The sequence below is a fragment of the Paenibacillus sp. LK1 genome (genome assembly GCF_002750415.1).
GTDB lineage: Bacteria > Bacillota > Bacilli > Paenibacillales > Paenibacillaceae > Paenibacillus > Paenibacillus taichungensis.
The window spans coordinates 346,030-403,700 of record NZ_PEII01000004.1 but is presented as its reverse complement, the minus strand read 5'-3'; the positions used below and the strand labels follow the sequence as shown (position 1 = coordinate 403,700).

The window sequence follows — 57,671 nt, the reverse complement described above, 5'->3', positions numbered from 1 at the left end:
GTTCAACCATCTGATTCATGTCATGTTCTGTGCCCCAACCATCCAGTTCACGAATGGCTTTCAGACTAAGGGCACCATAGATGGCCTGATGGCCAACCCAGTGCAGTTCTCCGATGGTTCGATCCAGCGCTGCTGTAATACGCGCTTCGGCCTCTTCCCTTGGCAAAACCTCTCCATTCCGGGAGTTCAAGCCATCATTTAACCCGTGCTGGCGAAGCATGGCTTTCGCTTCAGCCGTAACACTGCCCGCCGCAAGGGCAGTGAGACGATTTTCTCTCACCCAAAAATAAGCCGCAATAGCTCCCGCCCCATAGTGGGCGTGCCACAAATCTCCTGTACGCTCCCGACTGGACACAATAACAGCCAGCCCTTCTTCCAACAAACGTCGATCCAACATGCCACCACCCTTCATCGATGCGAATCATGATACACACACGACCAGCAACAGTTTTTTAGCAAAACACTCTTTTTAAAGCGTTTACTTCTATAAGATGATCCAAATGGTGCACATATGACCGTTTACCTGCTGTTCCGCGCATTTTAGCCGATTCGAAGTCTCCCAACATCACGAATGGACACTTCCAGTGGATATATGTTTGCTTTTTGCTCGGAAAAGAACCAGGTTCGCTCCTTCTTCACCACAATAAACAGACCGTTTACATCCCCTATAGGGGCAAAGGTATCACTAATCGCTCTCCATCGTTTCAATCCCATCTGCTCAAGTTCATCTACCGCAGAAAGCACATCTTCCGTGACAAGTCCCACCTCACACACCTGCAGCAGATCCTTCTTCGAAAAGGGGCGTTCACTCTCGTTATGAACGGTATGATGAGCAATCAGCTCCAGAATGTTACCGACAGGATCTTCGAAATAGAGCGAATTCGAGTTCCAATTGGTTGAATAGGTCTCATCCTCACCTTCATGCCTGCTTAGATGGACACGTGCCGCTGCCCATGCTTTGGCCTCCTGAAAACGATTCGTTGGAATCATCCAGGCGAAGTGGTAAAACGGATTCTGATCCGCTTCACTTCGCATAAATATCATTTTCGTTAAACCAATCTGTAGCGTAAAGGAATGCTCGGACTCTTCAGCCACGTTCAACCCCAGAGTATTGATATAAAAGTGCTTGATGTCTTCCAATCGTGCTGTATATAATTTGACCTCTTCAAAAATCATGCTGTGTCCTCCTTCACCCGACCGTGCATCTTCTCCCACTCACTCCATTGCACCATGCCGAGTTCCGGCTTCGCTTCATCCGGGAGCATCGATATGAATTTCAGGGAATGACCATCCGGATCGGTAAAATACACGGACACAGCCGGCATCCATCCAAATACATACAACTCGCCAATATCATCATCCAAGAAGTTATGCGTCTTCATCCCTTTATCTTCCAGATAAGTGACAGCTTGCTTCATGTCCTCCAACGATACCTGAAAAGCAAAATGCTGCCGCTGCACCTCGGAAGGGTCCTTTTGCCATAGTCCGAGCATCGCGTTGCCTTCACCGCCAATCCAGTAAAAGGAGTTCCCACGTTCCTTCTGCCCATAAGCATGCTGCAATCCAATGATCTGTTCATAAAAATGATGGGATCTCTCCAGATCCGTTACGTTCAGATGAGTCTCAAATATGCCTTTAATCATGATTAAAACCTCTTTCTCTTAACTCCCGGACGTCTTCCGTACTGCAGTTAACGTCTCGGCAAGGTGCAAAAATGAACCAATCACGCGTTTGATCCGATCCTCAATGTCCTGACTGCCTTCAAATTCTTCGTATCCGTCAAACGTTGCTTCAAATCTTCTGCGCTGTGCACCACCAATGGAAATCCACTCCTGCGCGTTAATACCGTGCAAATTACGAATAATTGCCTGCAGCTGCAAAAGCGAACTTACGCCCACCGCGCCTCCTGCTGAGCTGATGGACAATACCGGTTTACCACTGAAATGAGCCTGGCTCAGGTGATCCAATGCATTTTTGAGTACACCGCTGATACTGCCGTGATACTCTGGCGTAGACAGAATAATGGCATCTGCTGCGAGCATACGTGTGTTCAGGTCAGACAGATTCTGATCTTCATTCTGTTTTTCATCCGGTGCATAGAATGGGAGCGGTGTCTGATATAAATCGAACAAGCTGGCTTCATGCCCCTGACCGCTGATTACCTCCGCGGCATATTCCCCTAAACGTGTACTGGTTGCATTTTTCCGATTACTGCCTGCCAAAATGATAATATTCATCTATGTCACTCTCCTTCGATTTTATAAAAACATTCCATCTCTTCGATTCAACTTTCTCTACTCTCATCTTACCTTGCTTCTACCTCGGAATCGTCAGCAGATAGACTTTACTTGCAGCACAAAAAAACTCAACCTTTGGGTTGAGTTTCTACGACTTTAGTCTGAGAATATTGAAGCTGGATCAGACGACCCAACCATTTCTTACGGCATGAAGCGCAGCTTGCGTGCGGTCTGCCAGTCCCAATTTGTCCAAAAGATGACTGACATGGGTTTTCACCGTTTTCTCGGTAATGATTAGTTTGATGGCGATCTCTTTATTACTCAATCCTTGTGCGATCAGCCCCAGAACCTCTTGTTCCCGACGGGTGAGCATGTCCGGGCCATGAGAAGTTTCTTTTCCCAGCCCATCCCGCTCTTGCTCTGGAAGCCGAGTAGATGTATGGGGATTTGCACGCCCATGCGCTTCATTCATCGACAATTCAGACGATGCCATCACATGCATTAATTGTCCTGCTGCCGCTGGATGAAGTTCTACCTGACCTGCATGCACATTGCGGATGGCAGCGGCAAGATCCTCTGGCTCAATATCTTTCAGCAAATATCCCTTCACCCCAGCGCGTACGGCTGGTACCACATGATCCTGATCCGAGAAGGACGTAAGTACGATGATACGGATTCCAGGCAAGATCGCACGAAGCCTTCTCGCCGTCTCAATCCCATCAAGCTCTGGCATATGCAGATCCATTAATACCACATCCGGGTGCAGCTGTTCTGCTTGTTCCAGTGCTTCCTGTCCGTTCGAGGCTTCTCCGACGACTTCCATATCTGGCTGTGTGGACAAAAAAACGTGCAACCCACGCCTCACCATTGCATGATCGTCCGCGAGTAAAATCGTAATCGGCATGTCTTCTTCCCCCTGATTTTATACAGATTCGGACGGAAGTGGAATGACGACCGTTACCGATGTTCCCTTACGGGATGAACTCACAAGTTCAAGTCTGCCGCCCAATGACTGGGCTCGCTCCCTCATGATGGACAGACCAAGTGAACTGGCAGGCAAGGCCTCACGCCTTTTGGCTCCCCCTTTTCCACGATCTGTAACGATTAAGACCGCTTCCTGATCGCTTAGCTGGAGGGATATCTCAGCGGAAGGGACTCCCGCATGTTTACGTACATTATTGAGAGCTTCCTGTCCAATACGCCATAAGCCTTCCTCGATACTTTGAGGCAAGGAGCGCATACCCGTCCGATGTACAACGACCTGCAATCCCTGTCCTGTACCATATTCCTGCAAGGCACTGAGCAGTCCAGACTCCAACCCCGCCGGACGAAGCTGCATAATCAAGGCACGCATTTCCTTCAATGCTTCCTGTGACAAGGAACGTATATCCTTCATCGCTTCCGCAGCCGGATGCAGCTGTTGTGATCCGGATAACATGCTCTCCGCCCCTTTGGCTGTCAGGGACAGGGAGAACAAAATTTGGTTCACCGAATCATGCAAATCTCGAGCCAGTCGGTTTCGTTCCTCCAGTCGGGTTAATTCCCGGCGTTTGTATACCAGTCTCAGACTCTCCCACGAGGCTGTAATATGTTCAGCGAGTGCATCGAAAACCTCACGATCTGCCTGAAGGAAGTCATTGGCTGAACCCAAACCAACCACCAGTACTGCCGTTTCGCCAGGAGAACTTAATGGGATGGGTGCAGCCAAGCCCGAAGCCAAAACGGACATAGGAAGTCGGGTATTGCAAATGGCAGAAATATCTCGAATTTCTGTTGCCGACAATACTATAGCCCGATGAGAATCAATCACACGATGCATGCGATTCTCCACCTCTGGAGAGAGCCCAGATAGTGTCATCAGTTCGGACCTGCCATGAGCATGAGCGGCCTGTACCATAAAGCTTCCATTCTTCTGGGATAACAGTGCGGCAAATGGCCAGTCATAATGATGTCCAAGCAGCTTTACAACCGTCTTGGCCATATCGTCTACACTGTTGCAATCGTTGACCGTCACGCCCAGCGATCGGCTGAACTCCCCCAGCCTGACATACAGATCCGCTCGCCTTTGCTCTGCGCTATATAATCGCATCCGCTCCATTGCACTACCTAGCTGATAAGCTACAGCCTGCAAAAGCGCCAGCTCACTATCACTAAAATGCTCTTTTCCTGGTGCCGCAACATTCAGCAGTCCCAGCATCTTCTCCCCCGAGCGGAGCGGAACCGTTGCATGATGAGTGATGTCACGGGTATCTCCCCATTGATGATCGACGGCATCCTCCAGGCGTTTGCAATTAATGATATTGACAGCATTATCCAATCTCCCGTCCCGGAAGCGATTCACGCACCAGCAAGACCCACAGCGCATCGGCTCCTTCTCATGATGCAGCAGAGCAGGAGGCAGACTGTAATCAGCAATACAGGAGTACTCTCCCTGATTATTGATCAGGAACACCCAGCCCGTAGTCAATCCCGTCAGTTCCAACAATTTACCGAGTACCGTATCCAGCATCAGATTCAGGTCGTTGGATGTGTTGAGGGTTTCCGCGATCGTCTTCAGTGTGTACATCTCCTGCATTCCGGCTTGTTCCGTCATGCGGATTCCTCTCCTTTGACTGATCCTTAGTGTTGTTTTCAATTATTGTATACAATCAGCGAAGGATATAAAAGGATGAACTTCTAGCTTCACCTCTAGCCCAGCTTCTGTCGCTCTTTACGAGATGCAGATAAAGGCTCCATATTAATGAGACCCCGATCTGACAGAGCCAGCGCCATTTTATAGAAAGCACGTGTCCGAATCTTCGTATACGTATCCTTGCTGACAGGCGGGTCAAACACATGGTTATACACTTTATAGTCAAATACATCGTCATCCTTCAGATAACGTTCTCTGACAAGTACACGTTCCTTCTCGCTCAGTCGAGATACCACAAAATCAATCGTATCGCAGTACGCCTGACGTGCGCGCTGTACATCCACATTATAGATTGCCGTTCTGGCAGTGGAATCCCCGGTCACATTCGTTGCACCATGGAAACGCTCTGCGTAACTCGCCGTCACCATTACCTCTCGTTCTTCAAAAGCAATCGTTTTATAAATCCGGTATTTTTCCAGCGCGGCTTCAACAGCAGTCTGTGTTTTGCGTCGGTCCAATTCGGGCAGCATCAGTTCCATATTCATTCTCCTCCTTTAACATTCGTTATAGAATGAAAGTCTATTAGCTTCGCATGTTCCACTCTGATGACAGAAAAATCTTACGATCGCTGTTATCCCCAGATTTTTTCTGTCCTCTTCGTATGCGTAACTTAAAGTTCATTCTATAAAAGTTAAACTCGCATTCATCTCATCTTTGGTATTTTGTATTATTCGGTTCCAGTCGCTTACGGGTACAATAGATAGACGAATAGAAGCTTTTCGATCTACCTATTGCTGATTTGAATCGCTCTCTGGATGAATACAAAATACTCCTTTTATTAGAGTTATCCAGTTCTCTGAAATAGTAACGGCATTATTCAACTTTTTTCTGTTGCCTTTTGGAATCAATTAAAGTCAGCTATGAAGCAGGAATAATCATTTTCCTCATCATCCAACCTTGTCTCAACTTTACATTTTGTTCGTATTTTGTTCGTATTTCTATTTGAGGATACCACTTTCTGGGGATCGGCGTAAACCTTCATTTTGGGTCGTTTTAACTATAAAATAAAACCCGCGCTCTCATTTCCTTTACCTTTTGGCATAATTGTTTCATATCCCTTTACCTAATGGTATATATACGATATAGTACAGATAATTAAAGATCCTCGTATAAGTCATTTGATTTTTATATCTTAAGATAGAATTCTAGATTAGCACGTCTACGGAGAGGGTAGAAAAAACCTGGAGAAGCGTAGCGTTCACCTTTATCACCGGATTTCTCCCTTTTGAGAAGGGAATCAAAGAAATCTGGGGATAACAGTGATGGAAGGTTGTTCTGCCATCGGAGTGACTCGTGTGAGACAAGTTCTCTTAATATATAATTCAAGCACTTGTACGAATCAAAGGAGTGGCATGAATTGTGGAGCACGCTTTTGGTCCTTATCTGAAACAACTGCGCGAGCAACAGGGATACAGCATCAATCAGCTCGCCGAAGCAGCAGGAATCAGCAACTCGCAAATTTCACGCATTGAGAATGGGGTTCGCGGAGTTCCCAAGCCCGCTACCATCCGCAAAATCTCCGATGCACTCTCGGTTCCCTACGCGGATATGATGAAACAGGCCGGATATCTGGAAAACGGAAATACAGAAAGTCAGCTCCATGACGCTCCAGAATGGGCAACTTACAAGGACCGTCGAGACTTCAAAAAGATGCTCGAGGACGAGGATGATCTGATGTTTGACGGCATCCCGCTGGATAATGAGGATAAGAAACGAATCAAGGATGTCCTGACAGGTCTGTTCTGGGAAGCCAAACAGATGAACAAACGCAAAAAAACGAACGATCCGGACGAGCGCCCATGAAGCATTTCAAGCTGAACAAACTAAAGCAGCAGGTGAGATGATATGGATGACATTGTAACAAAGCTGATTCGAAAACACCGGACCAACTGCCCTTTCAGCATTGCCAGAGCCATTGGAATACAGATCCGGTTCACCAATCTGGGCAAGTCTACCAAAGGACTGTATTTCCGAAAGCTCCGTCGCAGATTTATCGTCATTCACAATGATTTACCGCCGGAATGGCAGCGTTTCGTGTGTGCCCATGAACTTGGACATGACCGATTGCACAAAGGCATAAACCGCTTCTTTCTGGAGGAACACTCCTATTTTGCCCCAGGCAAGCTGGAAAGACAGGCCAATCGTTTTGCCATACAGCTTCTAACTTCAGGGGTGATGCCAGAGCCGGATGAATCACTGGAGAAATTTTGTTTGCGTACTGGACTGCCACGTGAAGTGCAGCATTTTTTTTAGTCTTTTTAAGAACATACGTTCCTTTGAAACAAAATTCTCTCTTCATCTTCCACTTTAAAAATCAGATGTCACTTTCAGGTTACCTATTTTTACGTGAATAGCGAGATTTCCTAATAGTAGTCTGGTAAAATACAACATGAGTTGTGTAAACGCTCACGTAGATTATTATTTTGGGGAGGTTACTGATTTATATGAAAATCTGGAAGACTTATGTTTCACTTATGCTAACGCTCTGTTTGCTGTTTGGCAGTGTAGGCATTGCCGCTGCTGCAACGGATACCACTCCGGGCACAGGTAAGCACATTACTATTCTACATACGAATGACACGCACGCACGCGCAGTTGAGTCCTCACCTGCGATGGGTTTCGCCAAAGTTGCTGGAATTGCGGACAAATACCGTAGCGAAAACCCAAATACCCTTCTGCTGGATGCCGGAGATGCAGTGCATGGTACAACCTTTGCTACACTCGTTAACGGTGAGAGCATTGTCAAAGTAATGAACGAAATTGGTTATCAGGCGATTGTACCGGGTAACCACGAATTCAACTACGGTTCCGAGCGCCTCATCGAACTTGCGGATATGATGAACTTCCCCATGCTCAGTGCCAATGTGAAAAAGAAAGACGGAACTCGTCTCTTCGAGCCTTATCTCATTAAAGAAGTAGACGGCGTGAAGATCGGTATCATTGCACTGACTACACCGGAAACGATGTACAAAACAAATCCGAAAAATGTGGAAGGTCTTGATATTACAGACCCAACTGCGGAAGCCAAAGTTCTTGTGAACGAAATTCGCAGCAAAGTAGATGTTGTTGTTGTATTGGGACACCTTGGACAAGACGCGTCCAGCACCGATACTAGCTTCAAAGTTGTAAAAGAAGTGCCAGGCATTGATGTATTCATCGACGGTCATAGCCATACGGTTCTGCAAGATGGACTTGTATCCGATAACGGAACATTGATCGCCAGCGCTGGAGAATATACAAACTTTGTAGGCGTGATCGACCTGTGGGTTGACGGCGGCAAAGTAACGAAAAAACAAGCTACACTGATTGATGAAACGGAAGCAAAAGACATCAAACCAAATGAGAAAGTTGCCACATTGGTGAACTCCATTCAGAAAGAACAAGAACCCATTCTGAAAGAAGAAGTAGCCAATACAGCGATTCTGCTGGACGGCAAACGCGAACAAGTACGCGCAGGTGAAACGAACCTGGGTGACCTGCTGGCAGATGCCATCCGTGACGTCAGCAAAGCCGATATCGCACTCACCAACGGTGGCGGTATTCGTTCTTCTATTGAAAAAGGTATCGTGACTAAAGGTGATATCATTACTGTCCTTCCTTTTGGTAATCAGGTTGTAACGCTTGAAGTAACAGGCTCCGATGTAATCGCAGCCCTTGAAAACGGTGTAGGATCTTATCCAGAACCAAGTGGCGGATTCCCACAAGTATCCGGAATGACATTCAGCATTGATTCTTCCGCTGCAAAAGGCAGCCGTGTACACTCCGTCATGATCGGAGATAAAGCCCTTGATCCAAAAGCAACGTACACCATGGCTACGAATGATTTCACTGCTGTTGGCGGTGATGAGTACACGATGTTTGCAAAATACACAACGTCCGGCATGTACGGTGCTATGGATGAAGCGTTGATCGAATACATGCAAAAACTGGGCGCTGTAGATATCAAAACAGATGGTCGAATTAAGGAAGCAAAAGCTCCTGCGGTTGAACCGGAAGCTCCAGTAACGGAAACACCAGCTCCAACTACACCGAAACCAGAGACACCAAAACCAGAAACACCGTCGAAACCGACGCCAAGCAAACCAGCTCCAGCCAAAGTGCATGTTGTAAAATCCGGAGATTCCTTGTATTCCATCTCCAAACAATACGGTACCACTTGGCAAGCTCTGCAAAAGCTGAATAAGATCAAAAATCCACACTGGATTTATCCAGGTCAGCAATTGAAACTGCCTGCAGCCTCTTAAGTTCTGAGAAGAGCAGATATTTGCACAATAAGATTCAAAAAAAAGGGTGTCCCTCAAGCCATAACCGGCTGATGGACACCCTTTTCTATTTTACTTATTACATCACTCCGTAGTTAACCTACCGAGTTGTACACTCCATGTTTTCATGAATATAGCTTTGCTGCAAAAATAAATCCCCAAAGCCACTTTAAGAAATCCCTTCATCCCATGCCCTCTACCATGGACTATAGAAGAAATATCCCAAATTGCCACTCTCATGCGGTTATTTCACATTCAAAACGCTATATTTCTTGTTCCATGATTTGCGTATTTGCACATGCATAGATTCCTGACATGTTACGCTTGAAGCTCTTATGGACAAACCGACTGTATACAGAATACAGTTTTTCAAATTCTAGTTATTTGGTATGACAATACGCAAATAGTGTTGCATTCTTACATGACTATAGCCCTCTTTTTAATGCTTTAATCCGTTACATAACCACAAACATCTCTTACCGCATAATATCCGGACCTATTATACATCGTTCTATTATATAGAGGCACGTAGCACGGTTTCATAAGGATATATGTTTTTAATTCCGGACTATAGCTGTTCCTTCACCTGACTTACAGCCTCTTGTGCCGACAGACTGATTCGTTTGGATTCACCTCGTGCTGCAAGAACATGCGATCCAAATTCTACCTGTCCCTCTGCTGCACCTCGGCCAATAACAATCTGGACAGGCAAACCGATTAATTCCGAATCCTTGAACTTCACCCCTGGCCGTTCATCACGATCATCTACCAGTACACTGTATCCGGCTTCTAATAGTTGTTGTTCCAGTTCCAGTGTGAGCTCACGTTGCTGTTCATCCTTCCAGCTCATTGGGATCAGATGTACATGATAAGGTGCGATGGCTGACGGCCAACGGATACCATCTTCTCCGGCATATTGTTCAGCAATAGCGGCCATCAGACGAGACACACCGATACCGTAACAACCCATTACAGGTGCGCACTGCCGTCCATTGCGATCCAGGAAGGATGCTCCCATAGCGTCACTGTACTTGGTTCCCAGTTTGAAGATATGCCCCACTTCTATTCCTTTTGTGAATACAAGCGCTTCTCCACAGGTTGGGCAGCCGTCACCTTCAGCAGCGAATCGGATTCGATCTACTTTGTCCAAAGCAAAATCTTTACCTGGAACTACATTCGAATAGTGTACATCAACTTCATTCGCTCCTGTAATGGCACGTTCCATTGCAGCTACATCCGCATCTACTACAATCGGCAGATCCAGTCCAATGGGACCCAGGAAACCTACAGTTAATTTCGGATGACTTGCAAGAGCAGTTTCATCAGCCAGAATCAGCTCCTCTACACCCAATACCTGCTTCAGCGTAATATCATTCACTTCATGATCCCCACGAACAAGTGCAGCTACCAGTTGACCATCGGCCTGATAAAGCAATGTTTTGATCATGTGCTTGGCATCCTTGCCCACAAAGGCGCTTAACTCATTGATCGTACGTACACCTGGCGTTTGGATACGAACCAACGTGTCACCCTCGGGATTCCCATCAGCTTTTTCAACCATTTTTAGGTCAGCAGAAGCTTCCGCTTTTCCTGGATTCTTAGCAGAAGATTTAGAAATCTGATACCCCGCCTTCTCCAGATTTGCGGCATATCCACAGTGTTTGCAGGTTACGATCGTATCTTCTCCCACATCAGCAAGTGCCATGAATTCGTGGGTCTCCCCTTGACCACCAATGGTGCCCGCATCAGCTTCCACTCGAATATATTCCAGTCCACAACGCTCCAAAATGCGCGAATATGCTGTATTCATGGACTGATAGGTGCGATCCAGCTCTTCCCAATCGGAAGCAAAAGAGTACGCATCCTTCATGATGAACTCCCGTCCCCGCAGCAATCCAAATCTTGGACGACGTTCATCTCTGAATTTGGTTCCAATCTGATAAAGTGTAAACGGCAGCTTCCGATAAGAATTAACCTCGTCACGAGCTAGTGCAGTCACAACTTCTTCATGGGTAGGACCCAGGGCGAATTCTCGTGCATGGCGATCCTTCAGACGCATCAACTCAGGGCCATACTGTGTATATCTCCCGGATTCTTCCCATAGCTCAGCAGGCTGCATGATTGGCAACAATACTTCCTGACATCCTGCACGGTCCATTTCTTCCCGAACGATTCGTTCGACATTCAGCAAGATACGACGTCCCAAGGGTAGGTAACTGTATATCCCTGCTGCAAGTTGGCGAATCATTCCCGAGCGCAATAACCAGCGATGCCCTGCTGCATCTGCCTCTGCTGGTGCTTCACGTAATGTTGGAACAAGCATTTCACTTTGACGCATCTTGTCACACCCCTTATTCTTCTATTCATTATTGTTAATCTGGTTATAAACAGCAAAAAAACACATCCGTCAAGGGACGAATGTGTCGTGGTACCACCCTTATTTAACTGCACTTTGCCGGTCGACTCTGCCATCAAATCATCAAGGCATTGACCATAAACCGGTTCTCCGTTTGCAACCTATACAAAACGTGAACATGCAGTCCTTCAGAGCATAACGGGCCCATCCGGCGAAGGTTACAGGCCGTTCGGGCCTTCTCCTCCGCAGCTCGCGAGGTAGGAATAACGAAACAGCAACAGAAACCTTGCACTAAGCGGTTTCCTCTCTGTAGAAGCTGGCTGACGTAATTATGTCCTCGTTGATCGCTGTTATCATTTTGATCACCATAGTGTATTTACAAGAAGTTGTCAACCATTCACTCAAATACTACCCCCAAATAATATTCCACCACATCACGGATGAGCATGTACGCGTCTCCATTCGTAAGCTCGTTTTTGTTTGCTATACCAGCAAGCGTGTCCTCGCTTACGAAGTTCTGCATTTGCAATTGAGTAAGTGCCAATTCAGGTGTAGTTTCAGCTTCAGTAGCTCCCATTGCCAAACATATCATATACGCAGCCTGATCCAGAGTTAAAGGTAAGGCGGAAGCATTCTTCATACTCACAACAACTTTATCTGCACTGCCTGTATAAAAGCTTGGAAACATGGCTTGCAATCTTTTCAATTTACTTAAGTAACGTTCCGGATTCATACCCGTATCCAGATCCCAACCATCATTATTATAATTACCTGAGGCCATGTACATACTCGCGGCAGCAAGTAACCCTCTATAATCCTTATGCTCCATGTACTCGGGCTTCTCAAAATTATGCATCGACAGATCCATGCCTTGTTTCTCCAGCATCTTACGCAATTCGGTTGCACGCTCCTCGGAAGCTGAGAGTTCCCGGAAGGACTCTTTATGTACATATGCCAATTTGACAGCTGCTCCAGCGGCTTCTCCAGTAGCCATCCCCAGAGGGACGACTCTTGCGCTTCCATGTGGAATCGTGTCAAAACTTGCTGCTCGTCCTACTACTAACAGACCATCAACTTTCAATGGGACAAGCGAACGGAAAGGTACACCATATTGAACTGGACTCAGCATAATGGTACCGGGATTGCCCACACTCGTGCTCTGAATATCGATATCGTATGAACCATAACCAATTGCATCCCAATGATCTCGATTCTCCATAACATCAGCAAGTGTCAGACGATACTCACCATAGATGTGACGTGATTCTCTCACGTAAAGCTCATTCGCCGTTCCGGCATATTCAAGCCCTGCAAACTCCTCGTAATTTTTCTTCAAAAAATCAACGATCAAAGGAGCTTCCTTCCGCCCTATTTCCAGTCCTTCTTTCACAGATGCCGGATTCAGCGGATCTACTCCAAAGATCTGCATCGTATTGATCAAGATGGTATCATCGTTTTGTCTCCCAATGTTCAGACTACGAATCTTGATACGTTGCGGATCGGTCGATTCATATTTTCGCGCATCACCGTATCCCCAGGCACTCATTTTATCCACGCCCGTACCTTCTCTTTCCCTGAACTTCTGCCATACTTCATCTGTAACACCACTTAACTTAAATACAAGCGTAGAGACCATCTTGGCTTTTCCATCTCCAATGTCCTGTCTACCTATGGAATATGGGACCCCAGCCGCCGCTGCAATATCTGCATCCTGCGTAGCGTCAATGATTGAACGTGTTGCAATTTTTATAATGGTTCCGTCTTCTTTAGTGATGTTCATCCCCATAATTGTAGTTCGCCCTTCCAAGGCAGACTCAGTAATGGGCTCCAAATGTTTGACATTCATCAGAAGGTCAATGTTAGGTTCGGAATGAATCATTCGATAGAATACGTTAGCCGCTGTATGGGTATCAAACGAACTGCCCTCAATCTGGTCAAACCATTCCTGGAAAATCCCTTTATTCAGAAAATCAGGCTGTCGAAGACTGCTCAACCATTGCGGCTGATCAGGAGAGTAATTCAAATCTAACGTATTAAGTCCCCCTTCGGTCATCAACCCTCCCATCATGTTGCGATCTCTTGCTTCAACCAACAATACCCGCATCCCATTGCGGGCAGCAGATAACGCAGCCGTAATTCCCTCCGGATCAGTTCCAGCAACAATAACGTTATAAGAATCGGACAGCGTTGTGCTAGATTGTACAGTCTCCAATGGCTGCCATATATAATTATTATTGAATTTATAGTTCTTGTTCCAGATATAAAAGGCAGCATAAGCTGCACTAAATAAAATAATAAATACAGCGGCTGTAATTGCTGTTGCTTTCATTTTTTTGCTAACCAAAATAATTAATCCTCCACTATGTAATGTAAATTCATAAAAACTATTAATGTATCACTAACTCCGATATTCTTCCAACAAAATGCTACCCTCCTCTCTGACCAAAAATGTCCATAAAAAAAACACTCCCCAACGGTTTGCACCATGTCAGGAAATGTTGATTATATCGGCCTCATGTCATGATTAAGATCCTACGATTTTGCATAACAATGACAACAAAAACTTGGACTGCATCCTAACTTTATCCATTATAAAGACCCCTTTTTGCAATGTAAAGGCATATCAAACATATACACTTCATATAAAAAGAAACTTCAACACTCCCCAACTGTTATTACTCACTCTCCATGAATTGCTGGGCGATGGCTGACATGGCCGTGCGTTCCCTGTAATATAGAGAAATAGAAACCATGTATTAATTGATAAAGGAGTTTGTCCTATGCCATATATTATTTACGATCTTGAATTCACGGTAAGTCGCAATACACGATACTCTTCTGAAATTATAGATATCGGTGCCGTCAAAGTAACGGAAGGTGAGAACGGCCTGTACGTATCGGACACGTTCCACACTTATGTTCGTCCATCCAATAAATCGGTGCTGTCCGCCGATACGATTCAGTTTACGGGTATTACGCAGAAAGACATTGACGCAGCCCCTCTTTTTCCGGAAGCACTGAATCAATTTATTGCCTGGATGGGAACTGAATCCTATTACATGTGCTCCTGGGGACCGGATGACCGCGCCAAACTGATTTCTCATTGTCGCACTCATCAACTCGATGTAGCCTGGATCACCAACCACAATGATATTCAACAGCAATGGTCACGCACAGTACGCAAGGAAGGAAAATTCCGTCAGCTTGGACTCGCTCAGGCTCTTGAACTGTGTGGTATTGAATTCGATGGCACTCAGCACCGCGCTTTGGATGATGCGATTAATACAGCCAAAGTATTCATACATCAATTTGATCAGTTCAAACTGGAAACCAATTGCGCCGCAGATGATGAGGGCATCACATCCAAAGTGGTCTATTCCAGTAGTGTAGAAGATGACGAGAAAGATTCCCCTTTCGGTAACCTTGCACACCTGTTCAAGACCAAAGAATAATGGACTACGATTGCATGTTGAACAAAGGCAGACCAGCCATGATCTGCATTGAAGTTCAGTTGTAGATCTCCCTCCAACGTTCCAGACGTTCTTTCATCATGAGGCGGCATTTCTCGGGTTCCAGAATTTCAGCATCGGGTCCATATTGAGACAACCACGTTAGAAACCCTTCTTCATCACTCAATATGGCTTCAAACAACAACGTGCCTTCCGGTTCAATCGTCAAGATGGGGCGTGCAAAAAACTGCTCCTGCATGACACGCTCCACAGCGTGCGGTGAGAATCTGATTTTGAAAGCAGTCCACTCCGTACTGCCGCTAAGTTCCTGTGGCGTACGGAAGTGAGATTGTAAAAGGTAGTCATCTTTGCGGAACGTGCGTGGCAAAATCCGAACCCTGTACAAACGGTTCACTTGAAATATTCTCAGTTTCTCTGACAGGTGACAATACGCCAACAGATCAAATCGGTATTCACGAGGAATAAGACAGTAGGGGTCCATTCGTGCAATCCCCTTTTTACCTTGAAACAGATATTCTCCTTCAATAGTGTTCTGGGAAATTCCGGCCTGAAGCAAGGTCACCAGTGAATGATTCAGAAGTTCGGTACTTTCATTTTGCCAAGCAGAAGTACCCACCTTGAACAACCCGCCAATTTGCTCAGACCATTCCACTCGCTCTGTTTTGTTTTTCTGACTCGAAGCAACCACTTTCTCATACGCGCTCTCAAAAGCAGGCTTCAGCAACGGACGAATATTCTCCATGACTTCTGCCAGGTGCATAAAGGCTTGAGCTTCTTCATCAGACCAATTCAGCGGATACATGGCAAAATGGCTGATAAACATGTATCCTCTCCCGTGTCCCATATTGGCGATGGGGATATGCATTGCACTGAGGGCCTCCATGTCGCGGTATATCGTCCTTTCCGTTGTCTCGCACCGCTCGGCAAGCTCACGGGCCAGAATACCCGGCTTGGCCTGCACAAGAGTAATAATGCGCATTAATCGGATCAGTCGGTCTGTCATTTTGCCGGACCCTCCACGATGTTGTTTCAATAAATTCGATACAACTCCATCCATTTTTTTATTATTATGTTGTTTAGTACATTCGACTTATTCCTTGACTTCACCTTCAAAAATTTATGTAGAAACATTCCTTTCCGTACCAACTTCCCTAGTTCTTTATCCCTATTCACCTAACATCGTTTTTCCGCGATTATGAACCATGGAATTAAAAGTAATCCCGTAATGGTGCCGAAGTTTCTCCACAATTTCGGCTTCCGCATAATAATCCAGATCCTGTTTTCGTGCCGCTTCAATTAACAGAGCATCTGCGTGACGACGCAGCATGTCGCTGCCCTCTTGTGTACGACCTCTTTCATAAGCGCGCAAAGCTTGTTTAATCAAAGGAACGGTTTCATTTAATTTGATTGTCTTCTCTACCTTGGGATCTACCGGCTGGCGCAGCATGCCCAGATGACTGGTGTACTGAATGTACAACTGTTCTCTGCGCAGCAGTACTCTCTGGCTTTGTTTCAATTTTCGCGTACTCCAATAAGCTGAACATACGGCACTTTTCCCCGATACACGAGGTCCCATAGCGAATTCGAGTAAAATTTGTTTACTCTCTCCCTTGTATACATCTCCAAGTCTTAGAACCCAACCGATATCCGTTTCTTTGGAACGACAGCCGTAGATGCCTTTAAGCTGAATTCCAAATTCCGGTTTGAGCAAAAGTTCCAAGTCTCGCGACACAATTTTGGGTGCTATTTTCCTGAGTCTTTTGGCAGGGGATCCATTACGCCACTCTACCATCATATATACGGGGTCCGCTCCCCCTGTCGGTATGGCCTCTCTATTCCACGAATAAGATACTTCAAAGACTGAGTTCACTGGTAGTCTCTCCCCCGATTTATATGTATTATCTTCTAAGTTATCAGGGTAAATGGACACTATATTGTCACGGAACATATGTTCGCAGGAAATTTTTCCATAATATTAGTTTCTCGTCCCTAAATCCGTGTAATTACGACAATAAACGACGAAAAAGCTTGGCAGTATGCCAAGCTTTTAGACCACTTTTATATGACAAGTCCTAACTTAAATCGTAGTAGTATTCATTCCCATTTTGTGTGAATTTTGTATAGAATCAGGTTCTGTAATCGGAGCATAAGTAATACTGTCGATAATCAATTCACGCCCGATTGGCTCACCATTTACAGTGATCATAATCGTTTTGGTTGTTGCAACTTGTTTAGTTGTGTACATACGTTTCTACCCCTTCGTATTCACGATCTTCTTAAAAATCGGATATATTGTTTTCACTCATTAAATTACAAATTTCGTTAATATGAATAGCAGGCACCCGGAGCTGAAGTAAAAGAATGATGTCAAGACCGTCCGCAGTGCTGCTCTGTCCTTCTATTACCCCGGCGGCCTAGAAATTAAACACCTGTCCACATGTATTGATTTATTCTCATATAGGGTAATTAAAACTACATCATCTTGAACCCATTGTCCTGGTTTTGACGTATAATGTAAGAGCCGTATTTCAACAAATGACGACGAAATCGGCAAACGATTATGTAACCGAAAGAAGGTGTCATTCATGCCAAAACCCATTCAGGGTTATTTCATTCGGGTGTTATTCACCACATGTGTATTGTTTACTGTTTCTTTGACTTCTACAGTCAGTGCAGCAAATGCCAATATATTCTCCGATATCTATAGTGGATGGGAACGAGTCTCCGAGCTTCCTGGAGAAGTGAACGCCTTGCAGGAAAGCTATAAACAGACGCTGGAGCAGTTGAATCAGACTTCTGCCCAATTGGGACAAGCCCAGGCAAATGTCGAAGCATTCAAGGCCCAGAACGAGTTGCTGCTAGCGCAAAACGAAAAACTGACCGACATGGTGAGCAAGCTGCAAAATGATCAGGATGCCAAAACGGCAACGGCCAAACGCATTCAAACGATGATTATCACAGCCGTTTCACTCATATTGGGATACTTTATTCTGATTCGAGTGATGCGCTGGGGAATGCGTCGCCGTTCAGGCCGAGTATAAAAGAACAGGAGCAACCGCATGCACATACACCTGAATAATGCCGAAGCTGGCGGAGCCGGACAAGTGGTCACGTTCTCGTTGATCCAGGACGACCGCCTGCATATTCTCCATCCCCAGCAAATTGTCGCTTTTCGCGGCCCAAGCAGCAGTCGCAATGATAAATTTATGAATATTTCGGGTATCTATCGCAAAAAAAAGCTGATCAAATCCGAAATTACCGGTCCTTGTCAATTTGTGGCCGCCCTGCCTCCCGGCTTCACCATGAAGGAAGTTGAACTGAGTGAGAACAGCGATCTGCTGTACGACTTCCGCCATCTTTTCTTCTACTCTGACGGCGTCACGATGCACACCAAAATTCAAAAAATCAAAAACATGCTCATCACTCGGGATGCCGTGAAAATGAAGTTTTCGGGCAAAGGCAAAATTGGATTGCTGACACAAGGTCAGGTCTGCCAGCAGGAACTGCACCCTACCGCACCACTGTACGTGGATGCAGGCAGTATTATCGCCTATCCTGAGAACGCGCAGCTTGAACTTACCGTATACGGGAACAACCTTGCCAGCCAGCATATGAACTATCATTGGAAGATGACAGGACATGGCTCTGTACTTTTTCAGGCTGGTCGTGAAAATCATAGGCTGGAACAGGATATGAACGATGAAGGCTTATTTAAGCGGATTCTGAAAGAAGTCATTCCTTTTGGAAATGTATTGATCAAATAAGTCCAGATGACGTTAGGCTCGGTTATAAATGGGTTCTCATGGAAAGCATGCTCACCGTATTGGAAATGTGATATACTGTACCGGACAATTGAAGAAGAAAATCCATGCCTATGGCATGGGAGAGGTTCGCGAACTCCCTCTATAAGACTCGACCATTAAAAGGTCAATAAGTCTTGCGTACATTTTAGGTAACAACGTACGTAAAAAACTAAGGACACTAGATCGTGCCTGCTTTTTTGAAGCAGCCTACGAGAAGGTGTGTTTTTTGATGGATGCCAGTTCATGAACTTCTCTGTTCTTCCGACGCTCTGTGCCTATGTGCATGGATTGATCTTAAGAAGATGGAGAGGTTTTTTTATGTTGAACGAAGAAAAAGCAGTCGTTGTATTCAGCGGCGGTCAGGACAGTACAACTTGTTTGTTCTGGGCCAAACAGCAATTTGCTGAGGTTGAGGTAGTTACCTTCGATTACGGCCAGCGTCACAAGCTGGAGATTGAATGCGCCGCAGAAATCGCTCGCGATCTGGGTGTGCAGCAAACGGTACTGGATATGAGCTTGTTAAACCAACTCGCGCCCAATGCACTCACCCGTACGGATGTAGAGATTACGCATGAGGAAGGCGAACTGCCGAGTACGTTCGTGGATGGACGGAATTTGCTGTTCCTCAGTTTTGCAGCCATTATGGCGAAGCAAAAAGGGGCTCGTCATCTCGTTACAGGTGTATGCGAAACGGATTTCAGCGGTTACCCGGATTGTCGGGATTCGTTTGTGAAATCGATGAATGTAACGCTGAATCTGTCCATGGACTACCCGTTTGTCATTCACACCCCACTGATGTGGCTGGACAAAGCCCAAACATGGAAAATGGCAGATGAGCTTGGTGCCTTCGATTATGTGCGGGAGCGCACACTGACCTGTTATAACGGGATTATTGGCGATGGCTGCGGAGAATGTCCTGCCTGCAAACTGCGCAAAGCCGGACTGGATCGCTATCTGGAGCAACGCACGAATTCTGCTACTGTTGGAACTGCGGGAGCGGACGTACGATGAGAGAACCGGGAACATTTCGTATTGTTGAACGGTTGCAGCGGATTGGAGAAGATATCCTCCCTGCACAGCTTCGCTATCATCGCAAACGTGTGCTTGTCAGCAAGGAGTTTACGTTTGACGCTGCGCATCATCTGCATTGTTATGAAGGCAAGTGCAAAAATTTGCACGGGCATACGTATAAAGTTGTTTTTGGCATTAGCGGTTATCCGGGTGAGACCGGACTTACGGTTGATTTTGGCCATATCAAGGATATATGGAAAACACAAATTGAAGGGTATCTCGATCATCAGTATCTGAACGAAACCCTTCCCCTCATGAACACAACAGCTGAAAATATGGTCGTCTGGTTGTTCGAGCAGATGGAACATGCCTTGCAGACCGAACCGTATTCCGCACTGACTGAGGGTGGTAGAACAGAGTTTGTCCGCTTATACGAGACGCCAACCAGTTACGCCGAGGCTAGACGGGAGTGGATGATCGATGAGTAGTGTGGAACAGAGCAAAGAGGCTCGTATTCCTGTGATGGAAATCTTCGGCCCGACGGTTCAAGGTGAAGGCATGGTTATTGGGCAGAAAACGATGTTCGTCCGCACCGCGGGCTGCGATTATCGATGCTCCTGGTGCGATTCGGCCTTTACTTGGGACGGCAGTGGCAAGGATCTGATTCAAATGATTACGCCGGAGGACGTGTGGAACGAGCTGCGCCGCGTTGGCGGCTCGCGCTTCTCCCATGTGACCATCTCAGGCGGCAACCCTGCCCTGCTCGCTTCGCTGGGGGGATTGGTTAAGCTGCTTGGAAAAAACGGCATCCGCACCGCGGTAGAAACGCAGGGCTCCCGTTGGCAGACTTGGTTGGCGGACATTGACGAAGTCACCGTCTCGCCCAAGCCTCCCAGCTCAGGCATGAACACTGACTGGGCTGTGCTGGATGATCTGATCCACCAACTGGCTGCTCGCCCGGTGGAACGAAGCCACAGTCTGAAAATCGTGATTTTCGATGAGACAGACTTGGACTATGCCCGCCGTGTGCATGCACGGTATCCGGGCACGGATTTATTTTTGCAAACCGGGAACCCGGATGTCACTTCTGCTGATACCCCAGATCTGGCGTCTTCGCTGCTTGCCCGTTATGAGTGGCTGATTGACCAAGTCAGTGCTTCCGATGATCTGAACGACGTTCGTGTGCTGCCACAGCTGCATACCCTTGTGTGGGGCAACAAGCGCGGCGTCTGATGGGCATATGGGTGGAATGGGCGGCATGATGTAATTTTGGTAACAACCAGAGGCTAAAATGGCCTATCATATATACCGGTAAGCTTCGTGCGTCGCCGGAAATAAGGAGCGTTTACGAATTCATGAGACAACCTGATGAAATGCAAGATCTAACGTTGCTGGGCAACCAGGGCGTAAAATATACGTTTGAATATGATCCGGGAATTCTGGAAAACTTCGATAACAAACACCCGTACCGAGATTATTTTGTCAAATTCAACTGCCCGGAGTTCACCAGCCTGTGCCCGATCACGGGTCAGCCGGACTTTGCAACGATCTATATCAGCTACATCCCTGATGTGAAAATGGTGGAGAGCAAGTCACTTAAGCTGTACCTGTTCAGCTTCCGCAACCATGGTGATTTCCACGAAGATTGTGTGAACATCATTATGAACGACCTGATCAAACTGATGGACCCACGCTTCATCGAAGTGTGGGGTAAATTCACGCCGCGCGGCGGCATTTCCATCGATCCGTACACCAACTACGGCAAACCGGGTACGAAGTATGAGCAAATGGCTGAGCATCGCATGATGAATCATGATATGTATCCAGAGACGATTGATAATCGTTAATTGGGTAGATACACCAATTATGCTTTGTATAAAATTATAGAGCAAACAAAAGCCGAACACTTCTATCTTAAGAAGTTCGGCTTTTGTTTTTTTTGTATGCTATGGAACGTGAGCGTTTGCAATAATCGTATGGATTGGACTCGCATTCAAGGGTTATGATCTTCCTTCAGTTCTTTCACTTTCTTGATATAGTGTCTCAACATAAGAACACCAATAGACTGAACAACCACAAAAAATCCGATAGCAAAGTACAGAGACGTCGATGCAACATAGATAGTCAGAAAAGTCATGACTGCCATAAATAGAATGGTCATTGCCAAATTACGTTTGGCGAGAACATATGGTGATAGAGATTTCATATGGATCAGTCCTTTATCATTTCTGATTTAGTAGAACTTTAATAGTAGAATCTTTAAAGTATATCAATAGTTTACATTATAAAGAGAACGTTAATTTCACCTGTTCCCCTTGTCGGCCTTTCAAATCTGTCCTATTATGTAACAATATGCTTAGGCACATCACATCATCAGGCGCTGATCCCTCGTGACCGCGACCAAAGGAGAACTGTTCATGTCCATGCAAAATTCATTATCCAAAGACGCCGCTGCGCGTTCGAAAGCTCCACCCGGATTGGATGCTCAAGGTACCGTTTACCGGATCTTAATTGCCATCAGTCTGGTCCATTTGTTCAACGATTCAATCCAATCTGTCATTCCAGCTATTTTTCCAATTCTGAAAGACTCCATGCATCTCACGTATACGCAGATCGGATGGATTTCGTTTGCTATTAACTTTACTGCGTCCATCATGCAGCCTGTTGTAGGCTGGTTTGCTGATAAAAAACCGACACCATCCATTCTGCCCATCGGTATGGGCTTTACGTTTACCGGTATGTTATTGCTTGCCTTCGCCGACAGTTATATGGCTGTCCTGATCTCTGTCATCTTTGTTGGGCTCGGTTCGGCGGCTTTCCATCCAGAGGGTTCACGGGTATCCCATATGGCCGCAGGGCCTCGTAGAGGTCTCGCTCAGTCAATCTTCCAGGTGGGCGGTAACGCCGGTCAATCCTTGGCACCATTGCTCACCAGATGGATTTTCATCCCTTTTGGGTTGTTCGGTGCCATCGGATTCACGGGCATTGCAGCTGCGGGAATCGCGGTTCAAATCTACATCGCTCGCTGGTATGGACGCATGCTGCAATCGGGAGGATATTTGCGCAGACAAGCTGCAGCTCGTCGTGCTCCCAATCCAGCATTACGTAAAAAGATTGCTGCTGCCATAACCATTTTGATTCTGCTCGTCTTTGTCCGTTCGTGGTATGTCGCTTCGATCGGCAGCTTCTATGCGTTTAACCTGAAGGATACATTTAACTTGTCCACAGAGGACGCACAGATCTATATCTTCCTGTTCCTGGCGGCTGGGGCTCTTGGTACGTTCTTTGGTGGTCCACTGGCAGATCGCTTCGGTAAACGCAACATGATCTTCCTGTCAATGGCTGGAGCCGCTCCACTGGCGCTGCTGCTGCCTTATGCGAATCTGTTCTGGACAGCCGTGTTGCTGAGTATTATTGGGTTCATCATGTTGTCCAGCTTCTCGGTGACCGTGGTGTATGCACAAATGTTGATTCCAGGTAAAATCGGGACCGTCTCCGGCCTGATTACTGGTCTGGCATTTGGTATGGGCGGTCTGGGGGCACTCGTGCTGGGGAACTGGATCGACGTGTTCGGCGTATCTCCAGTAATGCAAATGTGCAGCTTCCTGCCACTGATCGGTATCTTCACCTTCCTGCTTCCATCGGATAAGCTGTTGAACCGTTGGGCGGAAGAGAACGGTAGCGAAGAATAACAGATCCTATATAATCTAAGCTCCAATATACAATGAAACAAAAGTACGCTGTTAAGACAGCCTAATGAAAAGTAACGTCAGATCGTTAACCAAGCTGGAATTAACGCCAGCATATGCAAATGCAAATGGGATGAAGCCTGTACCTTTAGGGCTTCATCCCGTTTTTGTATTGTTAGCGTAGGATCAGAGCCAAGTATCTGTCATCCCATTGCCAATTTTGGTGATGGACATCATTGTGAAAGGCGCTGAAGGATTAGCCGTTTTTTGTACAACATTTTTCCTGCTTCGGCAACATCACGAATCGTATTTTTGTTGCTCACCGAACCGAATACCATACCGGCAATCGGAATGAGCTGGAACAGCTTTTTCCACCCAAAAGATTCGCTGTAAGAATTAAAAACCTCCCGCCAGCCCTGCATTTGAGAGATAACCTCAACCTGCTTGTCCGGGTTATCGTAATCGGCGAGTTCATCAATAATTGCTTTCTTGCCCACAATATCGGCGGAGGAGAATTGCAGACATTTGACGATAAATATGCGCTCTTGAGGTTCGTCAGGATCATATCCGTAGCATAACGCCATCTCCTGCAGCACCTTCAGGGAAAGCCCCATCACCATCGGAATATCCGCCGCAATCGTTACAATGCCACCGATACCTGTTGCGGCCCCTTGTGCAGCAGCAAACCTCGTTCGACTGTCCGTAATGTTATCAGCAGTGCGATCCAGCACTTCAAGCGGTAATCCTTCCACACTGTGAATTTCCGTCGTATCCTTGGCCTCTCCATCCTGTTCATCGTAAGAGGTATCGGCCTTCATGGAATAACCGGATTTGAATGCTTCCTCTTGCAGTAGCTCCGCCACCTTCTTTTTCTGAACGAGAAATTTCCCACCATTCTGCACATACTGACCGACTTCGTTCAGCGAGTCTCCAATCTTCTGTTTCAGCGCTTTGGGCATAACTTTATCCAGCATGGCAAATGGCAAACGACCAATTTTGTCCCAAATAAACAAGTCCTTCTGCCCTTTTTCCCATTTTAAAATCTGTTCCAGCTCCCGGTCCAATGTCTCGCGCGAATCCATATATGGCCTCCTAATGTTATGTGTATAGCGAATTGTATACTCCTCATACGCAGAGGTCAGGGGATGGTTGCTAATATGCAGACCCTCGTATCCGTCTTTATGTCTTCATGTTTCCCTTTTCAATGTGTACATAAGTAAAAGCCCCTAATCAGCATGGCTCGCTGACTAAGGGCTTACTATAAAACTCTAGCAGTATTATTATTTTGCTTCAGCCGCAGCCTTCCCATCTGGAACAGGGACTCCAAAGTCAGGCGTACCATCTTCGTTCCAGTGAATGACCTGCGCGCGGGCGTGACGATTTGGATCGTAGAGAGGGTCTCCCTCGATGTCCTTGTAGTTTCGTGCGTGATAGATCAGAATATCCGTTTTGCCGTCCGGTGATACCGTAAAGCTGTTATGACCCGGACCATACTGACCATTCGCTTCACACGTTTGGAATACTGGTTTTGGCGATTTCACCCAACTCGCTGGATCAAGCAAGTCGGCATCTTCATCCGCAGTAAGCAAACCCATACAATAATTATAGTCCGTCGCACTCGCAGAGTAACCAATGAAGATCCGGCCATTGCGATGCAACACTGCCGCCCCTTCATTTACCTTGAAGCCGATGATCTCCCAATCGTACTCTGGTGTAGCGATCATGACCTGTTCTCCACGCAGCGTCCACGGATTTTCCATTGCGGAAATGTACAAGTTCGAGTTACCCACAATGTCCGGATCTTTCTGTGCCCAGACCAGATAACGAATTCCCTTATGCTCAAAAGTCGTTGCATCTAATGCAAATGTCTCCCAGCGCGTATGAATCTGTCCTTTCTCCACCCAATCACCTTCCAGTGGATTCGGAGAATCATTCTCCAACACATACATCCGGTGGTCGAAAAGGCCTTCTTTCGTCTCGCTGGTATGAGCTGCTGCGTAATATATGTACCATTTTCCATCGATATAATGAATTTCTGGTGCCCATATGTTGGCACTCATCGGTCCTGTATCACGTTTGCGCCATGCCGTTACCGGCTCAGCCTCTCTTAACTCTTCCAGCGTTTGTGCACGCCGAATCTCTATCCGGTCAAAGGCTGGCACCGAAGCTGAGAAATAATAGTACCCGTCGGTGTGACGGTACACCCACGGATCAGCACGCTGCTCCAGGATGGGATTGGTAAATGTAATGGAATCAGTCATGGGAATGCTCCCCTTTCAAATGTGTGTGTATGGCTCAGAGTGAAGATTTGAAAAAGCTGACGGATAAAGTGCAAAGACTATTTTGCTGGTGCACCGCGGACGCTTCGGGGGTGGCAGGGCCTTGTCGCTCTCTTGTCCTCCGATTTCCTTCCACACCGCTCTTGGCGGTTGAAATCGGATGCCAAAGTCGCTCCTTCGGCTCCTTTCTCCCCCTTCGCTGCTTGTGCACCTCAAAAGCAACANACCGAAGCTGAGAAATAATAGTACCCGTCGGTGTGACGGTACACCCACGGATCAGCACGCTGCTCCAGGATGGGATTGGTAAATGTAATGGAATCAGTCATGGGAATGCTCCCCTTTCAAATGTGTGTGTATGGCTCAGAGTGAAGATTTGAAAAAGCTGACGGATAAAGTGCAAAGACTATTTTGCTGGTGCACCGCGGACGCTTCGGGGGTGGCAGGGCCTTGTCGCTCTCTTGTCCTCCGATTTCCTTCCACACCGCTCTTGGCGGTTGAAATCGGATGCCAAAGTCGCTCCTTCGGCTTCTTCCTCCCCCTTTGCTGCTTGTGCACCTTGAAAGCATCGGCTTCGCTCTTTCCGCGCTCGCTGAAGCAAATCCAAACTCCGAGCCATATCTGCGGCTCTCTACTTCTCCGCTGCGCTAATCTGCTTGCCCCAGACGGCAATGCCGCGGTCGCTCAGGCCAGTAACCACAAGTGCAGGCTGGCTTCGCTCCCAGTCCCAGGACGGGAGCAACTTGAGCTCTTCTGTGGAAGCTCCGCCCCACGGGCTTTCTTTCCACTCCAGCGTCAGTGTTTGTTTGCCGTCAAACGTCCATTTGCCTGAACCGTTTTCGCTTTTCAATTTGCCGTTGGCTTGCAAAGTGTAAGGCACTGCCTGCACCTGTCCGTCCACCGACGGGTCAACAGCCAGGCCTTCCCACTCCCCGGCGATCATCGACTTCGGAATGTCCTGTGCGTACTCACCTGCATAACGTTCTGGTGACACAACAGGCCAGCCGTCCTTGGTCCACAGCATTTTACGTACATGCAGATACGGCCAGTTTTTATCGGTCTCACCTCTCGCATGATGCACGATATAATAATCGTCGCCATCCTTAAGGACCGAGTTATGTCCTGGTGCAACCCAGCCCTCACCTTCGGTGAAACGATAACCACCCAGAATTTTGGTCCCCACTTCATATTGAGGCAGATGCTCTGTATCCAGCATGTTCATGCCATTTACATCCGTGTAGGGGCCTGTAATGGAATCAGCACGGGCTACACGCACGTTATAATCTTCGAATAAGGAATCATACGAGACGAATAGATAATACTTTTTGAACTCCGGGTTATACACAATATATGGACCCTCCACCGCACCTTCTTCCGTAGCACGATCACGGGCGGCAATGCGGGTACCATACCCCTCTTCCTTGAACTTTCCGGTTTCCGGATCGAGAGGTGCAATGTATATCCCGTCAAAAAAGGAACCGTAAACCATCCATGAATTGCCTTCGGCATCCAAGACTGGATTGGCATCAATGGCATTCAACTTATCCTTTTCATTCTCGGATGTTTTAACAACTAACCCTACATCTTTCCAAGGACCCTCCGGGGACGAGGATGTCTGCAAACCAATAGCCGACCGCGTACTACCAAAGGTCGATGCCGAATAATACATTCGGTAGGTATCACCAACCTGAATCACATCCGGTGCCCACAGGTTAACTGCACCTGTCCAATCGAGGGCTTCCTTGGGGATGCCTGGCAACGCTTGACCTACCCATGACCAGTTGATCAGATCATCCGATTTGCGTACCATGACACCAGGTTTCGCTTCCCCTGCTACACGAACGTCTGTGGAATAAACGTAATATCCCTGATCTGTTTTGATAATGGCCGGATCATGCGCATTGTTCACCGTCCAACGGGATTCGTCGTCCAGAATGGAGGTATCATACAATTGAGTATCTTGGGGAGCATCCGGAAAGACTGGCGGGGAAACTGATTCCCCTGCTCCATCTCCAGAACAGCCTGTAGCCCCAACCAGCAGCATAAGCAGCATGGAAGTAACAACTCCTTTTCCTGAATTCGTCCACCCGCGGAATGTTCTCCGCTGATTCATCCTTTCACTCCAGAGATCGCTACCGATTCAATAATCTGTTTCTGGAAGATCAGGAAGATGATCAATACTGGTAACAGAGCAACAATGGACGCTGCCATAATAAGCGGATAATCCGTCTGAATCGCATACGTGGCATTAAAGTTCGCTATAACGAGCTGCAAGGTCTGCTTCTCTGGTGAATTCAAATAAATAATTGGTGCCAGATAATCGTTCCAGATGCCCATGAACCAGAGAATCAGCTGAGCTGCAATCGCCGGTTTAATGAGCGGGAACGTAATGCTCGAGTACAGTCGGAAATAGGAGCTGCCATCAATTTTCGCTGCTTCAATAATGGCATCAGGTACACTAAGCAGGTATTGACGAAGGAAGAAGATCATGACGACGTTACCAAATAATCCTGGAACGATAAGCGGTAACAGTGTGTCCACCCACCCGAGCTTCGAGAACATGATGAATTGCGGAATCATGACTGTCGGATACGGAATCATCATCGATGCGAGCAATGCTAGAAACAGTTTGTTTTTATGCGGAAATCTCAATTTGGCAAAAGCAAAGGCAGCGATACTGGACGTAAACGTCCCGACAACGGTAACACTGACCGCCACGATCAAGCTGTTTTTGATCCCGCTGAGAAGCGGACCTGCTTCCCAGATTTCCTTATACTTTCCGAATTGGAACACTTCAGGTATCCACACAGGCGGAAGTGCGAACACATCTTGTTTCTCCTTCACGGAAGTGGATAACATCCAGATCAGTGGTGCAATCATCGCAATCGCACCAAGCGCCAAAACGATAAAAATGATAGAGTTCGTTAATTTCCTCTTTTGACTGTAAGACATCTCCGGTTCACTCCTTTCCTAGACCATTAATCCCCATCATAGGCTGATTTTTCGTTCATTTTGAATTGCACCAAGGTAATGACAAAAATGAAAATACCAAGAATCATGGCCATCGCAGAGGCATAACCCATTTGCAGGTTACTGAATGCTTTCTGCCAGATGTAGAAGACAATAGATGCGGAAGAATATTCAGGACCACCCGTAGGCGTCATAATGTTCATTTCGGTGAAGATTTGGGAACCACCAATAATATTCGTAACGACGAGGAAAAAGGTAACCGGCTTCACCATTGGCCAGGTGATGTTGCGGAAGATCTGGAACCCGTTCGCTCCATCGAGCTCTGCCGCTTCGTAATATGTACGTGATACACTTTGCAATGCAGCCAGATACAATAACATCGTGTAACCGAGGCCTTTCCACACCGTCATAATAATCAGGGCTGGTTTAACTGTGTCTTTGTTAGCGAGCCAGTTAGGGCCTTCAATACCGAATAGATCAAGGAATTGGTTCACTAATCCGTAATCCCCGTTGTACGCCCAGTTCCACATGATGGACACCGCTGCGAGGGAAGAAATGACCGGAATATAGTAGATTACACGGAACGTCGTTGTGCCGGGAATTTTACGATTCAGACCCATCGCCAGCAGTAACGCAAGCAACAAACCAATCGGTATACCCAGCATCAGATAAAAGGTGTTGAACATCGCTTTGTAAAAAAGATCATCTGTGAGCAAATCCTTAAAATTGGCTAAACCGATAAAGTTCATTTGTCCTAATCCATCCCAATCCGTAAACGAACCGTACAAGGAATAAAGGAAAGGGAACAAAACAAAGATCAGCAAACCAAGAACCGGAGGCAAAATAAACAAATATCCGTACAGCCTCTCTTTGCGATACAAACTAGATTTTGTAATCACTGCGCTCACCCCTGTTTCTAATATCAGCATGTTGCATGAATCGATGGATGCCTGCATTCTTGATCAATTCATGCAACATGCCCGTATGGAATCCAAAATGATGCCAGCAGCGTGATAGCAGGCTGCCGGCACCGCCTTTTTTTGAACACGGAATCTACTGCTCTATCCATTTGGTGTAGGCTGCTTCTCTCTAGAACCTACCCTTCAATCTTTTCAGTCCCATTATTTCAGCATGTTGATAAATGTTTTATTTCTGAGATTTCTTCTCTTGTTCTACCGCTTTGTCTAACAGCTTTTGCATTTTTGGCTGCTGTTGCTTCACATATTCTGCGGCTGTAATCTTGCCATCCAGAACAGGTTGAATGTCGGTGAAGAACATGTCATACCACTCCGCATTGTACGTGTAGTTACCTGGAAGTGCGCGGCCGTAATCTTCTACGATATCAATGAATTCCTGTTTGTTGGCCGGTTTCGTTGAAGTATCCTTGGCCCATTCGTCTGCCATATCAAGCAGATTCGGAATTTGCACTTTGGCATCAACCAACTGCTGCATGCCTTCTTTGGAAGCTGTGAGGTAATTAACCAACGCTGCTGCTTCTTCCGGATGTTTCGTTTTGGCCGATACACCGATACCCAGGGAACCGATCCACGTTGCGGATTTTCCGGTAGAGCCGGCTGGGAAAGGTAGCAAATCATATTCGAAAGGCAGTTTCTCAAATGTACTCATATCCCACGGACCTACTGGGAAGAAAGCCATTTCCCCTTTCATCCAGCGTTGGTACGTATCCAATGTTTGCGCTTCCTCAATGGAAGGCGTGATTTTGTATTTGTTTTGCATATCCGCAAAGAATTGCAGTGCTTCCGCGAATTTCGGATCATCAATGGTTACCTTTGTTTTGCTATCATCCAACCAGTCTGCACCATTGCTCCATACAAAGGACTGCAGCGCCCATTGTACGTTGAAGCCTGTACCAAATACGTCCGGTTTACCGTCTCCATTCGTATCCTTGGTTGCTTGTTGGTTGACCTTGATGAATTCATCCCATGTGTAAGGCTTGTCCTTATCAGGGAATGGGATGCCCTCTTTTTCAAATAATGTCTTGTTATAACCGAGTGCAAACGGACCCAGATCTTTCGGCATGCCGTAGAGATCACCCTGACCTGCCATTTTGCCATCATAGCGGTACAGGTCCACACCATATTTCCAGATGTTATCCAGATCTACGTCTGCATTATTTTCAATGTAAGGTGTCAGGTTCATTAGCACATTGCTGTTTACATAGGCTTTTATATCACCAGGGTTAAAATAAAATACGTCCGGCAAGCTGTTGCCTGTAATGGCAGCTCTCAATTTGGTTGCGTATTGATCCGCAGCTGTTACGATAATTTTGACTTTGACACCTGGATGCTCTTCTTCAAACTTTTTAACAACGGCTTGATATGCCTTCTGTTCATCCGTGCCCCCCCGGAACATGAATGTCAATTCCTTGTCCCCGCTTGATCCACTGCTTCCTCCGCAGCCCGCAAACACAAGTGCACTTACCAGCATTAGAAGCATAAGTGTGACCAATCTTTTTTTCTTTACCATCTGAACCCCTCCTGATCTGGATTTGTAACCGTATTCAATTCAGTAAAATAAGATTTCTGTTGTTAAATTTATCAAATCCAGATCACTTTAGTCAATACTTTATTAAAACATTTTATATTTATTTAAAATAAATTAGTAGGTTGGCCATCCGCTGGAATCCCACAGCAGGTCGTTAATTAGCAATTTCGGATTGCCATTATCATCAGCATCATAGGCGTGGCGCGCAATCACATTACCGTTATACACATCCTGACCACCGGGTCCCTTCCACTTGACGTTCCCAGAGTCCAATATAGTTCCTCCGCCATTCAACATGCTCACACCGTTTTTGTCCACAAACGGACCTGTAATACTCGTTGAACGTCCATAGACCATTTTGTACGTGCTATTTACGCCCTGGCAGCAAGAATCAATGGAGGCAAACAAGTAATAATAGCCATTTCGATACACAATACTTGGAGCTTCAATGGCACCACCATTATTCGGACGCGCCGCAATGGAGGATATGCTTCCGGTCGGTTTCATTGTGTTTTTGTCGAGTTTCACAATCTTCAGACCGCTCCAGAAAGAACCGAAAGCTAGCCATGGATTGCCTGAAGCATCGATGACCAGATTCGGATCAATAGCGTTATAATTGTTGGCGGTTGTGGTTTGAAGTACTAATCCCTCATCCTTCCACTGACCTGCCCCAATGCTGGTTGCAGACGCAAGCCCGATCGCAGATCTGTTGGAGCCAAAAGTAGAGATGGAATAATACAGCCACACTTTTCCGTTGTACTGCTCAACGTCAGGTGCCCATACATCCAGACCGCTCTGTCCCGGAACAGCAGAAGCCCACCAGGATGGCTTGCTCAGAAAAATCTGCGGAACCCGATACCATGAGGAGCCGTTATCCGATTTCAGTACCTGAATGCCAGGACCTGTTGAGAAGGTATACCATGAGTTTCCTTCTTTGATGATGGATGGATCGTGCACGGCAATATCTCCGCTCAGATTCCAAAATGCCGCGAATGCCCGGGACTGACCCGCCAATAGCAAAACAAGTACAAGTAGTGCAGGTAATGCCCAACGTTTCTTCCTGAATCCTGTCATTCCTTTGACCTTTTCCAAATCGAATCCACCTCTCCTGATCAAATAGTTAATTTGGTTCATGAAGTATTAAATCAATTTAGGTATACTAGGATTATAAAAGCGGTTACATCACATTTCAATGGTATATTTCAAATATATATGAAATGATTCAAGTTATTTTCTAAAGTAAATATTCATCAATTTATGAATATCCCGCCCATTTATGCTATGTATATAAGGGATTTGGCTTCCTTTACTCCGCCCTTCCCTTCCAACGGGGAATCATTTATAATTATCTAAAACAAACCATATAAATGTGCAGAAGCCTGGATCAGAAGGGCTTTGTTCAGAACGTGGAAAGGAAAACCACTTATGATTTATATTAAAGATCTGATGTCTGGCGTTAATATTTTCAAGGCACTCAGTTCAGAAATTCGGATCCAGATTATTGAACTGCTTGCCAAGAACCAGAGTCTTAACCTCAATGATCTCGCAACCAAACTGGGGCTCAGCAATGGCGCCATTACAATGCATATTAAGAAATTGGAAGAAAGCGGCCTGATTGAGATCAATACTGCGGTTGGCAAACATGGAATTCAGAAGATATGTTATCTCAATGAGGAAAAACTAATGGTAGACCTGCGTTCACAGGAGATTTATAACCGATACGAGGTTGAAATTCAGGTAGGTCATTATAGCGATTATCAGGCAGCTCCTACATGTGGTCTCGCTACCCGAGACAGCATTGTCGGTGAGTTCGATGATCCGCGCTACTTTGCTGATCCGCTCCGTATTGATGCGGAGATGATTTGGCTGGCCGAAGGTTATCTGGAATATCGAATTCCCAACTACCTTAAGCCTAACCAGACGTTCAGCGAAATCCAGTTGTCCATGGAATTGGGTTCGGAAGCACCAGGTTTTTGCGATAACTACCCTTCGGATATTTATTTCTACGTTAACGGCATTGAGATTGGCTGTTGGACAAGCCCAGGAGATTTTGGCAATACCCGGGGTACGTTCAATCCGGATTGGTGGCCGCCGCATCTGAATCAATACGGGATGCTGAAGCTGATCCGTATCACCCAAGAGGGCAGCTACATTGATGGATGCCGTATCTCCGATGTAACTCTGGACGAGATTGGCCTGGATTACAAAAGCGATATCCACTTTCGAATCGCTGTAACAGACGGACCAGTGAACAAACGCGGATTGACGATCTTTGGCAAAAATTTCGGCAATTACGGCCAGAACTTGCTTGCCCGTGTGCTCTATAATGTGCAAGAAGAATAATGACGCCATTACGAACACACCGTGTTATTACTTAAACATCAAAAACTGCCGCCAAGCATAAGCCTGGCGGCTATTTTTATTTCGATTACTAAACCTGCCTAGACGCTCTGCGAGACGGACCCATGTTTCCGCAATTCTTTGCAAAATCCCATATCCATGACTGTTTGGAGGCCTCTATGGAACATATAAAACGACGGATGGTGCTTACCTTAAGGTAAGTACCTGAACTAAAAGTGCATACTTACATCTTTGGAAATCTCCCTTTATACTCAAGAAACATTATAGCTTAGAGAGGAAGAATTCATTTTGAAAACACTTGTTATCGTAGCACATCCCAACCTGGAAACGTCGGTCATCAACAAACGGTGGATAGAAGAACTCCAACAATATCCGGAAAAATATACGGTACATGAACTATATAAAGTTTACCCCGATGGACATATTGATGTGCAGCAAGAACAGCAGCTCATTGAAAGTCATGACCATCTTGTGTTGCAATTTCCGTTCTATTGGTTCAGCAGCCCACCTCTTCTTAAACAATGGCTGGATGAAGTTTTTACGTATGGCTGGGCTTACGGCTCCAAGGGGGACAAATTGCAACAACGCAAAGTTGCCTTGGCCGTATCTGCCGGAATTAAAGAGGAGGATTACGCGCAAGAGGCCAAATATCGCTATACCGTTGAACAAATGTTATCTCCTTTGGAGACGACCTTCCTTTACTGCGGTGCGGATTATCGATCATTTTTTGCCTTCTACGGGGCAGAACACGAGCCTGCGGCAAGTGATTTAGAACAAAACGTACAAAACTACTTACGTTTCATGGATAACCTGTAACACTCACTTCAAGCAAATCAAAAAAAGCAGTATCTCCGATTCAGGAAGATACTGCTTTTTGCTTTTTCATCTCACAATCTGACCGTTAGCGTTGCATTAACCCCGGGGCAGACACCATATTGGCTTCTCCCCAGTCACACATCATATCTAACAGTGGCATTATTGATTTTCCTCGTTCCGACAATGAATATTCAACTTTGGGCGGAATTTGGGGATATTCTTTGCGTAGAATCAGATCATGTTCCTCTAACTCCTTAAGCATGACGCTCAATGTTTTGTAGGAAATAGTACCGATACTTCGCTTCAGCTCATTATGTCGCATCACTTTGTTTTCAGACAGCCAATATAGAATAACCATTTTATATTTACCGTTTACCAGGGAAAGCGTATATCCAAAGCCGGTATCTTTTAGTGCCACGCCAGTTGGAACGCAGGTTTCTCTCACACTCACCCCTCCTTCTTTTGTTCAATCACACTACAGCGGCATGTTATAGAGATTGCCTGTACGTTTTGGGAGACACGCCATACACCTTTGTGAACTGCCGGGTAAAATAATTGCTATCGTTAAACCCACATTCATAAGAAATTTCGGTAATGGACAGGTTCCCCTGTTTTAACAAATAACATGCCTTCTCCAGTCGTAGCTTCTGTAAATACGAGATAGGCGTCATCTGATAATAGGATCGAAAGATGCGATTTAGGTGCCGTATAGACACATTCGACTTCCCTGCAATCTCTTCCAAAGTCAGGGGTTCCAGATAATGATCCTCGATATAGGAAATGGCATTCGCCAGATGCATCAGATTAGTGCCCTCAATCCCCTTCTCCTGTGTCTCATAATGCCTCGACAGATAAACAACCATCTCCGTAAAACGGGAGATCAGCATCGTCTGATATCCTTGCTGCCTGCTTCTATACTCCTCAACCATGACAGAGATCAGCGATTCTACATACTCCAGATTGGAAATAGGCAAGGACATTTTACTCGGATAGGAGTGAATATTGCGATAAAACGGCTCCAATACAAACAAAGCCTGAAACCCCTTTAATTTTCTCAGATCCGGTCCGGCGGAAGCAAGCATTTCTGGTCTGAACATAATGTTGCATATCTGAAAATCATGAGGATCTCTGTAGGCATGCGGAGTGGAACCATTAATCACAAATACATTGCCCTTCTTAACAAAAAACTCCTCCGTATTAACAACATGTGTCGCATTGCCATTCAGGACAATAACAAGTTCCGAAAAGTCCACATGCTTGTGAAGTTCGGTGTCTTCGTCATGTCCTCCATATTGAATATAGAACGGAAATTCCAAATCAGCTGTAAACCAATTCAAATAGGCGTTGCTCAACAGTTCGCCCTCCATGATTCATGTTGGGATGAATGTCTATATCATGCTACTCCATGACCGAAAAATCAAGGTTTGCCGATCATTGGTTCTCTATAATTCCTCATGTAGCGATGCAAATACAGCACAGATTAAGTGATTTTTGTAAACGGATTCAAGAAAATAATGAATAACATCAGGGGGGTCAATATGGTTCATTCGATGAGAAAGATTGCAGAATGCTCTGTCGCACTAACACTCTCATTAAGCATGCTTGCAGGGTGCAGTAGTAACAATGAAGGCTCAGAAAACAAAGAAGGAAATGTCAGTGATTCTTCGCCGATGACGTTGACTTTCTTTGGAGCAGATTCCAACGCAAACTGGAATAAGATGCAGGATGATGTCGGCAAGGAAATTACCAAGCAGACAGGTATCACACTGGATGCCGAATTCGCAGTATCGGACCCCGCACAGAGACTGGCACTGATCGCAGCAAGTGGTGATTACCCCGATCTGATCAGTCCCAAGGGGGATTTGGACAAATTGGTTGATGCAGGGGCAATGCTGGACCTTACTGATCTGATCGATCAACATGCCCCAAACATCAAAAAACTCTTCGGCGACCAAATCAAACGTCTGCGCTATAGTAACGACGATCCTTCCATCTATGTCATTCCTACCTACTCAGCCATAGACGGAGTCAACTTCGTGGCCGGTGCAGGTTTTGAGCTACAGCATCGTGCTGTGCAGGAGGCCGGGTATCCACAGATCAAGACACTGCAAGATTATGAAAATGTCATTCGATCCTATTTGGAGAAGCACCCTACCGATGAGAACGGTAACAAAAATATCGGCATGACATTAAACGCTGATGACTGGCATATGCAAATTACCGTGACGAACCCCGCAGCTGAGACCACTGGTAAATCCGGTGATGGAGAGTACTACATTGATCCGGAATCGCATAAAGCAACCTACCATTTCCGCACGGAAGGTGAGAAAGAGTATTTCCAATGGCTTAACCATATGTATAATACCGGGTTGCTTGATCAGGAATCTTTTGTTCAGAAAAACGACCAATATCTGGCCAAAGTCGCTTCTGGTCGCGTCATTGGTCTGATTGATGCAGACTGGGGCTACTCCGACGGAGAGAAAGCTCTCAAGTCATCAGGAAAAAATGATCAAACCTATGGACATTATTCAGTCACGCTGTCTGACCAGTACAAGGATAACCGCTACCAGTCCACTGGTTTCATGGCGGGCTGGGGAGTAGGCATAACCGAAAGCGCAGAAGATCCGGTCCGAGCCATTAAATTTCTGGATTTCCTAGCTTCCGAGGAAGGCCAAATCCTTAACTATTGGGGCGTAGAAAGTAAGCAATATACGATGGAGGACGGTAAGCGAGTTGTACCTGCAGATGTGCAGCAGCGCATTATCAATGACAATATCGCCTTTACCAGAGAATCCGGCGTAGGCCTTTACACCAATATGGGTGGTCATTATGGGGATGGCGTGAAAGACTCGACTGGCAATTATTATACCAAGAACTTCCCGGAACAGATTATTGAGAATTATACGGATGTAGAGAAAGAGACCCTTCAAGCTTATGATGCAACGACCTGGATGGATCTGTTTCCGAACGAAAAGGATTTTCCGGTAAAACCTTGGGGAGCGGTATGGAATATTTCTGTGCCAAGTGATGATGAAATCAACATTATAGCTAACAAGGTGAAGGATATTACATGGAAACAGATTCCGCTGGCCGTCATGGCCAAACCGGAAGAATTCGATGCCATCTGGAACAACTATCAGCAGAAGCTAATTGATGCAGGTGTCGAAAAAATGGAACAAGGATTCACCAAATACGTCCAGGACCGAGTTAAACTCTGGAATGAATAGGAGCACTACATGATGACGAACTACACCAATCCCGTGATTTCGGGCTTCTATCCAGATCCCAGCATCTGTCGGGTAGACGAAGATTATTACCTCGTTACCAGCACATTTGAATATTTCCCGGGTGTACCCCTTTTTCATAGCAAAGATCTTGTGAATTGGCGACAGATCGGCCATGTTCTCACTTCTGCCGAACAGCTTCCACTCGCCAAAGCGGGCAGTTCCGGAGGTATTTATGCACCGACGCTACGCTACCATCATGGCTGGTTCTACATGACAACTACCAATGTAAGTGGAGGTGGCAACTTCTATGTACGAAGCAGAAAACCTGAAGGACCCTGGTCCGTTCCTATTTTTGTTGCCCAGGATGGCATAGACCCCTCCCTATTCTTTGACGATGATGGTCGTATTTACTTTCAATCCGCCTGTAATGGCGATGAAGGTGAGGGAATCTATCAATGTGAGATCGACATCTTGACGGGTAAAAAGCTGACAGAGAGCCAGTTCATCTGGAGGGGAACCGGCGGCGCCGCACCTGAGGCCCCTCACTTATACAAAATAAATGGCCTCTACTATCTGATGATCGCCGAAGGGGGAACCGAATACGGACATATGGAAACCATTGCACGAAGCACAGATCCATATGGGCCATTTGATACCTGCCCTCACAATCCGATTCTGTCGAACCGAAGCATGAAAAGCAGTATTCACGCCACTGGGCATGCCGATCTGGTGCAAGCACAAGACGGGAGCTGGTGGGCGGTATGCCTTGGAATCCGTCCTGCAGCCTACCCCATGCGGCATCACTTGGGACGCGAGACATTCCTGGCACCTGTGAACTGGACGAGTGACGGATGGCCTATAATCGGTCATCATGGTCATATTGAGCCTGTTATGACTAGGCCACAGCTGCCTGAAGTCCAATGGCCCCGCAAGGAAATCCGGGATGATTTCAATGTGTCCACACTTGGCCTGGACTGGGTCTTCCTACGGAATCCAGCTCCAGGTAGTTGGTCACTCACCGAACACCCGAGCCATCTTGTTCTGCGAGGAAACTCCGTATCTCTCAATGATGGTGGAAACCCCACCTTTGTTGGTCGTCGCTTGAGCCATTTCTTATGCAACTTGGCAGCCAAAATGAACTTTGATCCAACGCATGATGGCGACGAAGCGGGATTGACTGTCTATATGAATGAGAAATATCATTATGATCTGGCTATAACACGGGTCGACGGTCACAAAAAAATGATATTCCGACGAACAGTTGGCACTTTAAGAACCGAAGTAATTCGGGATTGTGGAGCTGGACCTGCGATATTACAGATTCAGGCCCAACTTGATATGTTCACATTCTCCGTGCAGCAAGGTTCAACAACTGGCACTGTCCTCGGCTCAGGCGAAACCCATCTGCTCTCTACTGAAGTAGCGGGCGGCTTCACAGGAATCATCATTGCCATGTATGCCCACAATCCATCAGGAGAAGGTGCACCCAGCCTGTTCGACTGGTTTGATTATGAACCCCTGGATTAAATAATGGTGTGACCATCAAATTTAAATAAAAACTATGAAATAACCTCTATTAAAATCATCCCCTTCAAGTAGATACTCTTTAAAAAGCCTTGTGTGGTAACATAAGGAAAGGAGTGATCTTGAAGGGGATTTTGCTATGGTTATTAACATCAATTCTCACAATAAACGTTCTGCGTGACTCCCCCTTAAATCCTAAAAAAGATTCATTGATTTATTAGAGAAGTTCTCCTAATATTTTTAGTAGGAACACCCAGCAGCTCGGCATCATGGTAATACTTCACTGTCTTTATGAGAGCGCTATCGCTGCAGCTCTAAAGAAAAACGGGAGGTTGCAGATATGAAATGGAATCACTTCAAGTCCAAGCTTCTGTTTAAGTACACACTATCCTATATCTCCATTTTCCTTATCCCTCTTGTTATATTAACTATTATTATTTATCACAATGCTGTGGACACGCTCCGTTCAGAGATTGAACAGACTAATGTCAATCAGTTGACCCAAGCCAAAACGGTCATTGATGACCGCATGAAGGAATTGCAGGACATCGCATTTCGTATCGCCTACGATGAGCAGCTGACCCGCTATTGGACTCACCATCCCTACTATAGCCGGGAATCAATTGCTGCCTTGGTCAAATACAAAGCCACCAGTTCCATTATCGATGAGCTATTTCTGTTCTTCCGCGGAGATGATAGCATCTACTCGTCTCAGGGCTCTGAGAACCTGGATGTATTCACGGGCCGCTACAAATTTAATACATGGAACAAAACGGATATGATCCGAGATTTGAATAACGTTCAGTTTCCCACGATACGACCAGCTGAACAAGTCGTTCAAGGAACCAAAGTACCCAATTCCATGCTGGCCTACCTTGTACCGATTGCACCTAACAATACGCCCGCCCACGGCACTGTCATGTACCTGATTCACGAGTCCAATCTGACCGGATTGATTGATTCCATTCTCAGCGACTACCATGGGATGACTTATATTTTCGATAATTATGGGCAGGTGCTGGCCGCTAATTATAAGGGGGAAACCATTACCGAACAGGAAGTCAAATCCCTGTTTGAACTTGAGCCGGGAACACACAGCCTCTCCTTGAATCAAGAACCGCATTCGGTGGTATCCGTCAAATCAGACGCGGGCTGGACTTATGTAACCGCTATGCCAAGCAATCAATTTTTCAGCCGAATCGTCCATATTCGTACCTTTGTTGTTCTTGTTTTCTCCTTCATGGTGGTGATGGGCACCTTTCTCGCCATTTTGTTGGCCCGAAGACAATACCATCCGATTTCAGACTTGATGGAGTTTATCCGTTTAAAGAATAATCCTGAACCTTCCACAACCAGCAACGAGCTGGAATGGATCAAGAAAACGCTGCATGATTACAGCCAGCGTGTGGACCTTCAGGAGCCCTACGCTCGTAATCATATTCTGCTTATGTTACTGAAGCATGGTCATACCGGAGAGCTCCCCTCTGAGTTTACGGATAATCTCGGTATACGCTTTAACCGATCCCATTATTTTGTTATGACCTTGGGATGGGAAATGCATGCTTTTCCCATCGTAGATCATCCTGAACAGCGTACTATCATGCAGCTGATCAACGATATGGAACTGCCAGAGTTGTCTGCTTATGCTTATGGCGTGGAGCTTCCACAGCCAGACCAAGTGGCCCTTATCGTTGGATTTAATGCCGAAGTCGGGCATGAATCCAGCTTGAATGCTCGTATGGAGCCTATTGTTGAATCACTACAATCGATGGTAACAGAGCACGTCGGAGTTGCTCCCGCGATCGGGATTGGCAACAGCTATAGTTCTCCATTACAGCTGAACCAATCCTATATCGAGGCATCAACCGCGCTGGAAGCGTCCATGCTGCACGGACAAGGCAGCAGCACCTTCTTCAACGCCCTTTCCGGCTCTAGTGAAGAGGATTCTTCCTTCTGGGTCCCTAAGGATGTTCTGCTGAAACTAGTTCAGAGCTTGAAACAGGGCAGTTACGATGTGGCGGTTCAAATGGTATCGACTGCGTTAAATACCCTGAAATCCGAAATGCCATCTGTACCGCTGCTGCGCTGCATCTGCTTCGATATTCTGAATACGATGCTGAAAACGGCCTCGGAGCTTGGCATACATCACGTGGTTAATCAACTTCCAAGAATCACTTCCTACGATTCATTGGAGGATTTGGAGAAAAAACTGACAGGACTTGCCGCCGAGATCTGTGCTCATGTCGAGGCGAAGAGCGAGACGGAAGAAAGCTCCCTGATGGATGAAATCGTTGCTTATATTGATGCCAATTTCTCTGATTATGACCTCAGCCTGGGTACGATTTCATCGAAATTCACGATCTCTTCATCGTATTTCAGCCGTTCATTCAAAGAGAAGATCGGTATGAACTTCACCCAATATATCTGGCAGAAACGAATGGATGAGGTTATCCGACTGCTGCTGCATACGACCGACCCGTTAAAAGATATCATCACTCGCGTCGGTTATCTGGACACACCGAACTTCATCCGTAAATTCAAGAAAGAGACGGGTTATACCCCAGGGCAGTACCGCAAAATGCACCGTCCCAACGACTCCTCCGATTCCCCGGATGACGATGACGAGGAATGCCTTGGTTAGTGGATGGATTCGTAAAATAAATAGAAACCTCCCCCAACCTTTTGGTTAGGGGAGGTTTTGTATGTTTTCGGCTCATATAGGCAAGCCGATCCTTCGCAACCGACTCTCTTCTTCTATTTCTCTACCGGAACATCTTGAAGCCCTTGATGTATTGCACCCAGCAGACGATGAGTGGGATCACAGCCGTATTCCCAGAACATGATGCCGGCCAGTCCCTGATCCTTCACGTAATCACATTTGCACTGAATCGATTCTTCATCATCATAAGATATTAAGCTCGACCCATTAAACAGAAACGGTGCACAGGCTTCCTCATCCCAATAACGGATATAACCATTCTTGTTGATGTACTTCGCTTCCAGTTCGGCAAATGCCGGACCATAGCCGCCTGTGCTACCGGCCATTTGGTGAAGGCCGTGGTTTCGGTCAGGAACCTCAGTCCAGATCCGGGAGTAGAACGCAGCGCCGATAACGATCTTCTCCTTCGGAACGCCGGCACGGACGAACACATTTACGGAAGCATCTGTACTAATTCGGAACAGATCACCGGTTGGTGTATACAGATTCGTATGATGTCCGGTCAGAACCTGAAAACCGCCGCGCATATCATAGGTCATCAACTGCACAAAGTCCAGGTACTGCTGCACCTCAGCCATCTCTGTACCGTCTACGTAGTATTGATCAGCCCCTGCCGCAATGGTGAGCAGATAATGACGGCCATCCTCGGAGCCCTTGGCATCCAGCGTTTCCCGGATCGTTTTGAGAAGTAAGGTGAAATTCCGTTTATCATCAGGACTGGATGCGATACCGGCTTCACCGTAACAAGGATACTCCCAGTCCAGATCGATTCCGTCAAAAGGGTATTCCTCCAGCACCCTAACCGCTGATGCGGCCATACTGTCCCTTCCCGACTGGGTTGAGGCGGCTTCAGAGAAACCACCAGCGCTCCATCCGCCTACGGAAAGCAGCACCGTTAGATTCGGATGCTCCCGCTTAATATTACGGATAACCTCTCCGTTTTTTAAATGCTCGGTGGAGATTTCATCATTCTTGACATGTCCAAAGGCTACATTCAGATGTGTTAATTTCAACAGATCCTTATCCGTCATGTCGGGAAGAACAGAATCGACGACATAACCAGCAGCAATATATTTCGTCATCCGCTTTCACTCCGATCCATTCAATGATTGAGATATCGCAGCAGCAATCTGCAGAGCTTCCTTGCCTGTACCAATCTTGTACCCTGAGGCCGAGTATCGGATTCGATCCTGATTATCCAACACGAACAGATGCGGATAGCCCGCTTCGTGAGCGGCAGGTTTCGAAATGAAACCGGACAAGGCCGCATAGCTTGAATCCCGTACAAAAATCGTACGTACCGGCAGCTTCGGATAAGCCCCAGAGTCAAAGGAGGCGTTCCATTCTGTATCTCCGATCACCAGCACGATTGGCACGCCCAGCTTATCCAACGGCTCAGCCAGCTCACACAGCTCACGAATCAGATGTTTGGTCGGTTCCCGTTCTGGTTCAATCCACGCGGCAATGGCCCCCTCTGATCCCAGAAGGTCCTTCAGCACCACCTCTGAACCATCCAAACGAGTCAGTTCATTGCCGGTTGCCAGTTTACCCAGCACAGGGATGTCTACCACCGTCTCGCGATAAGTCAGTACTACCTCCGTGGTGGCTCCAGCCCGCACGATGCAGTAAATGAAACGGACTCTTACCGTTCCATCTTTCAGACGGATGCCAGTCGTTAAGCGATAAGCTCCCGGTTCAACCTCAAATGGATCGCTATAGATATCAGTGTGACCATATGGATAAATCAGCGTTTTGTACACGCCATCCTCCAGACGGGCCAACGAGAAATTCTCCGCATAGGATGCTGACGGCGCATCCTCCCGAGCCTCTGAATCCTTGAGAAGTTGCAGCATTCCCCAGCTTGAGCTCTCCTGATTTCGCGAAGAGGTGAGACTGAACACCGCATCCTCCCAGCCTTTGTCACTAAGATACTGCGGTTTCTGCTCGCTCGGATGCAATCGGGCCGGAATGCCCAAACTGCGGCACACAGCCACAAATAGTATATCGAGCGACTGTGGATCTCCCTTCATCAGGCTGTACGTACCTACAGGGTTTCCCTTGCCTTTCAGGTTAGGGAGATCCTCATAATACGAATAGCTCTGTTCCAGATTGCATGCAAGCATCGAAGGATCTTCCCTGAACGCCGCTGCTTCTTCCTCGGAATAAGCATTCTGGAATACGGATCGATAAGGCACCACCATTTCATAAGAGACCCTCGGGCACAGGATGTACTTCACAAACGTCTCTTCTGCCCATCGTCCACGCTGCGAAAGTGCACCTATAAGATGATCGTCCAGTGTCGGCCGAAAAGTATCAATCAAGTCTTTTTCGTTCATCGACTCCAGCAACTGTAGTGGCCACTCTCCAAATTCACCGGAACGTTCCTCTAGGAAAGCAGCGATTTCGCGGCTGTTACCCCGTGCCTTCTGTAGAATATCCCATACGCGCTCCGGAGGCAGTCCAGTTGTATGAGCCAATGCAAATGCATCTTCCTCACTCAGGAATGTATCCTCATATCCACTCCGAATCTTCGTACCTTCCTCCAGGCGGCGGTTGTGATCCCGGATCTTCTCTTCTGGTAACGAAGCCACTACTTCTCCCTCCCCTTCCGGAGGAGGAACCATATCAAAATCCACGATCCCTGATGGCTGCTCTAACGATTTCAACACAAGCTCAACATGAGCACCGTCCTGAGCTTTGAATAGAATTTCAACCCACTTGCTACCACTAACCGCACGAATCACTAGGTCGCCATGGCCTGTCTTAAAGGAAGCTTCTCCTTGCTCATCAGTCTTGATTTCGGCAATGGGATAAAACTCAGCACTATTGTATAGCTCAAAGCGGACACTCGCTTCAGGCACGGGCGCTCCCTGCTCATTTACCACCTTCACGCAGATGGTATGCGCTGGCGCATAGTTCTCCAGTAAATTGATCTCCGTATATCCCTTCTCGGAGAGTGTTATATCCTCCGGTCCCGGATAGTCGGCAAATATCCTCGTATTAATCAGCATGGCCCTGCGGGCTGGTGGACTGAACCACCCTTGATTCAATCCGGCTTCCGGCTCGCATGCCCCAATGTAATACCACTGGCCGTCCGCCCAGGCTTCTACCCAAGCATGATTGCTGTCACAGTGAGCCCAGCGTGGTGTGTAGACCTGACGGGCAGGTATGCCAATGCTACGAAGAGCGGCTACCGCCAGCGTGGATTCTTCTCCACAACGGCCGCGGGCATTCCGAATCATCGTCAGCGGCGATATCGTTCGCAGATCGCTGCCAATATAAGTCGCTTTTTCATGACACCAGTAATTGGTCTCCAGAATGGCATCCGCCATGGATAACTTCGCTGTCCGATCGGCCAACTCGTCAAAGATAATGCCACGAAAATCTTCAATATTCTCTGTATTGATTCGATAGGGGAGCACAAAATGCAGAAACAGATGATCTGGTACGCGTTCCCCCCAAGGCACACGCTTGCGAATGTCCAGTGCCCGACGCACATGACTGAGGAACAGTTCCCCATCATAATCAGCTAGGTCGTTCACCGGCATGTAGGCATACACATATTTTAAAGCCCATGCCTCTTCTTCAGTTAATGGCTGCTGAAACACATGAAACAGTTTATCTTTGCGGGTATCCGCAAAGTTTAACTTCTCCTGGAATTTCTGCTCGATCCGCTCCAAGGACTGTGCATCCATCGAGAATACTAAGGTTTGGCTGGTCATCGCTAGCTCACTCCTTCCACAGCTTTCCGTCTTCCCGAATACAGATTAAGGTGGTGCCGTCCGAGGAAGGCGTACTAATCTGGAATAGGCTACGGGTCGTTTCAATTACAGGCTGGCAAATCAATGTTTCCTCACCCATAAGTAACTTCACATCCTGTGTAAATTCACCATGTGCTTCAAAATAATTGCGTTCACGGTAGTAGAGTCTGCGAAGTTCCCATTTGATTCGTTCGTCTTCTGGCAGCTCAAAGGGCTGATCCATTCCGTCATCCGAAAATACGACATATCCCCATAGCTCCGGATAATGCATGTTGATAATACCCATGGGTGACCAGACCCAGTTGTCCTCCGGATAAGGTTTGCCTGTATCCGGATTCACCACCTTGCGGTACTCACCATCCTGCACCTCGGTCTGCCATTCCACCCGTGAGAAGTTGACACGCCAGAACTCACCCGGTGCAGGAGGACGGTTGCCTTCTGCACATTCCTTTAGACTGGTCCACGGAATCGCGACCTCGACGCTCCATTTTCGGTTATCGGCGCCAGGTGTGTTCAGCTCCCCATCGATATGTACGGCCGTCTTAAGACCGCTGATATCCCAACCGTTGACCGGAGGTCCACCATCCCGATACGGCTTCACCAATAACAGGTCCCACACCGTATTCAGCGCATTGATCTCGAACTCATAATATTGATGGGTATCCCCGTCGGGATCGATAAAAATCTCAAAATCATTGTCATAGAAAATAACAGAGTCCCGCTCGGTCAACGTAGCCCATATCTGATCTTCAATCAGTTCGGCAGCAAAGTAGAAATAGTCGTCATCCCACAGCATTTTTACCCGAGTCTGTTTTGCTGGTTTCGGACGAAGATCCCCTTCGATATCAACGAAATCATCCGTCCAATGAGCTGCATCCCAGAATGCCTTATCTACGCGGCCGTCCAGCATCAGCGGTTCCTGCGCACGCTTGCATATATAATGTTTGGGAGCATACTCAATCTTCGGCTCAGGTACTCCACTTTGGTTCATATCGCTCTCTCCGCTTCATGAGGGAGGGCATGCATCTATAAGTGCATGCCCTCCCGTAATGTTAGTTATGGGTAACAACGGCTCCTGAACCGCCGTACATTTCCAGTTCCTCGTCGAATTCGAGCTTAAGAACCGTCACCTGCTCATGTGTGTCCTCCGGGGTCATTTTGATCCACGTTGTCCCCGGGATATTGAACCAAGGCACACCCCCATGAATCTCATGGTTAAGTTCTTTGCCCGAATGCAGCACAGTAATCTTCTTGATTTTATTGCATAGTCCCTTGATGCATACATTCTCTTTTGGATCGTCATAAACAAACAGATACAATGTCTTTCTGTCCTCGGATACGGTGCTTCCCCCCAGATAATAGCGAGGCATAATACCTTCGCCCGTTCCAAAGACGGCCTCTTCATGGGTTCGGATCCAAGCTCCCAGTCCAAGCAGAATATCCTCCTGCCTCTTATCAATGGTGCCATCCTCGCGCGGACCGATATCCAGCAACATGTTGCCACCCATCGAAATACAATCACAGAACATCCGAATGATCTGATTTAACGATTTGTATTTATGGTCTGTTGGCACATAGCCCCATGATGTGTTGATCGTGGTGCAGAACTCCCATGGTCCCTCCGGTCTTGTAATCGGGATGCCTTGCTCTGGCGTTTTATAATCCCCATAACCTTGAAGGCGGGAGTTGATGATGACATCTGGGTTAAAAGATTGCAGGTAATGCTTGAACTCCGGCAGGTTCCACTGCTCGGCGCTTCGCTCCCAGTCCCCATCGAACCACAGCAGATCCACCTTTCCGTAATTCGTCATGATCTCCCGCAGCTGGTGGTTATTGAACTCAAGGAATTTCTTCCATTTCTCCTGATCCTGAGCACCATCCACAGGGCTTGAATGCCGATTGACACTGCTGAGATCCTCCGGTACCTTTCCACCTTCAAACACGCTAGGATAATCCGGGTGCGACCAATCAATCAGCGAAAAGTACATCCCCAGATGTATGCCCTTCTCCCGAATTGCTTCCGCATATTCCCTCACGAGATCCCGATTCGCTGGTGTCTGCTTAACGACATTGAGGTCACTATACTGCGTATCCCACAGAGCAACACCGTCATGATGCTTCGTTGTCAGCACGGCGTATCGAGCTCCGGATTTCTCAATCAAGTCCGCCCACTTCTGTGCATTAAACTTCGATGCCGTAAAGCCGTCCAGCTGCTTCATGTACTCTTCGTAGGAGATCCTTCCATTATAGAAGGACCATGATTCCGAAACCCCGTCCACAGCATAGATGCCATAGTGGATGAATATTCCCAGCTTGGCCTCTTCAAACCATTTCTGCATCCTTGTTCACACCTCTTTCTGGAGTCCTTGTTCTTATTGGCCTGTGTTCCAGCGATCGTATGCCCCTTGATACAGTTCAACGATACGGTCGCTGCCCATTTTTTTGATCTGTGCAATATACTTATCCCAGTTCTCAAGCGGCTCTTGGCCTGTTACGAACTTCGCTTCCATCTGCTTGACGTACGTATCCAGATCAGATAATAAAGCGGTCGCTTCGCTTTGCTCTTCATTTGTTAAATAAACGTTAGGGAATGGTGATTTTCCGATAGGCACCAACTTCTCTTGATTCTGCTGGTCAAGCCATTCATCAAATTCGGTGCGAAGACCTTTCGCGATATCCGGATCATTAATACCCGGTGTCAAAATGCCATAGTTCGGCGTGATTTTACCGCGATATTCCTCACGATCCCCGCCGCCAGGAACAGGCAACCACTCTTTTACGAGATTTTCCTTGTCTTTGAATTTCCACAGCAGACCTTCAGGACCTTGATTGAACAGGGTCGCCCCATCGTAGCTGTACATATAATCGATCCAACGCATCGTTGCCTCAGGAGACGGGTTACTGCTCGTAATAGCAAATGTACCACGTGCCGATATGCCTGGGTGTTTACCGTATACAGGTGAGTCTGCGATCTCACTCTTCACGGGTGTCATCAGCGGATGCTTCGTGCTAGGCTCGCCGCCGAGTGTGAAGTATGGATGGTAGTCATTGAACAGCGCAAGCTTGTTGCTTTCGCCTTTTGCTTTTTTCTGATCGCCTGTTTGAGAGAAGGTCTCATGATCCAGCAAATCTTCTTTCCACAAGCGGTTCATGAACGTCAGATAACCTTTATAACCTTCTTCTTGATAAGGATAGTGAACTTTTCCGTCCTTATCCGCGTAGATTCCTTCGTTGTACATTCCCCAGAATCCGAAGAAGTACATACGAAGATCGTCCAGTTTTACAGAAGTAAGCGGAATTTCATCTTGTTGTCCGTTGCCGTTAGGGTCTTCTTCCTTAACACGCTTCAGGTACGTATATAATTCTTCCGTCGTCTTAGGTTCCTCTACATTAAGTGCTTTTAGGAATTCCCCGTTATACCACATCGGGCCTCTGTACCACACGGCAGCCGTATCGATAAATGGCAGTGCATACATATGTCCGTCAGGCGTTGTAAATGATTTGCGAACATCCGGGTTTTCGTCGAGAATCTTCTTAATATTCGGGGCATAGCCCTCATCAATGTATTTTTCCAGTGGGATCAGAATGCCTTGAGTTCCATAAGTAACCTGCTCAGCTGGCTTGAGATCCGCAGCATAGAACATATCCGGTAAATCGCCGCTCGCGAATACCAGGTTCTTCTTTGTTTCAAAGCTGTCGATCGGAGAAAGCTGGTACTCCAGCTTGATGCCTGACAATTTCTCCATCTCTTGCAGGACTGGCATCGTGTTCCAGTCGGCTACGCCTGCATCCTGGGACATGACCTTTAACGTAAGTGGTTTGTCCACAATCGGGAATCCTTCTTTTTTGACCCCTTCGACATTTGAAGTCGCAGAACCTCCATCTTCATTGGAACCACAAGCTGCAAGCAATGCTGCTGATAGGGTAAGGCAGAGTACAATGGATGAAGCCTTGCGAAGCTTTTTCATGACGACAACTCCCCTTTTTTAGTGTGGATTATGGTTTAAGATCATCCCTTAACGGAACCGATCATAACACCCTGCACAAAGTAACGCTGAAGAAATGGATAAATTGCAATCACAGGTAAAGTTGAAACAATAATGACAGCATATTTGACCAGCGCAGCAATTTCCGCTTTGGAATTCATCGCTGTTGCTGAAGAGGTATCGATAGCTCCCCCGCCCTGTGCTGCCATCTCCTGAAGTACCAGGATTTGGCGCAGAAAGAGCTGCAGTGGATACTTCGAGGAATCATTTAAATAGATCATGGCACTGAAATAGCTGTTCCAGTGTCCGACACCGTAGAAGAGCGCCATCACGGCAATGATTGGCATGGAAAGCGGAAGCACAATTCGAATGAACAACCGAGTGTTGGTACACCCGTCGATATGGGCCGCTTCCTGCAGCTCCTTGGGAATGGTCGATTGGAAAAACGTACGGCATACGATAATATTCCAGATGGATGCAGCTCCCGGCAGAATAAGTGCCCAAATGCTGTTCACCATACCAAGATCTTTAACCAGCAAGTAGCTCGGGACAAGCCCTCCGCTGAAGAACATCGTTACCATAAACATAGCCATGAAGAATCCACGTCCCGCAAAATCAGAGCGGCTGAGCGCGTAGGCTGCTGGAAGAGTAACCATCAGGTTGACGAGTGTACCTAAGACAGTATAGATGATCGTATTTTTGTATCCAATCCAGATGTTGGTGTTCTCAAATACGCGGGCATAACCTTCAAACGTAATTCCTTTAGGTAGCAACCACATCTCACCGGAGCTTACAAATTTGGGATCACTGATTGAGGCGCTAATGATGTATAACAGCGGGTAAAGCACAATGACGAGCGCTATCGTCAGATAGATGTAGTTGCACCATAAGAACACTTTATCGCTTCTGCTTTCCTTAACCGCGGTTGACATGTGTTTCCCCCTCCTTTTACCACAAACTATTTTCACTGGTGCGACGTGCTATTTGGTTCACCGTAATCAGCAGAATTGCATTAACTACCGAATTAAACAATCCTACAGCTGTGGAGAAACTGTATTGCGCATCAACCAGACCGGACCGATAGACAAATGTCGAGATGACATCGGATGAACCCATGTTCAACGGATTTTGCAGTAGCAAGATCTTCTCGAATCCGACACCCAGAATACTGCCCATATTCAGAATTAACAAAATGGTGATCGTAGGGATGATCGCTGGAATGTTAATATGCAGAATCCGTTTAAACCGGCTCGCACCGTCCACCACAGCTGCTTCATGCAGTTGCGGGTCCACACCCGAGAGAGCTGCGAGGTATATAATGGTACCCCAGCCTGCACTCTGCCAGACACCTGAGAGTACGTACACCGTCTTGAACCACGCAGGGTCCGTCAGAAATTGAGGGGCCTGAAATCCAAGAGCCTCCACCAAATTGACAATCATGCCTGACGAAGGCGATAAGAAGGTAATGATCATACCCGACATGACAACGACCGAAATAAAATGTGGTGCATACGTGACCGTCTGTACGGTACGTTTGAAGAAGGAGTCCTTTACTTCATTGAAGGCTAACGCCAGAATGATCGGCAGCGGAAAACCTATAGCCAGCTCATACAAGCTGATACTGAGGGTATTCCATAACAAATCCCAGAAATAATACGAATTAAAGAAGCGGATAAAATGATCGAACCCAACCCACGGGCTTCCCGTAACACCAAGCGTCGGGATAAAGTTTTTGAATGCGATTTGTATGCCGTACATCGGCCCGTAATGAAAAATCAGAAAGTATAGAAATGCTGGCGCGATAAACAGATACAACTCCCAGTTTCGAATCATCCTTCTCCATAATTTATTTTTCTTGCTGTTCGGAATCGTGTACACCGATAGGTTTTGCGACAAGGCGGACTTCCCTTCTGGCTGCATCAGTTGTTTCCTCCTTTTCTAAATGAAAATCCGTCCGTTTTGTAAGAAGAGCGAAACACTCCTGTTCAAATGTAAGGAATGAGTCCCGGACCACATTTCTATCATGCGAGGCCTTGTTCCCCTCGCAATTTGGTAACGCTTACATACTGAGTTTATGGATCATTTCCGAATCCGTAAATATGCTATTTCGATCTTCACTGTTAAAAACACGGAAAGTACTGTTAAAACAAGGGTTTACGCTTTTGGTTTAAACTTGTCATTGTCATTTTGGAGGCATAAAACATGTGGAATTTGACTCATTTTCCTCTTAAAGTTGTCGTTTGGAGTAGCTTCGCATGAACTTGAGAGATGTCCGATCTGAATGAAAGTTGAGAAACAGACCTTAAAGTCAAAACCCACATATGTTTAGGAAAGAGGTATTCCATGTGTGTAGGTCGCATTCTGGATTCACATCGGTCATACAGGTCGCAAGGTCTTAGCATGCTCTGCCATTCTTATGCATTTGTCTTCCTTCTCTACCTGATGCTTAGAAAAAGTGATAAGGATAGATTTAATTCAATCACATAAATGTAATATTATCTATCATATATTTACCACCTGCATCAAGCACCCTTATGGCTTGGCTTTATTCTATGAGTTTCTTCCCCGCTCGGTAAATATGTCGTTTTTATCCTTGACTACAATGCACACAAACGTAGATAAACACTGGGTATATCCAGTCATATATGTTGATTTTGCACATGACATAGAGGGCTGGAATGAATGATAATTTTTGGATCAGGCCAGAAAAAAAGCCGCTCCGTTAACACGAAGCAGCTTTATCACCTATATAGATATTGATTTACATCTTATAAACGAGAATTTTAATGTAATATAACATTACACAAATTAACTCAATCCTACTTTTCTAACCACCTATGAGTCACAAAATATAACATTTATAAATAGAATTATTACATTTCAGTCGGACTACTCAAGATTCGGACTGAAAGACAGCCCCTCTCCCTACGCAAATTCTTCATATCGATCGTCGGTTTCAGAAAGAAATCAAAAAAAAAGCGCGCTCCGATCAAGGATCGAAGCACGCTGGTAAGGCTCGATTATTTTCCAGAAGGCTGTGCTTCTGCAGTGTATCCTGTTGGAATGTCTGTCTCTGCGGTAACATCAGTAATAACCATTGGATACATCATGTCCGGGTCAGGTTGGATAATGGTATACAGCACAATGGCACGTCCATCCTTCTCCAGTTTCACATCTTCAATCTTCAACCCGTAACCAGGATGAGGCATTTGTGCGGTCAGTTTGACTTTTACCGTCTTGTCATCCACTTTGGTTGATGTCACGGTAGGCACAATCCCTTGTTGGCCTTCGCCCGGATTCGTTGGAGTCGGTTCAGTCGATCCGCCATTGCCGTGCTTATCTACGAATTCAAGTGCATTGAAGATCATGCTTGCAGCCTCCATACGGGTAAGCGACTGATCTGGACGGAAGTTTCCGTCCTTATCCAGTTCAATGATGTCCATGTTCAGCAGGTTCTGGACCGCAGATTTGGCGTCCTTACCGATTTTATTTTCGTCCTTAATATCATTATACAGCATGATCACCGGATATTCTCCGGTTGTATTAATCCCTTCAAGGAGCAAAATAGCAAACTGCTCACGCGTCATTTTGGCCTGTGGATTCAACTCCACCGGAATGGACAGACCATTCTGTGTTGCAGCCTGAACGGCATCGGCGTACCAGGTCGTTGGACTAATTTTATTTTGTGCCGAGGCGGCAGCGTATTCATTCTTCAGACCAAAAGCGTTCACGATCAGTTGAACACCTTGTGGCTCGGACAATGCGAGATCTGGACGAAACAGATCCGCCGTTACTCCATTAACAACACCCTTGGCATGTAACGAGTCCACAATCGTTTTTTGTCCTTCATCTTTTACATCCGAAAATGCAAGTACCGATGCACCTCCTGCCGTCAAAGACACGCAGAGCGCAAGCGTTGCAGCCAATCCTTTTTTATGTTTCATTTCTTGGCACCTCCATATTTAGTAAACCCAATTTTTGACCTCTTCAATCCTACAGACGGGAGACTCTCCTGAAATGTTTCAGTAAAATCAACATCTGGTGAATAAATGACGGAAATACTGCATATATCCCTTACTCTGCGGGCGCTGATCTGCTTTCTTTCCATTATGCTTGCTTGCTTCGTTGACATCCTTACCGATTAGCGCAAAAATAAGAATAGAGAATTCTATCGAATGACGGATAAACAGCAAACCGGATCGCATAAAGTAAGAGGGCACGACGCGCTATTATCAGGTGTCGGCCCTTTTCTTGACTCCGATTCCAAACCAACTTTTACCCTGAACAAAGGAGAACAAATCTTATGTCCAAGAAAGGATTACTACGAGGCTATGTCATTGCCAACTGGCCCGTATATCTGTTCGCTGTACTACTGATTATTGCCTCCAATGTGGGTCAGGCGTCCTTGCCCCGAATTCTGGGCAGCTTCACGGATCAACTCATGCAGAACACCCTTCAGATGAATACGGTGATCCGGTACAGTCTTTCGCTTTTGGCTATAGCCATCGCTTATAATCTGTTATTCGGTACCGGGCAATTCATGATCATGAAGCTTGGACGCCGCTTCGAATTCATGACACGTGAGCGCATTTTTGGCAAGTTTTCCGAACTTAGCGAGCACTATTTTTCCAAACAGGGAAATGGGAAACTGCTCAGTTACGTCATGAATGATGTCACCTCTGTACGTGAAGCCATCTCCAACGGCGTCACCATGATGACCAATGCAACATTTCTATTATTATCTTGCATCGTGATGATGCTGCTCAGCGGAATCCCGATGAAACTTATTCTGATCAGTATTGTGCCTTTGCTGGCCATTCCCTTTCTGGTCGTTTTTTTCGGTCCGCGAATTCGCAAGCGCTCTCGTGATGTGCAGGATGCTCTTGCAACGATGACGGAATCCGCAGAGGAACAGCTGGGTGGTATTCGTGTAACCAAAACATTTGCCATTGAAGACAGCGCCCGTGAACGTTTTGGATTCACAGTAGATGCAATCAAAAGCAAACAGCTGCGGCTTGTTCGTCTGTCCTCTCTATTCCAGGCCTTGCTACCGCTACTGGGTGCCATTTCATTGGTTGTCTCCCTGCTTGTTGGCGGAATTTTGACGATGCATAACTCCATTACACTCGGAAGTTTTGTTGCATTAACGCTATACTTGCGGATCATCATGGGACCACTTCAACAAATCGGTAATGTGATCAATACCATGCAGCGTTCTGGAGCATCACTGGAGCGGGTAAATGATCTGTTGACGGAAGTGCCTGACGTGCGCGAGCTTCCCAATGCGACCAGTCTCAAAGCCGTGAACGACATCACGATAGAGAATCTGTCCTTTTCCTATCCCGGCAGTTTATCCCCTGCGCTCAAAAACATCAGTCTGAATATCCAGGCAGGACGAACCGTGGGCATTGTGGGCAAAACAGGTTCTGGTAAAAGTACCTTTGTGAAGCTATTGTTGCGTACATATGAGCCGCCTGAAGGCACGATCCGTATTAACGGAACCGACATCCGGCAGCTGTCGCTGGAAAGTCTGCGATCCCGTATTGCCTATGTACCGCAGGATGGATTCCTGTTCAGTACAACCATTCGGGACAACATCGCTTTTAGCGACCGTGAGGTTCCGCTAGACACCGTAGAGCACAGTGCACGACAAGCGATGATATACGAGAACATTATCCGGTTCCCTGATCGGTTCGATACCCTGCTGGGTGAGCGCGGACTCACGTTGTCTGGTGGGCAGCGTCAGCGCACCAGTCTGGCACGGGGGTTGATCAAAAAAGCGCAGGTGCTCATTCTAGATGACAGCATGAGTGCTGTGGATGCCGTCACTGAAAGTGGCATTCTGCGCAGCCTTCGTGAGATCGGCAAAGGAAAAACAACGCTGATTATCTCCCACCGGATTAGTGCGGTCCGTCATGCCGACGAAATAATCGTTCTGGATGAAGGCCGAATCGCTGAACAGGGAACACATGCAGGTCTGATGGCCGCAAAAGGGTTATATGCTGCAACCTATCGTTTGCAGGAGGAGGGATTACATCATGACTGACCGTAACGCTGAAGTTCGTTCAGATGCCGGAGCACAAGCACCGTCAGGGCATGGGTCCGGTTCCGATGCAGGCGCAGACCAGAGTAAGCGCACTTCCTTCAAAGCGATGATGTCCTACGCCAAACCCCATAAATGGGCCTTTGCAGGTATTTTTTTCTGTTCGCTGCTCGGCATCTCCGCCGATTTGCTTCAGCCTTACCTGGTGAAGATCGCGATCGATGATCATCTGGCAATTGGTCAGACTAGTGTAGGCTTTCTTGTCCAGTTGGCAGCTATCTTTTTGGGGCTGGCTGTAATCAGCTTTATTTTTACCTATGTACAAAACAATCTGCTGCAACATGTCGGTCAGAACATCGTCTCTCGCATTCGTAAAGACCTGTTCAAGCATATCTCCAAAATGTCAATGTCTTTCTTTGATCGCTTCCATATCGGCAGTCTGGTGACGAATGTATCTAGTGATACGGAAACGATCAGTAGTTTCTTCACCCAAGTACTGCTTAGTCTCATCCGGGATGGCATGATGCTAGTGCTCATTATCGTCTTTATGTTCCAGCTCGATCCGGTACTCGCAGGGTACTCTCTCATCGTGTTGCCTGTGATCGCCATCGTTGCTGTATTATTTCGGAGCCAGCTACGCAGGGCTTATCAGAATGCCCGAACTCGTCTCTCCCGTTTGATTGCATTTACGGCAGAGAACCTGTCCGGCATGTTTTTGATCCAGGCCTTCCATCAGGAAGAAGAACAGAAGAAAAGATTCACGGAACAGAACCAACTTCACCTGAAGGCCAATATCACACAAGCTCGTTCGAATGTTATATTCAACCGGACGTTTGATATCCTTGGCAATGCGGCGCTCGTTATGATGGTTTGGCTTGGAGGACGTGCCGTGCTGGGTGAATCATTGCAGGTGGGCGTGCTCTATGCGTTTATCAGTTACATCCGTCAGTTCTTCCAGCCGATTAACCAGATCACCATGCAGTGGAACACATTCCAATCAACCACCGTATCCATGGATCGGATCTGGAACATTCTGAGTACCCGTCCGGAAGTCGCTGACCCCAAACCCGGGACTGCCTCCACACTTGAACCAAGGAACGTGATGGGACAGATTGATTTTAATGATGTTTCGTTCGGCTATCGGGCAGATCGCCCCCTGATTCAGCATATGAATCTGCATCTGTATCCAGGTGAAATGGTGGGCATTGTAGGCACTACAGGCGCTGGCAAAAGTACGTTGATCTCCCTGCTCAATCGCTTTTACGATGTGAATCAGGGCAGCATTGAAATCGATGGAGTAGACATTCGCCATTTCCCACAGGCCAATCTTCATCGGATCGTTGGTCTGATCCAGCAGGAACCATTCCTCTTCTCAGGCTCCATCATTGACAATGTACGAATGTTCCGCGAGGATATTACGAGAGAGCAGGCTATTCAGGCCTGCCGTTTCGTCGGAGCACATGCCATGATTTCACGTCTGCCGCAAGGGTATGATACTCGTCTTTCCGAACGCGGAAGCGGTCTGTCCGCCGGAGAACGTCAACTGATATCGTTTGCCAGAATCGTGGTCTTTCAGCCCCGAGTGCTTATCCTGGATGAAGCAACCGCGAATCTGGATTCGCATACCGAACAATTGGTACAACAGGCGCTGGAATCCGTCTCTCAGGGAAGAACAACGGTTGTTATTGCGCATCGTTTATCTACAGTCATGCATGCAGATCGGATTCTCGTTATGGAGAATGGTGAGATTGTTGAGGAAGGCTCACACCAGAAGTTGATCGATGCTGAAGGAGTCTATGCTGATCTTTACACCCATGCGCGTGAAGCTGGTAATGATTCAGCTATTTCTGGCTAGCTCATCCAACCAAATGGGTTAAATAACGTTGAACGTGCCGCTCTGCGATGCAGGCGGCATGTTTGGTATATTTTCTGGGAAATGATGTTAAGGAGGCGTATTTATGAA

Annotated in this window: 49 protein-coding genes (2 of these 49 only partly in view); 19 read left to right on the top strand and 30 right to left on the bottom strand. The window is 46.7% G+C overall.

Going from position 1 to position 57,671, the window contains the following annotated elements; translation table 11 throughout:
* The 7 genes from CS562_RS11575 to CS562_RS11545 form a co-directional block, all read right to left on the bottom strand.
* On the bottom strand, nucleotides 1-394 hold the 5' portion of the coding sequence (locus CS562_RS11575) for a hypothetical protein (protein WP_373561712.1). 557 nt of this gene lie to the left of the window's left edge; the window shows 394 of its 951 coding nt (coding positions 1-394); its start codon is at nucleotides 392-394; the stop codon falls past the left edge of the window.
* A gap of 146 nt (nucleotides 395-540) precedes the next feature.
* Nucleotides 541-1,176: a VOC family protein gene (locus tag CS562_RS11570; RefSeq protein WP_099855764.1), complete on the bottom strand. Its 636-nt coding sequence runs from the start codon at nucleotides 1,174-1,176 to the stop codon at nucleotides 541-543.
* Complete coding sequence (locus CS562_RS11565; RefSeq protein WP_099855762.1) at nucleotides 1,173-1,643, bottom strand: VOC family protein; 471 nt, start codon at nucleotides 1,641-1,643, stop codon at nucleotides 1,173-1,175. The genes CS562_RS11570 and CS562_RS11565 overlap by 4 nt, the downstream gene beginning before the upstream one ends.
* 18 nt (nucleotides 1,644-1,661) lie before the next feature.
* Nucleotides 1,662-2,237: an NADPH-dependent FMN reductase gene (locus CS562_RS11560; protein WP_099855761.1), complete on the bottom strand. Its 576-nt coding sequence runs from the start codon at nucleotides 2,235-2,237 to the stop codon at nucleotides 1,662-1,664.
* 181 nt (nucleotides 2,238-2,418) lie between these two features.
* A complete protein-coding gene (locus CS562_RS11555; protein WP_099855759.1) occupies nucleotides 2,419-3,141 on the bottom strand; it encodes a response regulator in 723 nt (240 codons plus the stop codon).
* 18 nt (nucleotides 3,142-3,159) lie between these two features.
* Complete coding sequence (locus CS562_RS11550) at nucleotides 3,160-4,830, bottom strand: GAF domain-containing sensor histidine kinase (protein ID WP_099855757.1); 1,671 nt, start codon at nucleotides 4,828-4,830, stop codon at nucleotides 3,160-3,162.
* A gap of 95 nt (nucleotides 4,831-4,925) precedes the next feature.
* On the bottom strand, nucleotides 4,926-5,408 hold the full coding sequence (locus tag CS562_RS11545; RefSeq protein ID WP_064640192.1) for an ArpU family phage packaging/lysis transcriptional regulator: 483 nt from the start codon (nucleotides 5,406-5,408) through the stop codon (nucleotides 4,926-4,928).
* A gap of 877 nt (nucleotides 5,409-6,285) precedes the next feature.
* On the opposite strand from CS562_RS11545, the gene CS562_RS11540 reads away from it, so the two are divergent.
* The 3 genes from CS562_RS11540 to CS562_RS11530 all read left to right on the top strand — a co-directional run bounded on the left by CS562_RS11540 (nucleotide 6,286) and on the right by CS562_RS11530 (nucleotide 9,173).
* Complete coding sequence (locus CS562_RS11540) at nucleotides 6,286-6,732, top strand: helix-turn-helix domain-containing protein (protein WP_076291444.1); 447 nt, start codon at nucleotides 6,286-6,288, stop codon at nucleotides 6,730-6,732.
* A 42-nt stretch (nucleotides 6,733-6,774) separates the two neighbouring features.
* Nucleotides 6,775-7,182 carry an ImmA/IrrE family metallo-endopeptidase gene (locus tag CS562_RS11535; protein ID WP_062323893.1) on the top strand — a complete coding sequence of 136 codons (408 nt, stop codon included), beginning with the start codon at nucleotides 6,775-6,777 and terminating at the stop codon, nucleotides 7,180-7,182.
* Nucleotides 7,183-7,373: 191 nt separating this feature from the next.
* Entirely contained in the window at nucleotides 7,374-9,173 is a 1,800-nt protein-coding gene (locus CS562_RS11530) for a 5'-nucleotidase C-terminal domain-containing protein (protein WP_099855755.1), read from the top strand.
* A gap of 586 nt (nucleotides 9,174-9,759) precedes the next feature.
* Here the strand turns inward: CS562_RS11530 and CS562_RS11525 are convergent.
* Nucleotides 9,760-11,529, bottom strand: coding sequence for a proline--tRNA ligase (locus tag CS562_RS11525; RefSeq protein WP_099855753.1), 1,770 nt, complete (start codon nucleotides 11,527-11,529; stop codon nucleotides 9,760-9,762).
* Between the two features lie 415 nt (nucleotides 11,530-11,944).
* Nucleotides 11,945-13,891, bottom strand: coding sequence for an FAD-dependent oxidoreductase (locus CS562_RS11520; protein ID WP_257219457.1), 1,947 nt, complete (start codon nucleotides 13,889-13,891; stop codon nucleotides 11,945-11,947).
* A gap of 436 nt (nucleotides 13,892-14,327) precedes the next feature.
* Here CS562_RS11520 and CS562_RS11515 point away from each other — a divergent pair, with 436 nt between their 5' ends.
* Nucleotides 14,328-14,999: a 3'-5' exonuclease gene (locus tag CS562_RS11515; RefSeq protein WP_076291441.1), complete on the top strand. Its 672-nt coding sequence runs from the start codon at nucleotides 14,328-14,330 to the stop codon at nucleotides 14,997-14,999.
* Nucleotides 15,000-15,054: 55 nt separating this feature from the next.
* Here the strand turns inward: CS562_RS11515 and CS562_RS11510 are convergent, their stop codons facing one another.
* The 3 genes from CS562_RS11510 to CS562_RS32900 all read right to left on the bottom strand — a co-directional run bounded on the left by CS562_RS11510 (nucleotide 15,055) and on the right by CS562_RS32900 (nucleotide 17,262).
* The gene (locus tag CS562_RS11510; protein WP_076291440.1) at nucleotides 15,055-16,020 is read right to left on the bottom strand and encodes a helix-turn-helix transcriptional regulator; all 966 of its coding nucleotides are present in this window, start codon (nucleotides 16,018-16,020) and stop codon (nucleotides 15,055-15,057) included.
* A 162-nt stretch (nucleotides 16,021-16,182) separates the two neighbouring features.
* The gene (locus CS562_RS11505; protein WP_125477267.1) at nucleotides 16,183-16,887 is read right to left on the bottom strand and encodes a hypothetical protein; all 705 of its coding nucleotides are present in this window, start codon (nucleotides 16,885-16,887) and stop codon (nucleotides 16,183-16,185) included.
* Between the two features lie 207 nt (nucleotides 16,888-17,094).
* Entirely contained in the window at nucleotides 17,095-17,262 is a 168-nt protein-coding gene (locus CS562_RS32900) for a hypothetical protein (RefSeq protein ID WP_180287102.1), read from the bottom strand.
* Nucleotides 17,263-17,602: 340 nt separating this feature from the next.
* Between CS562_RS32900 and CS562_RS11500 the strand changes: the two genes are divergently transcribed.
* From CS562_RS11500 to queF, 6 genes are all read left to right on the top strand, one after another.
* Nucleotides 17,603-18,058, top strand: a complete 456-nt coding sequence (locus CS562_RS11500) for a hypothetical protein (RefSeq protein WP_024632428.1) — start codon at nucleotides 17,603-17,605, stop codon at nucleotides 18,056-18,058.
* An 18-nt stretch (nucleotides 18,059-18,076) separates the two neighbouring features.
* The gene (locus CS562_RS11495) at nucleotides 18,077-18,781 is read left to right on the top strand and encodes an AIM24 family protein (protein WP_063564567.1); all 705 of its coding nucleotides are present in this window, start codon (nucleotides 18,077-18,079) and stop codon (nucleotides 18,779-18,781) included.
* A gap of 360 nt (nucleotides 18,782-19,141) precedes the next feature.
* Nucleotides 19,142-19,831: a 7-cyano-7-deazaguanine synthase QueC gene (gene queC, locus CS562_RS11490; protein ID WP_099855951.1), complete on the top strand. Its 690-nt coding sequence runs from the start codon at nucleotides 19,142-19,144 to the stop codon at nucleotides 19,829-19,831.
* Nucleotides 19,828-20,319, top strand: coding sequence for a 6-carboxytetrahydropterin synthase QueD (gene queD, locus CS562_RS11485; protein WP_099855749.1), 492 nt, complete (start codon nucleotides 19,828-19,830; stop codon nucleotides 20,317-20,319). Before queC ends, queD begins: the two co-directional genes overlap by 4 nt.
* Nucleotides 20,312-21,064, top strand: a complete 753-nt coding sequence (queE, locus tag CS562_RS11480) for a 7-carboxy-7-deazaguanine synthase QueE (protein ID WP_099855747.1) — start codon at nucleotides 20,312-20,314, stop codon at nucleotides 21,062-21,064. Before queD ends, queE begins: the two co-directional genes overlap by 8 nt.
* Nucleotides 21,065-21,186: 122 nt before the next feature.
* Nucleotides 21,187-21,678 (top strand): preQ(1) synthase, encoded by a 492-nt coding sequence (gene queF / locus CS562_RS11475; RefSeq protein ID WP_063564570.1) that lies wholly within the window; start codon nucleotides 21,187-21,189, stop codon nucleotides 21,676-21,678.
* 146 nt (nucleotides 21,679-21,824) lie between these two features.
* Here the strand turns inward: queF and CS562_RS11470 are convergent, their stop codons facing one another.
* Nucleotides 21,825-22,037 (bottom strand): hypothetical protein, encoded by a 213-nt coding sequence (locus CS562_RS11470; RefSeq protein ID WP_099855745.1) that lies wholly within the window; start codon nucleotides 22,035-22,037, stop codon nucleotides 21,825-21,827.
* A gap of 217 nt (nucleotides 22,038-22,254) precedes the next feature.
* Between CS562_RS11470 and CS562_RS11465 the strand changes: the two genes are divergently transcribed.
* Entirely contained in the window at nucleotides 22,255-23,523 is a 1,269-nt protein-coding gene (locus CS562_RS11465; protein ID WP_062324021.1) for an MFS transporter, read from the top strand.
* 230 nt (nucleotides 23,524-23,753) lie between these two features.
* Here CS562_RS11465 and CS562_RS11460 read toward each other — a convergent pair whose 3' ends face one another.
* The 7 genes from CS562_RS11460 to abnA all read right to left on the bottom strand — a co-directional run bounded on the left by CS562_RS11460 (nucleotide 23,754) and on the right by abnA (nucleotide 32,345).
* Entirely contained in the window at nucleotides 23,754-24,602 is an 849-nt protein-coding gene (locus tag CS562_RS11460; protein WP_099855744.1) for an EcsC family protein, read from the bottom strand.
* Between the two features lie 198 nt (nucleotides 24,603-24,800).
* Complete coding sequence (locus CS562_RS11455; protein ID WP_099855742.1) at nucleotides 24,801-25,781, bottom strand: glycoside hydrolase family 43 protein; 981 nt, start codon at nucleotides 25,779-25,781, stop codon at nucleotides 24,801-24,803.
* Nucleotides 25,782-26,427: 646 nt separating this feature from the next.
* On the bottom strand, nucleotides 26,428-27,849 hold the full coding sequence (locus tag CS562_RS11445) for an arabinan endo-1,5-alpha-L-arabinosidase (protein WP_076290441.1): 1,422 nt from the start codon (nucleotides 27,847-27,849) through the stop codon (nucleotides 26,428-26,430).
* Nucleotides 27,850-27,905: 56 nt separating this feature from the next.
* Nucleotides 27,906-28,748, bottom strand: coding sequence for a carbohydrate ABC transporter permease (locus tag CS562_RS11440; RefSeq protein WP_076290170.1), 843 nt, complete (start codon nucleotides 28,746-28,748; stop codon nucleotides 27,906-27,908).
* 26 nt (nucleotides 28,749-28,774) lie between these two features.
* A complete protein-coding gene (locus CS562_RS11435; RefSeq protein WP_062324023.1) occupies nucleotides 28,775-29,665 on the bottom strand; it encodes a carbohydrate ABC transporter permease in 891 nt (296 codons plus the stop codon).
* 247 nt (nucleotides 29,666-29,912) lie between these two features.
* Nucleotides 29,913-31,253: an ABC transporter substrate-binding protein gene (locus tag CS562_RS11430; protein ID WP_076290171.1), complete on the bottom strand. Its 1,341-nt coding sequence runs from the start codon at nucleotides 31,251-31,253 to the stop codon at nucleotides 29,913-29,915.
* 132 nt (nucleotides 31,254-31,385) lie between these two features.
* Nucleotides 31,386-32,345: an arabinan endo-1,5-alpha-L-arabinosidase AbnA gene (gene abnA, locus CS562_RS11425; protein WP_179087193.1), complete on the bottom strand. Its 960-nt coding sequence runs from the start codon at nucleotides 32,343-32,345 to the stop codon at nucleotides 31,386-31,388.
* A gap of 351 nt (nucleotides 32,346-32,696) precedes the next feature.
* Between abnA and CS562_RS11420 the strand changes: the two genes are divergently transcribed.
* Both CS562_RS11420 and CS562_RS11415 read left to right on the top strand, forming a co-directional pair.
* Nucleotides 32,697-33,614 (top strand): ArsR/SmtB family transcription factor, encoded by a 918-nt coding sequence (locus tag CS562_RS11420; RefSeq protein ID WP_076290172.1) that lies wholly within the window; start codon nucleotides 32,697-32,699, stop codon nucleotides 33,612-33,614.
* Nucleotides 33,615-33,920: 306 nt separating this feature from the next.
* Nucleotides 33,921-34,448 carry an NAD(P)H-dependent oxidoreductase gene (locus CS562_RS11415; protein ID WP_179087183.1) on the top strand — a complete coding sequence of 176 codons (528 nt, stop codon included), beginning with the start codon at nucleotides 33,921-33,923 and terminating at the stop codon, nucleotides 34,446-34,448.
* Between the two features lie 85 nt (nucleotides 34,449-34,533).
* Here CS562_RS11415 and CS562_RS11410 read toward each other — a convergent pair whose 3' ends face one another.
* Nucleotides 34,534-34,893 (bottom strand): winged helix-turn-helix transcriptional regulator, encoded by a 360-nt coding sequence (locus tag CS562_RS11410; protein WP_076290174.1) that lies wholly within the window; start codon nucleotides 34,891-34,893, stop codon nucleotides 34,534-34,536.
* Nucleotides 34,894-34,936: 43 nt separating this feature from the next.
* Nucleotides 34,937-35,800 (bottom strand): helix-turn-helix domain-containing protein, encoded by an 864-nt coding sequence (locus CS562_RS11405; protein WP_076290175.1) that lies wholly within the window; start codon nucleotides 35,798-35,800, stop codon nucleotides 34,937-34,939.
* A 186-nt stretch (nucleotides 35,801-35,986) separates the two neighbouring features.
* Between CS562_RS11405 and CS562_RS11400 the strand changes: the two genes are divergently transcribed.
* From CS562_RS11400 to CS562_RS11390, 3 genes are all read left to right on the top strand, one after another.
* Nucleotides 35,987-37,675 carry an ABC transporter substrate-binding protein gene (locus CS562_RS11400; protein ID WP_076290176.1) on the top strand — a complete coding sequence of 563 codons (1,689 nt, stop codon included), beginning with the start codon at nucleotides 35,987-35,989 and terminating at the stop codon, nucleotides 37,673-37,675.
* Between the two features lie 9 nt (nucleotides 37,676-37,684).
* A complete protein-coding gene (locus CS562_RS11395) occupies nucleotides 37,685-39,202 on the top strand; it encodes a glycoside hydrolase family 43 protein (RefSeq protein WP_099855738.1) in 1,518 nt (505 codons plus the stop codon).
* Between the two features lie 337 nt (nucleotides 39,203-39,539).
* Nucleotides 39,540-41,840 (top strand): helix-turn-helix domain-containing protein, encoded by a 2,301-nt coding sequence (locus CS562_RS11390; RefSeq protein ID WP_076290178.1) that lies wholly within the window; start codon nucleotides 39,540-39,542, stop codon nucleotides 41,838-41,840.
* Nucleotides 41,841-41,953: 113 nt separating this feature from the next.
* Here CS562_RS11390 and CS562_RS11385 read toward each other — a convergent pair whose 3' ends face one another.
* The 8 genes from CS562_RS11385 to CS562_RS11350 form a co-directional block, all read right to left on the bottom strand.
* Nucleotides 41,954-43,000, bottom strand: coding sequence for a glycoside hydrolase family 18 protein (locus tag CS562_RS11385; RefSeq protein ID WP_099855736.1), 1,047 nt, complete (start codon nucleotides 42,998-43,000; stop codon nucleotides 41,954-41,956).
* Nucleotides 43,001-43,006: 6 nt separating this feature from the next.
* A complete protein-coding gene (locus tag CS562_RS11380; protein ID WP_099855734.1) occupies nucleotides 43,007-45,640 on the bottom strand; it encodes a transglutaminase domain-containing protein in 2,634 nt (877 codons plus the stop codon).
* A 7-nt stretch (nucleotides 45,641-45,647) separates the two neighbouring features.
* A complete protein-coding gene (locus tag CS562_RS11375) occupies nucleotides 45,648-46,670 on the bottom strand; it encodes a carbohydrate-binding family 9-like protein (RefSeq protein WP_099855732.1) in 1,023 nt (340 codons plus the stop codon).
* Between the two features lie 61 nt (nucleotides 46,671-46,731).
* Nucleotides 46,732-48,018 carry an alpha-L-fucosidase gene (locus CS562_RS11370; RefSeq protein ID WP_099855730.1) on the bottom strand — a complete coding sequence of 429 codons (1,287 nt, stop codon included), beginning with the start codon at nucleotides 48,016-48,018 and terminating at the stop codon, nucleotides 46,732-46,734.
* Between the two features lie 33 nt (nucleotides 48,019-48,051).
* Nucleotides 48,052-49,647, bottom strand: coding sequence for an extracellular solute-binding protein (locus tag CS562_RS11365; protein WP_064640230.1), 1,596 nt, complete (start codon nucleotides 49,645-49,647; stop codon nucleotides 48,052-48,054).
* A 41-nt stretch (nucleotides 49,648-49,688) separates the two neighbouring features.
* The gene (locus CS562_RS11360; RefSeq protein ID WP_076290184.1) at nucleotides 49,689-50,597 is read right to left on the bottom strand and encodes a carbohydrate ABC transporter permease; all 909 of its coding nucleotides are present in this window, start codon (nucleotides 50,595-50,597) and stop codon (nucleotides 49,689-49,691) included.
* A gap of 16 nt (nucleotides 50,598-50,613) precedes the next feature.
* The gene (locus CS562_RS11355) at nucleotides 50,614-51,585 is read right to left on the bottom strand and encodes an ABC transporter permease (protein WP_076290185.1); all 972 of its coding nucleotides are present in this window, start codon (nucleotides 51,583-51,585) and stop codon (nucleotides 50,614-50,616) included.
* 1,100 nt (nucleotides 51,586-52,685) lie between these two features.
* A complete protein-coding gene (locus CS562_RS11350; protein WP_090997860.1) occupies nucleotides 52,686-53,609 on the bottom strand; it encodes an S-layer homology domain-containing protein in 924 nt (307 codons plus the stop codon).
* 359 nt (nucleotides 53,610-53,968) lie between these two features.
* Between CS562_RS11350 and CS562_RS11345 the strand changes: the two genes are divergently transcribed.
* The 3 genes from CS562_RS11345 to CS562_RS11335 form a co-directional block, all read left to right on the top strand.
* Nucleotides 53,969-55,711, top strand: coding sequence for an ABC transporter ATP-binding protein (locus CS562_RS11345; protein WP_099855728.1), 1,743 nt, complete (start codon nucleotides 53,969-53,971; stop codon nucleotides 55,709-55,711).
* 106 nt (nucleotides 55,712-55,817) lie between these two features.
* Nucleotides 55,818-57,563, top strand: a complete 1,746-nt coding sequence (locus tag CS562_RS11340) for an ABC transporter ATP-binding protein (protein WP_083679000.1) — start codon at nucleotides 55,818-55,820, stop codon at nucleotides 57,561-57,563.
* A gap of 103 nt (nucleotides 57,564-57,666) precedes the next feature.
* Nucleotides 57,667-57,671, top strand: the 5' end (the start) of a protein-coding gene (locus CS562_RS11335; protein WP_099855726.1) for a hypothetical protein. Its footprint extends 511 nt past the window's final position; 5 of the gene's 516 nt are visible here — the first part of the coding sequence; its start codon is at nucleotides 57,667-57,669; its stop codon lies off the right edge, out of view.

What these genes read in the sequence shown, in the direction of transcription:
- CS562_RS11345 (WP_099855728.1), top strand. Translation starts at nt 53,969, where the DNA reads ATGTCCAAGAAAGGATTACTACGAGGCTATGTCATTGCCAACTGGCCC.
- CS562_RS11470 (WP_099855745.1), bottom strand. Translation starts at nt 22,037, where the DNA reads ATGAAATCTCTATCACCATATGTTCTCGCCAAACGTAATTTGGCAATG.
- CS562_RS11570 (WP_099855764.1), bottom strand. Translation starts at nt 1,176, where the DNA reads ATGATTTTTGAAGAGGTCAAATTATATACAGCACGATTGGAAGACATC.
- CS562_RS11545 (WP_064640192.1), bottom strand. Translation starts at nt 5,408, where the DNA reads ATGGAACTGATGCTGCCCGAATTGGACCGACGCAAAACACAGACTGCT.
- CS562_RS11360 (WP_076290184.1), bottom strand. Translation starts at nt 50,597, where the DNA reads ATGTCAACCGCGGTTAAGGAAAGCAGAAGCGATAAAGTGTTCTTATGG.
- CS562_RS11495 (WP_063564567.1), top strand. Translation starts at nt 18,077, where the DNA reads ATGCACATACACCTGAATAATGCCGAAGCTGGCGGAGCCGGACAAGTG.
- CS562_RS11500 (WP_024632428.1), top strand. Translation starts at nt 17,603, where the DNA reads ATGCCAAAACCCATTCAGGGTTATTTCATTCGGGTGTTATTCACCACA.
- abnA (WP_179087193.1), bottom strand. Translation starts at nt 32,345, where the DNA reads ATGACAGGATTCAGGAAGAAACGTTGGGCATTACCTGCACTACTTGTA.
- queD (WP_099855749.1), top strand. Translation starts at nt 19,828, where the DNA reads ATGAGAGAACCGGGAACATTTCGTATTGTTGAACGGTTGCAGCGGATT.
- CS562_RS11355 (WP_076290185.1), bottom strand. Translation starts at nt 51,585, where the DNA reads ATGCAGCCAGAAGGGAAGTCCGCCTTGTCGCAAAACCTATCGGTGTAC.
- CS562_RS32900 (WP_180287102.1), bottom strand. Translation starts at nt 17,262, where the DNA reads ATGTACACAACTAAACAAGTTGCAACAACCAAAACGATTATGATCACT.
- CS562_RS11370 (WP_099855730.1), bottom strand. Translation starts at nt 48,018, where the DNA reads ATGCAGAAATGGTTTGAAGAGGCCAAGCTGGGAATATTCATCCACTAT.
- CS562_RS11525 (WP_099855753.1), bottom strand. Translation starts at nt 11,529, where the DNA reads ATGCGTCAAAGTGAAATGCTTGTTCCAACATTACGTGAAGCACCAGCA.
- CS562_RS11460 (WP_099855744.1), bottom strand. Translation starts at nt 24,602, where the DNA reads ATGGATTCGCGCGAGACATTGGACCGGGAGCTGGAACAGATTTTAAAA.
- CS562_RS11395 (WP_099855738.1), top strand. Translation starts at nt 37,685, where the DNA reads ATGATGACGAACTACACCAATCCCGTGATTTCGGGCTTCTATCCAGAT.
- CS562_RS11380 (WP_099855734.1), bottom strand. Translation starts at nt 45,640, where the DNA reads ATGACCAGCCAAACCTTAGTATTCTCGATGGATGCACAGTCCTTGGAG.
- CS562_RS11390 (WP_076290178.1), top strand. Translation starts at nt 39,540, where the DNA reads ATGAAATGGAATCACTTCAAGTCCAAGCTTCTGTTTAAGTACACACTA.
- CS562_RS11565 (WP_099855762.1), bottom strand. Translation starts at nt 1,643, where the DNA reads ATGATTAAAGGCATATTTGAGACTCATCTGAACGTAACGGATCTGGAG.
- CS562_RS11440 (WP_076290170.1), bottom strand. Translation starts at nt 28,748, where the DNA reads ATGTCTTACAGTCAAAAGAGGAAATTAACGAACTCTATCATTTTTATC.
- CS562_RS11510 (WP_076291440.1), bottom strand. Translation starts at nt 16,020, where the DNA reads ATGACAGACCGACTGATCCGATTAATGCGCATTATTACTCTTGTGCAG.
- queE (WP_099855747.1), top strand. Translation starts at nt 20,312, where the DNA reads ATGAGTAGTGTGGAACAGAGCAAAGAGGCTCGTATTCCTGTGATGGAA.
- CS562_RS11515 (WP_076291441.1), top strand. Translation starts at nt 14,328, where the DNA reads ATGCCATATATTATTTACGATCTTGAATTCACGGTAAGTCGCAATACA.
- CS562_RS11550 (WP_099855757.1), bottom strand. Translation starts at nt 4,830, where the DNA reads ATGACGGAACAAGCCGGAATGCAGGAGATGTACACACTGAAGACGATC.
- CS562_RS11350 (WP_090997860.1), bottom strand. Translation starts at nt 53,609, where the DNA reads ATGAAACATAAAAAAGGATTGGCTGCAACGCTTGCGCTCTGCGTGTCT.
- CS562_RS11340 (WP_083679000.1), top strand. Translation starts at nt 55,818, where the DNA reads ATGATGTCCTACGCCAAACCCCATAAATGGGCCTTTGCAGGTATTTTT.
- CS562_RS11365 (WP_064640230.1), bottom strand. Translation starts at nt 49,647, where the DNA reads ATGAAAAAGCTTCGCAAGGCTTCATCCATTGTACTCTGCCTTACCCTA.
- CS562_RS11465 (WP_062324021.1), top strand. Translation starts at nt 22,255, where the DNA reads ATGCAAAATTCATTATCCAAAGACGCCGCTGCGCGTTCGAAAGCTCCA.
- CS562_RS11385 (WP_099855736.1), bottom strand. Translation starts at nt 43,000, where the DNA reads ATGACGAAATATATTGCTGCTGGTTATGTCGTCGATTCTGTTCTTCCC.
- CS562_RS11400 (WP_076290176.1), top strand. Translation starts at nt 35,987, where the DNA reads ATGGTTCATTCGATGAGAAAGATTGCAGAATGCTCTGTCGCACTAACA.
- CS562_RS11530 (WP_099855755.1), top strand. Translation starts at nt 7,374, where the DNA reads ATGAAAATCTGGAAGACTTATGTTTCACTTATGCTAACGCTCTGTTTG.
- CS562_RS11430 (WP_076290171.1), bottom strand. Translation starts at nt 31,253, where the DNA reads ATGGTAAAGAAAAAAAGATTGGTCACACTTATGCTTCTAATGCTGGTA.
- CS562_RS11535 (WP_062323893.1), top strand. Translation starts at nt 6,775, where the DNA reads ATGGATGACATTGTAACAAAGCTGATTCGAAAACACCGGACCAACTGC.
- CS562_RS11555 (WP_099855759.1), bottom strand. Translation starts at nt 3,141, where the DNA reads ATGCCGATTACGATTTTACTCGCGGACGATCATGCAATGGTGAGGCGT.
- CS562_RS11455 (WP_099855742.1), bottom strand. Translation starts at nt 25,781, where the DNA reads ATGACTGATTCCATTACATTTACCAATCCCATCCTGGAGCAGCGTGCT.
- queF (WP_063564570.1), top strand. Translation starts at nt 21,187, where the DNA reads ATGAGACAACCTGATGAAATGCAAGATCTAACGTTGCTGGGCAACCAG.
- CS562_RS11375 (WP_099855732.1), bottom strand. Translation starts at nt 46,670, where the DNA reads ATGAACCAAAGTGGAGTACCTGAGCCGAAGATTGAGTATGCTCCCAAA.
- CS562_RS11445 (WP_076290441.1), bottom strand. Translation starts at nt 27,849, where the DNA reads ATGCTGCTTATGCTGCTGGTTGGGGCTACAGGCTGTTCTGGAGATGGA.
- CS562_RS11560 (WP_099855761.1), bottom strand. Translation starts at nt 2,237, where the DNA reads ATGAATATTATCATTTTGGCAGGCAGTAATCGGAAAAATGCAACCAGT.
- CS562_RS11420 (WP_076290172.1), top strand. Translation starts at nt 32,697, where the DNA reads ATGATTTATATTAAAGATCTGATGTCTGGCGTTAATATTTTCAAGGCA.